At 70.5% G+C, this 57143-nt stretch carries 50 protein-coding genes (1 of these 50 running past the window's edge); 31 read left to right on the plus strand and 19 right to left on the minus strand.

The window, feature by feature from the left end:
* Positions 1–123: 123 nt before the first annotated feature.
* Positions 124–924 carry a biliverdin-producing heme oxygenase gene (locus ACFSOX_RS19875; RefSeq protein WP_378479564.1) on the plus strand — a complete coding sequence of 267 codons (801 nt, stop codon included), beginning with the start codon at positions 124–126 and terminating at the stop codon, positions 922–924.
* 142 nt (positions 925–1066) lie between these two features.
* On the opposite strand, the gene ACFSOX_RS19880 is transcribed toward ACFSOX_RS19875, so the two are convergent.
* The 9 genes from ACFSOX_RS19880 to ACFSOX_RS19920 all read right to left on the minus strand — a co-directional run bounded on the left by ACFSOX_RS19880 (position 1067) and on the right by ACFSOX_RS19920 (position 12089).
* Complete coding sequence (locus ACFSOX_RS19880) at positions 1067–3343, minus strand: GAF domain-containing protein (RefSeq protein WP_378479565.1); 2277 nt, start codon at positions 3341–3343, stop codon at positions 1067–1069.
* A gap of 393 nt (positions 3344–3736) precedes the next feature.
* The gene (gene ppsR / locus ACFSOX_RS19885; protein WP_378479566.1) at positions 3737–5107 is read right to left on the minus strand and encodes a transcriptional regulator PpsR; all 1371 of its coding nucleotides are present in this window, start codon (positions 5105–5107) and stop codon (positions 3737–3739) included.
* A 328-nt stretch (positions 5108–5435) separates the two neighbouring features.
* Positions 5436–5720 (minus strand): hypothetical protein, encoded by a 285-nt coding sequence (locus ACFSOX_RS19890; protein WP_378479567.1) that lies wholly within the window; start codon positions 5718–5720, stop codon positions 5436–5438.
* A gap of 11 nt (positions 5721–5731) precedes the next feature.
* On the minus strand, positions 5732–6265 hold the full coding sequence (locus tag ACFSOX_RS19895; RefSeq protein ID WP_378479568.1) for a TspO/MBR family protein: 534 nt from the start codon (positions 6263–6265) through the stop codon (positions 5732–5734).
* On the minus strand, positions 6244–7434 hold the full coding sequence (locus ACFSOX_RS19900) for a geranylgeranyl diphosphate reductase (protein ID WP_378479624.1): 1191 nt from the start codon (positions 7432–7434) through the stop codon (positions 6244–6246). The genes ACFSOX_RS19895 and ACFSOX_RS19900 overlap by 22 nt, the downstream gene beginning before the upstream one ends.
* A 7-nt stretch (positions 7435–7441) precedes the next feature.
* Positions 7442–8845 carry a BCD family MFS transporter gene (locus tag ACFSOX_RS19905; protein ID WP_378479569.1) on the minus strand — a complete coding sequence of 468 codons (1404 nt, stop codon included), beginning with the start codon at positions 8843–8845 and terminating at the stop codon, positions 7442–7444.
* Entirely contained in the window at positions 8842–9741 is a 900-nt protein-coding gene (chlG, locus tag ACFSOX_RS19910; protein WP_378479570.1) for a chlorophyll synthase ChlG, read from the minus strand. The genes ACFSOX_RS19905 and chlG overlap by 4 nt, the downstream gene beginning before the upstream one ends.
* A gap of 17 nt (positions 9742–9758) precedes the next feature.
* The gene (ppsR, locus tag ACFSOX_RS19915) at positions 9759–11150 is read right to left on the minus strand and encodes a transcriptional regulator PpsR (RefSeq protein ID WP_378479571.1); all 1392 of its coding nucleotides are present in this window, start codon (positions 11148–11150) and stop codon (positions 9759–9761) included.
* Positions 11151–11246: 96 nt separating this feature from the next.
* Positions 11247–12089, minus strand: coding sequence for a cobalamin B12-binding domain-containing protein (locus tag ACFSOX_RS19920; RefSeq protein ID WP_378479572.1), 843 nt, complete (start codon positions 12087–12089; stop codon positions 11247–11249).
* 394 nt (positions 12090–12483) lie between these two features.
* Here ACFSOX_RS19920 and bchF point away from each other — a divergent pair, with 394 nt between their 5' ends.
* The 13 genes from bchF (at position 12484) to puhE (ending at position 27253) form a co-directional block, all read left to right on the plus strand.
* Positions 12484–13002 (plus strand): 2-vinyl bacteriochlorophyllide hydratase, encoded by a 519-nt coding sequence (gene bchF, locus ACFSOX_RS19925; protein WP_378479573.1) that lies wholly within the window; start codon positions 12484–12486, stop codon positions 13000–13002.
* Complete coding sequence (locus ACFSOX_RS19930; RefSeq protein WP_378479574.1) at positions 12999–14294, plus strand: ferredoxin:protochlorophyllide reductase (ATP-dependent) subunit N; 1296 nt, start codon at positions 12999–13001, stop codon at positions 14292–14294. Before bchF ends, ACFSOX_RS19930 begins: the two co-directional genes overlap by 4 nt.
* A 33-nt stretch (positions 14295–14327) precedes the next feature.
* Positions 14328–16037: a ferredoxin:protochlorophyllide reductase (ATP-dependent) subunit B gene (gene bchB, locus ACFSOX_RS19935; RefSeq protein WP_378479575.1), complete on the plus strand. Its 1710-nt coding sequence runs from the start codon at positions 14328–14330 to the stop codon at positions 16035–16037.
* Positions 16012–19626: a magnesium chelatase subunit H gene (locus ACFSOX_RS19940; RefSeq protein WP_378479576.1), complete on the plus strand. Its 3615-nt coding sequence runs from the start codon at positions 16012–16014 to the stop codon at positions 19624–19626. The genes bchB and ACFSOX_RS19940 overlap by 26 nt, the downstream gene beginning before the upstream one ends.
* On the plus strand, positions 19623–20576 hold the full coding sequence (bchL, locus tag ACFSOX_RS19945; RefSeq protein ID WP_378479577.1) for a ferredoxin:protochlorophyllide reductase (ATP-dependent) iron-sulfur ATP-binding protein: 954 nt from the start codon (positions 19623–19625) through the stop codon (positions 20574–20576). Before ACFSOX_RS19940 ends, bchL begins: the two co-directional genes overlap by 4 nt.
* A 68-nt stretch (positions 20577–20644) precedes the next feature.
* Positions 20645–21343, plus strand: a complete 699-nt coding sequence (gene bchM, locus ACFSOX_RS19950) for a magnesium protoporphyrin IX methyltransferase (RefSeq protein WP_378479578.1) — start codon at positions 20645–20647, stop codon at positions 21341–21343.
* On the plus strand, positions 21340–22779 hold the full coding sequence (locus ACFSOX_RS19955) for a BCD family MFS transporter (protein WP_378479579.1): 1440 nt from the start codon (positions 21340–21342) through the stop codon (positions 22777–22779). Before bchM ends, ACFSOX_RS19955 begins: the two co-directional genes overlap by 4 nt.
* A gap of 24 nt (positions 22780–22803) precedes the next feature.
* Complete coding sequence (gene puhA, locus ACFSOX_RS19960) at positions 22804–23586, plus strand: photosynthetic reaction center subunit H (protein ID WP_378479580.1); 783 nt, start codon at positions 22804–22806, stop codon at positions 23584–23586.
* Complete coding sequence (puhB, locus tag ACFSOX_RS19965; RefSeq protein WP_378479581.1) at positions 23583–24281, plus strand: photosynthetic complex putative assembly protein PuhB; 699 nt, start codon at positions 23583–23585, stop codon at positions 24279–24281. The genes puhA and puhB overlap by 4 nt, the downstream gene beginning before the upstream one ends.
* 15 nt (positions 24282–24296) lie before the next feature.
* On the plus strand, positions 24297–24776 hold the full coding sequence (gene puhC / locus ACFSOX_RS19970) for a photosynthetic complex assembly protein PuhC (protein ID WP_378479582.1): 480 nt from the start codon (positions 24297–24299) through the stop codon (positions 24774–24776).
* Entirely contained in the window at positions 24773–25075 is a 303-nt protein-coding gene (locus ACFSOX_RS19975) for a hypothetical protein (protein WP_378479583.1), read from the plus strand. Before puhC ends, ACFSOX_RS19975 begins: the two co-directional genes overlap by 4 nt.
* On the plus strand, positions 25072–26199 hold the full coding sequence (gene acsF, locus ACFSOX_RS19980) for a magnesium-protoporphyrin IX monomethyl ester (oxidative) cyclase (protein WP_378479584.1): 1128 nt from the start codon (positions 25072–25074) through the stop codon (positions 26197–26199). Before ACFSOX_RS19975 ends, acsF begins: the two co-directional genes overlap by 4 nt.
* Before the next feature lie 19 nt (positions 26200–26218).
* Positions 26219–27253 (plus strand): putative photosynthetic complex assembly protein PuhE, encoded by a 1035-nt coding sequence (gene puhE / locus ACFSOX_RS19985; RefSeq protein WP_378479585.1) that lies wholly within the window; start codon positions 26219–26221, stop codon positions 27251–27253.
* Between the two features lie 70 nt (positions 27254–27323).
* On the opposite strand, the gene ACFSOX_RS19990 is transcribed toward puhE, so the two are convergent.
* Both ACFSOX_RS19990 and rpmB read right to left on the minus strand, forming a co-directional pair.
* Positions 27324–27941, minus strand: a complete 618-nt coding sequence (locus tag ACFSOX_RS19990; RefSeq protein WP_378479586.1) for a Uma2 family endonuclease — start codon at positions 27939–27941, stop codon at positions 27324–27326.
* Between the two features lie 195 nt (positions 27942–28136).
* Positions 28137–28448 carry a 50S ribosomal protein L28 gene (rpmB, locus tag ACFSOX_RS19995; protein WP_378479587.1) on the minus strand — a complete coding sequence of 104 codons (312 nt, stop codon included), beginning with the start codon at positions 28446–28448 and terminating at the stop codon, positions 28137–28139.
* A gap of 267 nt (positions 28449–28715) precedes the next feature.
* Between rpmB and ACFSOX_RS20000 the strand changes: the two genes are divergently transcribed.
* From ACFSOX_RS20000 to fdxA, 4 genes are all read left to right on the plus strand, one after another.
* A complete protein-coding gene (locus ACFSOX_RS20000; RefSeq protein ID WP_378479588.1) occupies positions 28716–29570 on the plus strand; it encodes a DUF3108 domain-containing protein in 855 nt (284 codons plus the stop codon).
* 659 nt (positions 29571–30229) lie between these two features.
* Positions 30230–33682, plus strand: coding sequence for a helicase-related protein (locus tag ACFSOX_RS20005; RefSeq protein WP_378479589.1), 3453 nt, complete (start codon positions 30230–30232; stop codon positions 33680–33682).
* Between the two features lie 20 nt (positions 33683–33702).
* Positions 33703–34083, plus strand: coding sequence for an RNA-binding S4 domain-containing protein (locus ACFSOX_RS20010; protein WP_378479590.1), 381 nt, complete (start codon positions 33703–33705; stop codon positions 34081–34083).
* 290 nt (positions 34084–34373) lie between these two features.
* On the plus strand, positions 34374–34709 hold the full coding sequence (gene fdxA, locus ACFSOX_RS20015) for a ferredoxin FdxA (protein ID WP_378479591.1): 336 nt from the start codon (positions 34374–34376) through the stop codon (positions 34707–34709).
* Between the two features lie 243 nt (positions 34710–34952).
* Here fdxA and ACFSOX_RS20020 read toward each other — a convergent pair whose 3' ends face one another.
* On the minus strand, positions 34953–35375 hold the full coding sequence (locus ACFSOX_RS20020) for a hypothetical protein (RefSeq protein WP_378479592.1): 423 nt from the start codon (positions 35373–35375) through the stop codon (positions 34953–34955).
* Positions 35376–35388: 13 nt separating this feature from the next.
* Between ACFSOX_RS20020 and ACFSOX_RS20025 the strand changes: the two genes are divergently transcribed.
* The 3 genes from ACFSOX_RS20025 (at position 35389) to ACFSOX_RS20035 (ending at position 38706) form a co-directional block, all read left to right on the plus strand.
* Positions 35389–36405 carry a CarD family transcriptional regulator gene (locus ACFSOX_RS20025; protein WP_378479593.1) on the plus strand — a complete coding sequence of 339 codons (1017 nt, stop codon included), beginning with the start codon at positions 35389–35391 and terminating at the stop codon, positions 36403–36405.
* A 167-nt stretch (positions 36406–36572) separates the two neighbouring features.
* Positions 36573–37028 (plus strand): PACE efflux transporter, encoded by a 456-nt coding sequence (locus ACFSOX_RS20030; protein ID WP_378479594.1) that lies wholly within the window; start codon positions 36573–36575, stop codon positions 37026–37028.
* Positions 37029–37134: 106 nt separating this feature from the next.
* Positions 37135–38706 carry a toll/interleukin-1 receptor domain-containing protein gene (locus tag ACFSOX_RS20035; protein ID WP_378479595.1) on the plus strand — a complete coding sequence of 524 codons (1572 nt, stop codon included), beginning with the start codon at positions 37135–37137 and terminating at the stop codon, positions 38704–38706.
* A 37-nt stretch (positions 38707–38743) separates the two neighbouring features.
* Here the strand turns inward: ACFSOX_RS20035 and ACFSOX_RS20040 are convergent, their stop codons facing one another.
* From ACFSOX_RS20040 to fabA, 4 genes are all read right to left on the minus strand, one after another.
* Positions 38744–39748, minus strand: coding sequence for a transporter (locus ACFSOX_RS20040; protein WP_378479596.1), 1005 nt, complete (start codon positions 39746–39748; stop codon positions 38744–38746).
* Positions 39749–39857: 109 nt separating this feature from the next.
* Entirely contained in the window at positions 39858–40694 is an 837-nt protein-coding gene (gene fabI / locus ACFSOX_RS20045) for an enoyl-ACP reductase FabI (protein ID WP_378479625.1), read from the minus strand.
* Positions 40695–41018: 324 nt separating this feature from the next.
* The gene (fabB, locus tag ACFSOX_RS20050; protein WP_378479597.1) at positions 41019–42236 is read right to left on the minus strand and encodes a beta-ketoacyl-ACP synthase I; all 1218 of its coding nucleotides are present in this window, start codon (positions 42234–42236) and stop codon (positions 41019–41021) included.
* Positions 42237–42287: 51 nt separating this feature from the next.
* Entirely contained in the window at positions 42288–42815 is a 528-nt protein-coding gene (gene fabA, locus ACFSOX_RS20055) for a bifunctional 3-hydroxydecanoyl-ACP dehydratase/trans-2-decenoyl-ACP isomerase (RefSeq protein WP_378479598.1), read from the minus strand.
* Positions 42816–43044: 229 nt separating this feature from the next.
* Here fabA and irr point away from each other — a divergent pair, with 229 nt between their 5' ends.
* Together irr and ACFSOX_RS20065 are read left to right on the plus strand one after the other, a co-directional pair.
* Positions 43045–43551 (plus strand): Fur family transcriptional regulator Irr, encoded by a 507-nt coding sequence (irr, locus tag ACFSOX_RS20060; protein WP_378479599.1) that lies wholly within the window; start codon positions 43045–43047, stop codon positions 43549–43551.
* Positions 43552–44016: 465 nt separating this feature from the next.
* On the plus strand, positions 44017–44535 hold the full coding sequence (locus ACFSOX_RS20065; RefSeq protein WP_378479600.1) for a hypothetical protein: 519 nt from the start codon (positions 44017–44019) through the stop codon (positions 44533–44535).
* A gap of 12 nt (positions 44536–44547) precedes the next feature.
* Here ACFSOX_RS20065 and ACFSOX_RS20070 read toward each other — a convergent pair whose 3' ends face one another.
* Entirely contained in the window at positions 44548–45024 is a 477-nt protein-coding gene (locus tag ACFSOX_RS20070) for an SH3 domain-containing protein (protein ID WP_378479626.1), read from the minus strand.
* Between the two features lie 305 nt (positions 45025–45329).
* Here ACFSOX_RS20070 and ACFSOX_RS20075 point away from each other — a divergent pair, with 305 nt between their 5' ends.
* From ACFSOX_RS20075 to ACFSOX_RS20095, 5 genes are all read left to right on the plus strand, one after another.
* Positions 45330–46331 (plus strand): 2-hydroxyacid dehydrogenase, encoded by a 1002-nt coding sequence (locus ACFSOX_RS20075; protein WP_378479601.1) that lies wholly within the window; start codon positions 45330–45332, stop codon positions 46329–46331.
* A gap of 424 nt (positions 46332–46755) precedes the next feature.
* The gene (locus ACFSOX_RS20080) at positions 46756–47187 is read left to right on the plus strand and encodes a hypothetical protein (protein WP_378479602.1); all 432 of its coding nucleotides are present in this window, start codon (positions 46756–46758) and stop codon (positions 47185–47187) included.
* A gap of 723 nt (positions 47188–47910) precedes the next feature.
* Positions 47911–48654: a maleate cis-trans isomerase family protein gene (locus ACFSOX_RS20085; RefSeq protein WP_378479603.1), complete on the plus strand. Its 744-nt coding sequence runs from the start codon at positions 47911–47913 to the stop codon at positions 48652–48654.
* A gap of 10 nt (positions 48655–48664) precedes the next feature.
* Entirely contained in the window at positions 48665–49858 is a 1194-nt protein-coding gene (locus ACFSOX_RS20090) for an FAD-dependent oxidoreductase (protein ID WP_378479604.1), read from the plus strand.
* A gap of 120 nt (positions 49859–49978) precedes the next feature.
* Positions 49979–50965 (plus strand): Bug family tripartite tricarboxylate transporter substrate binding protein, encoded by a 987-nt coding sequence (locus tag ACFSOX_RS20095; protein WP_378479605.1) that lies wholly within the window; start codon positions 49979–49981, stop codon positions 50963–50965.
* Positions 50966–51148: 183 nt separating this feature from the next.
* Here ACFSOX_RS20095 and ACFSOX_RS20100 read toward each other — a convergent pair whose 3' ends face one another.
* Together ACFSOX_RS20100 and ACFSOX_RS20105 are read right to left on the minus strand one after the other, a co-directional pair.
* Positions 51149–53221 carry a methyl-accepting chemotaxis protein gene (locus tag ACFSOX_RS20100; protein WP_378479606.1) on the minus strand — a complete coding sequence of 691 codons (2073 nt, stop codon included), beginning with the start codon at positions 53219–53221 and terminating at the stop codon, positions 51149–51151.
* 155 nt (positions 53222–53376) lie between these two features.
* Positions 53377–53736: a hypothetical protein gene (locus tag ACFSOX_RS20105; protein ID WP_378479607.1), complete on the minus strand. Its 360-nt coding sequence runs from the start codon at positions 53734–53736 to the stop codon at positions 53377–53379.
* 198 nt (positions 53737–53934) lie between these two features.
* On the opposite strand from ACFSOX_RS20105, the gene ACFSOX_RS20110 reads away from it, so the two are divergent.
* The 3 genes from ACFSOX_RS20110 to ACFSOX_RS20120 form a co-directional block, all read left to right on the plus strand.
* Complete coding sequence (locus ACFSOX_RS20110; RefSeq protein WP_378479608.1) at positions 53935–55110, plus strand: DSD1 family PLP-dependent enzyme; 1176 nt, start codon at positions 53935–53937, stop codon at positions 55108–55110.
* A gap of 137 nt (positions 55111–55247) precedes the next feature.
* The gene (locus tag ACFSOX_RS20115; protein ID WP_378479609.1) at positions 55248–55484 is read left to right on the plus strand and encodes a hypothetical protein; all 237 of its coding nucleotides are present in this window, start codon (positions 55248–55250) and stop codon (positions 55482–55484) included.
* Positions 55485–55597: 113 nt separating this feature from the next.
* Positions 55598–57143 carry the 5' portion of a methyl-accepting chemotaxis protein gene (locus ACFSOX_RS20120; protein ID WP_378479610.1) on the plus strand. 143 nt of this gene lie beyond the right edge of the window, so 1546 of the gene's 1689 nt are visible here — the first part of the coding sequence; the start codon lies at positions 55598–55600; the stop codon falls past the right edge of the window.

Here is a 57143-nt window from a genome sequence, read left to right on the forward strand (position 1 = left end):
GAATCAGACCTTCCGCTACCCCGAAACCGCCGTTAACCCGAGTTCGGTGCCCTGGATCCGGCGCTCCGGACATTGATTTCGCCGGACGTCTGACGTCTAGTCGGCGCCTGGTTCGGAGGCCGCATGACCCAACGTTCCGATGTCGCCGCCGGCGCCCCCTCGGGCGATCGTGATGCGACGGCCGACGCCGCGCCCCCCACGGCGGCGCCGGCGCCGCCATCCACCCCCCCGAGCGCCGACGAGATCCGCCGCATCGGCCTGTCGAGCGCGCTGCGCGAGGTGACGGCGCCGCTCCACCGCCAGGCCGAGAAGGCCGGGGCGATCAGCGACATCGTGCGCGGCCGGTCGAGCCGGGCCGCCTACGCGCTGCTGCTGCGCAACCTGCACGCCGTCTACGAAGCGATCGAGCGCGGTCTCGATCGCCATCGCGACTCGCCCGCGGTCCGCCATATCGTGCGTGACGAGGTTTTCCGCGCCGGCGCGATCGCGCTCGACCTCGAGAATCTCTGCGGCGGCACCGCGGCGGCCGCCGCCGTGCCGCTGCTGCCGGAAGGCCGTGCCTATGCCGCGGCGGTGGCGGAGGCGGCCGCCGGCGACGGCGTCGGCCTGATCGGGCACGCCTACACGCGTTATCTCGGCGATCTCAGCGGTGGCCAGACGGTGAGCCAGGTGCTGGCTCGCACGCTCGGCCTCGATGCGGGGATGCGCAACATCTACCGGTTCGCCGGCATCGGCGATCTCGACGCCTACAAGAACGGCTACCGGGCGGCGATCGACCGCGCCGCGTTCGAGACCGAGCGGCCCGACACGATCCTCGCCGAGGCGATGCGGGCGTTCCGCCTCAACATCGCGCTGTTCTGGGCCGTGCAGGCGGCCGCCGACGGCACCGCGACGCGCGCCGGCGCGCCGGTCCCGGTCGCGTAGGCGGTTGTTTCGAGCGAACGGCTGCGGTCGACAGGGGCTCCGCCTGTGCGCAGAAAGACGGAGGAGCGCCGTCGGACACGTCCCGTCGGCGTCTCGGCGGCCGTGCCGCGCGCCCCAGGCCGGGCCGCCGGGGACGTCCGGATCAGTTCGGCCGGCGCGGTCCGCGGCCGGGCGCCGGGCCGGGGCTGTCGCCGGGGCCGCCGGACCCGCGCCGAGGCTCCACCGAACCCCCGCCGACGGCTCTCGGCGCCGGCGCGGCGTCCACCTCCTCGGCGCGTGCCGCGTGGGCGGCGAGATGCGCCAGCACCTCGGCGGTGCGATAGACCGAGGCCTGCACGCTGCCGAGCATCTCGGCCATCCGGGTGGTGTCGAGCCCGTCGGTGATCTCCAGCGCGGCGAGCTGCGCGTTCTCGACCACGGGCGACAGCAGGGTGCGGTAGATGTGGTCGGCCTTGGGCTCGAGCCGCGCCGAGAACAGCGCATTGCGGTCGACCACGTTCTCCTGGAAGCGGCTGCGGGCGCTCTCGGCCGCCTTGCGCTCGGACAGGTCCATGAACAGGAGGACGAAGCCCAGCACCTTGCCGGGCGACGAGAACACCGGGTCGGCCCGCACCAGGAGCTGGCGGGGATCGTCCTGGCCGGCGGCGAGCTGCACCTCGCCCCGCCAGGTGCGATGGTCGCGGGCGAGATCGACCATGCGCCGGCGCACCTCGGCCGCGTCGACGAACAGCGGCACGAGGTCGTCGATGGTGGCGAGCTCGCCGTGCGAGAGGGGCAACAGCCGGTTGAAGGCGGCGTTGCACAAGAGGATGTGGCCGCTCGCGTCGGCGATCACGGCCGGCTGGTCGGAGACCCGCACCTGGCTGCGCACCGTGTCGAGCTGATGCTGGGCGATCAGGAAGCTGACGGCGCGGAACTGCAGCACCACGTCGGTGACCGTGTCGCTGATCAGCCGCGCCGCGGTGAGGTCGGCCGACGTCCAAGCGTCGCTCGTGCCCTCGACGAGCTGATGCCACTTGGCGAAGGAGCGCCGCGGGGAGAGATCCTTCGGCGTGGCGCCGACCTCGACCGGCTTCAACGGATCGCCGCCCCAGGTGACGGTGCGGACCCGCTCGGGTCGGAACCAGATCAGATACTCGCTCGGCGACGGCGACACCGGGGTCGCGAGAATCCCGCTCGCCACCGCCGCGAGGCGGGCGAAGTCCGGCTTCTCGGCGCCGAGCGCCGAGGTGGCATAGAGCGGCAGCCGCGGCCGGCTGTCGAGCCAGGCTCCGATGGCGCGCAGATCCGGCGTCCCCGGCACCTCGCCGGTGGTGAGGATCTGGCCGTCGTAGAGCAGCGCCGCGCCGGTGGCGTTCACCGGGGTCAGCAGCGCCTGAGACTGGTCGAACAGCGCCATCCGCCAGTCGCCCTCGCGGGCGATCGCCTCGATCATGCGCTGCTCGAGCCGGCGGACCGACAGCTCGGCCTGCGCCTGCACGAAGCTCTCCAGCGCCGCGACCCGGGTGGCGACCGCCTCGGCGAGGAGCTCGCACACGGCCCGCACCTCGAACGAGACGCTGCGTGGGACGTAGTGGTGGCAGGCGACGAGCCCCCACAGCTTGCCGCCGACCATCAGCGACGCGACGAGGGTCGCGCCGACCCCCATGTTCTTCAGGTACTGGATGTGGATCGGCGACATGCTGCGCAGCCCGCACAACGACATGTCGAGATCGGCTCCCGAGATCGGCGACAGCCGCGGCTCCAGCGGCACCGGGGTGTAGGCGACGTCGACCAGCACGCGCACGCGGTTGCGCTCGTAGAGTCGTCGGGCGATCTGCGGAATGTCGGACGCCGGGTAGCGGTTGCCGAGATAGGACTCGAGCTCCGGCTCGCGCTGCTCGGAGAACACCTGGCCGTGGCCGAGCTCGTCGAACCGGTAGATCATCACCCGGTCGTAACCGGTGATCGCCTTGTAGATGCGGGCCGCCTCGTCGCACAGGGTGCGCAGCGAGGGCGAGCCGAGAATGCCCTGCAGCGCCTTCTCGATCTGCGACGCCAGCGGCATCGCAGCGCCGGCGCGCTCGAGCTCGATCACCAGCCCTTCGCCGGGCGGCCGGTGGATCAGCACGTCCCAGGAGGCGCCGCCGAAGCGGCAGCGGATCGCGTGTGGGATGGTGTCCAGCGGCTCGGCGAGATGCGGGGCGATCGCCTCGGCGAGCGTCGGTGCCAGGTCGGCCACCCGGCGGCCCAGCACCGGGCCGGGCACGCCGAGAAACGTCGCCGCATTGGCGCTGGCCATGACGACCACGCCGTCGCTCTCGCGCATCATGATGAGCGCGCCGTGCGGCTGGATCGACTGCGCGAGATGGATCTGCTCCAGCTCGCAGTTCGACAGGTCGGCCTGTCCGAACGGCGGGATCGCGAGTGGCTCGCCCAAGTCTCGTTGCTCCGGTGTCGTGCTCGTGCCGTCGTTACGGGTGGGGTCGGTTCGGGGTCGTCGGGCCGGGGCCGGTCCGGACGCATCGTCGCAGGCGTCGGTGCATCGGTGCGGGCGCCCCCGTTCGGCCAGCCGAAGCGGGCCATGTCGCTGCCGGCCATGTCGCCGCCGGACGTGTCGCCGCCGGACGTGTCGCTGCCAGTCGTGTCGCCGCCGGTCGTGCCACGCCCGGTCGGACGCCGATCCGTCGGACCGTCGTCGCCGCGATCCGCCGGCGTGCGGTTCGCAGGACGGGCATCCTTCGGCTTCGAGATCGACAATCTAACCGAAACAGGACGCGCCTCGTCCAGCTTTTGCGGCGGATAAGGATAAAATCGAAGTCGGTGGTATTATTCAGCTCTTGGCCCCGCCGGCCGGCGGGTCGTCGCCGAGATCGTAACGATTGAGCTTGGCGTACAGGCTCTGCCGGGACAAGCCCAGGAGTTCGGCCGCGGCGGTTCGGTTGCCGCCGGCGAGGTCGAGGGCGGCCCGGACATAGTGCCGCTCCACCACGTTGATGGTGTCGCGCACCAGCTTGCGCAGCGAGGTCTTGCCGATCTGCTCGGTCAGCGGGCCGAGCGCCGAGATCAGCCGGTTGGCGTCCTCGGCCGGCGGCAGCCGCCGTGCCACGTCGCGCAGCACGACGCCGATATGCGGGTTGGAGGGATCGCCCGTGCCGGCCGCCGAGATCTCGACCTCGGTCGAGGCGCCGAGCTCACCGTGGATGGTGGTCGAGAACAGGCGGACGAAGCGCTGCCGGTGAACGTTGGCGAGCAGCACCGTGAGGTCGGCGCCGGGGCGCCACAGCCAGCGGCCGAGCCGCTCGCCCACCACCAGGCCCTTCGCCCCGACCTCGACGAGATCGAGGAACGCCTGGTTGGCGCGGCGGATGACGCCTTCCTGGTTGATCACCACGAAGCCGTCCGGCATGCGCTCGATCAGATCCTCCACCGACAGGCGGTCGGCCTGGGCCGGCATCGAAAGCGGTGCGCCGACCGGGGAGAGCTGGATCAGGAAGATCGGCCCCGGATCCGAGGTCATCAGCGAGGCGCGGACCAGGCACGCCTTCCGGGTCTGGCCGAAATGCATGACGATGCCGGGCGCCTTGCCCTGCTCGCGCACCCGCAGCAGCATCGCCTGCAGGAGGTCGCGCTCGTCCGGCAGGACATCGGCCAGGAAGTCGCGGCCGGCGACGCTGTCGGGGCGCGGCCCGACGGCGCCGAGCGCCTGCACGGCGGCCGGGTTCGCCTCGATGATGCGGAGATTGGAGGCGCGCAGCAGCAGCACGGCCTCGGTCGAGGTGTGGAACAGCAGTCGGTAGCGGGTCTCGACGTCGCGCAGCTTCCAGTAGTCGCGCTCCATCGTCTGCTGGGCGGCGATCAGCCGCGACTGCAACTCCGCCACCGCCTGCAGGTTCTTGCCGATGGCGAGCAGGCCAGGCCGGCCGCCGAGCAGCACGGTGGTGTACTCGATCGGCAGCTCGCGGCCACTGGGGAATCGTTGGGTGACTTGACGGAACGCCGAGACGCCGGTCTTGAGGGCGTCCTCGACCATGCGGCGAACCTTCTCGCCGCCGACCTCGGTGACGGTGTCCACCCAGGGACGACCGAGCCAGGCTTCGACGCCTTTTTCGGAGATCGCGTCGGAGAGCGTGACCTCCCGGATCACCCCGTCCATGTCGAGCAACAGGGTGACGTCCGGCTGCGAGATGTTCAGACTGGTCATGGTCGCTCGATACCGAAACCGTTAAAGAGGCGACCGCGCGCTGCCCTCGTTGATCAAGTTCACATGACCACGACAGATGGTCTCAGCGGGAGCCCGGCGGCACAGGGGTTCGCTCACCCGGGGCGAATCAGTATGGCTCGAATTCCCATTCCTTGCTTGTCAATTGGACAGCTGACGCGGCGTCCGTCAATTGAGCTATTGCGGATCGCGGCGTAATTCAAGCGTCAACACGCAAAGTGTCAGGGAATTTTGACCGGGTATGCAACTACGGCGCAGTTCCGACGAAGTTGCGTCCGGTCGGTTGTCGAGGCGCGACCGGATTCGGTCGTCACGACGACTTGACGGTACCCGATGTCGAGCGGGTCAATATATCCGCGATATGGGCCATCAACGCAGCCACGAGGCAGGCTGCGATCCAGATCCAGTCGGCACCGACCAGCGCGGCTCGCACCGCGACGAGCAGGAAGGCACCGGCCGCGAGATTGGGCAGCAGTCGCGACAATGGCGGCAGGCGCCCGGTGATGCGGTGCAGGACGGCGAGGGCGACGGCCTCGACCACGACCAGCGCCAGGATCAGGTCGATCATCCGGCCGCTGGCGAAGAGCTCGGCCATCGCGGGGCCGGTCAGCCGAACGGGCCGTTGAGCTGCACCACGGTCCAGGTCAGGTACGAGGCGATCGTCACCCAGACCAGGTACGGCAGGAAGAGCAGGCTGGCGAGCTTGGAGTCCGTCAGCGGCGCGACCACCATCAGGGCCACGGCGAGCCACAGGGCGCCGACCTCGATCAGCGCCCAGTCGGGCCGCTGCTGATTGAAGAACAGGAAGCTCCACAGCATGTTCAGGCCGCCGACCAGCACGAACAGCGCGACCACCACGCCGCGCCGCCGCGGGCAGGCGACGTCGCGCCAGGCGAACGCCATGCCGATCACCGAGAGCGTGAACACCGTCGTCCAGACGATCGGGAAGGCGTAGTCGGGCGGCTGCCAGGACGGCTTCTTCAGCGCCTGATACCAGTCGCCGAGCTGGGTGAGCTCGCCGCCGACGATGGCGATCCCCGTCGTGAACAGGGTGGCGAGCACGAGAGGCCACCAGAAGCCGCGCGCGCGCGGCTCCTGCGGCAGGTCGACGCGAAGCGTCAGGGGCGAGCGAGACCGCACAGCGTGGCGACGTCCTTGAAGAAGATCCGCACGTGAGCCGCGGGCTTGGCCCGGACCAGCTCCTTGTTCATGTAGGCTTGCCAGGTGAGCCGCTGCACGTCCGGGTCGCGACACATCCCGACGAAACGCTCGCGCGTCCAGTCGCTGCGATACCAGAAGCGCTGCATCATTCCAAGGATGAAGAACACCCGGCCGTGCGCCTTCATGAAGCGCTTGCGGGCGAGCGCGAGGGCGCGCGCGTCGCCGGTCGCCAGCGCCTCGTCGACCGCCTCGGCGGCCAGCCGGCCGCCGGCGAGCGCGTAGTAGATGCCCTCGCCCGAGGCCGGCGCCACCACGCCGGCGGCGTCGCCGGCGAGCAGCACGTCGCGGCCGTTGTCCCAGCGTTTGAGCGGATGCAGTGGGATCGGCGCGCCCTCGTGGCGCAGCGTCTCGCAGGCGTCGAGCCCGGTGGCGCGGCGCAGCTGCGCCACCGCCTCGCGCAGCGCGAAGCCCTTCTTCATCGAGCCGGTGCCGATGCTTGTCGTGTCGCCGTGCGGAAAAATCCAGGCGTAGAAGTCGGGCGACAGCGGGCCCTGATAGTAGACGTCGCAGCGCGCCGGGTCGAAGTCGCCGACTCCGGCCTCCGGCGACCGGACGATCTCGTGATAGGCGAACACCATCGGCACCTTGTCGGCGCCCGGCACGGCTTGGCGGCCGACCTGGGAGACGGCGCCGTCGGCGCCGATCACGGTGCGGGCGCGCACGCTCCGCGGCGTGCCGCTCTCCTTGTCGCGGTAGTGGAGGATCGAGAGGCCGTCGGCGCCGCGCTCGATCCTCTCGAACGTGCCGGTGCGCCGGACGGCGCCGGCCTTGGCGGCGCGCTCGCGCAGCCACTCGTCGAACGGGCCGCGGTCGACCATGCCGACGAAGCCGCCGTCGATCGGCATGTCGACCTGGCGGGCCGAGGGCGCCACCATGCGGGCGCCCGTGATCTTGGCGCAGAGCATGTGGTCGGGGATGTCGAAGTCGCGGATGGCGCGCGGCGGGATGGCGCCGCCGCACGGCTTGATGCGACCGGCCTTGTCGAGCAGCAGCACAGCGCGGCCGCGGCGGGCGAGATCGGTGGCGGCGGTCGCCCCGGCGGGGCCGCCGCCGACGACGACGGTGTCGTAGGTCTCCAGTGCGGGCATGGTCATGTCACCTCCCTGCCTTCGCGGGCGCGTAGAGCGGGTCGTCCGCGTCGGTCTCGCCCTCGGTCAAAGCGATGGTGCGCTCGGAGACGCGGCCCGGATGCACCCGGGCGGCCAGCACGGCCGACACCAGGAACAGCGCGGCCTCGAGCGCGAAGACGGTGGCGTAGGCTGCGACGGGCGAGCCGAGCAGGGCGCGGGCGACGTCGCTCGCCAGCGTCCCGACGAAGCCGCCGACCCCGAACGAGATCGCCTGGGCGGCGCCCCACAGGCCCATGCGCACGCCCTCGCGGTGCTCGCGGCCTTGGCTCGCCAGCCCCATCATCGAGCCGATGGCGGCGACCGCGTAGGCGCCGTTGGTGACGCCGAGCATGAACACGCAGGCGCGCAGCGGCCAGCCGGGGCCGACGAAGGCGCCGAGCGCGAGGCTCGCGAGCGCCACGGCCGAGGCGATGCAGCCGCCGATGCACCACGCCCGCATCGAGGCGAGCGCCCGACCGAAGCGGCCCGTGCCGGCGATGCCGACCGTCACCATGCCGATCAGCACGCCCGAGTGCTGGACGCCGGAGAGCTTGGTCGAATCGCCCGGCGTGAAGCCGAACACGGTGCCGGCGAACGGCTCCAGGATCAGATCCTGGGCGCTGTAGGCGAGCATCGAGATCAGCACGAAGACGGCGAAGCGGCGCGCCTCGGGCTCGGCCCAGACCTGGGCCAGCGCCTCGCGGAACGGCACCTTTCGGGTGTCCTCGCCGCGGCCCGCGGCCGCGGGCGTGGTCGCGGCGCGAGGATCGCCCTCGACGCCCCAGACGGCCAGCACCGAGACGACGACGGCGATCGCCGACACGCTGGTCGCGACCGTGACGAGGCGGGCCGGCGAGAACGGATCGAGCAGATGGCCGGCGCCGCCCGCCGTGACGATGAAGCCGACGATCATCATCACCCAGACGATGGTGGCGGCGGCGGCGCGGCGGTCCGGATCGACGCGCTTGGCGAGCAGAACGAGGAGCGAGGTGCCGGCCGCGCCGACCCCGATGCCGATGCCGACGAAGGCGAGCGCCGCGATCGCGACGCCGAGCGCCACGCTGGTGCCGAGCATCGCCGTGCCCATCGCGGCGGCGGCGCCCGACAGCGCGAGCGTCGCCATGCCGCCGAGGATCCACGGCGTGGCGCGGCCGCCCGAGTCGGAGCCGTGGCCCCAGCGCGGCCGCAGCACCTGCACGGCGTAATGGATGGCGACGAGCGCGCCGGGCAGCATCGCCGGCAGGGCGAACTCGACCACCATCACGCGGTTGAGCGTCGAGGTGGTCAGCACCACGATCGCGCCGAGCGCCGTCTGCACGAGGCCGAGCCGGACGATCCCGACGATACCGAGCGGTGTCGCGCCCGCTGCGAGGTGCGCGGTCGGGCTCATGCCGGGACTCCGAGGCTCGCGAGCGCGACGGCGCTCGTCATCATGCCGGCGACGTAGAGCGTGACGCCGAGGCCGCTGAACCACGTCGCCTTGGCGATCGGCGCGCGCAGGAAGCGCACCGCGAGCCCGCCCTGCGCGACGAGCAGCGCGGCGACGATCGCGGCCTGGATCGGCTTGCCCCAGCCGACCAGCAGGGCGATGACGATCACCTGCGGCACCGCCATGACGATGCAGGCGAGGCGGGCGGCGGCGTCGACGCCGAGCTGCACGGGCAGCGAGCGCACGCCGGTGCGGATGTCGCCCTCGATCGACTTGAAGTCGTTGAGCGTCATGATTCCGTGCGCGCCGACGCTGTACAGGACGGCGAGCGTCACGATTCGCCAGTCGGGCAGGCCGCCGATCATCACGGCGGCGCCCGTGAACCACGCGAAGCCTTCGTAGGTGATGGCGCAGGCGGCGTTGCCCCACCAGCCGTTCTGCTTCAGCCGAACCGGCGGCGCGCTGTAGAGCCAGGCCAGCACCAGGCCGACCGCGGCGGCGCCCAGCACCCAGGCGCCGAGCTGGCTCGCCAGCGCCAGCGACATCCCGGTCCAGAGAATCGCGAGATAGAGGCCCCAGCGGCCCGGGATGCGGCCGGACGGGATCGGCCGGTGCGGTTCGTTGATGGCGTCGACATGGCGATCGAACCAGTCGTTGACGACCTGGCTCGTCGCCACCAGCAGCGGCCCGCACAGCACGATGCCGGCCACCACCACGGGCCAGCGCGGCCCGAGCGGCAGCCCGGACGAGACGACGCCGCAGGCGAACGCCCACATGGGCGGGAACCAGGTGATCGGCTTCAGCAGCTCGAGCACGGCGGACGGGGCCGGCACCTGCATGGTCGTCGTCACGCTCATCCCGGGGCGCTCACTCTTCACTCTTCGGTTTCACCGTGGTCGCCGGCGTCGGCGAGGCCGTAGCGGCGCAGCTTCACGTAGAGGCTCTGGCGCGACAGGCCGAGCATCTCGGCCGCCGAGGCGCGGTTGTTGCCGGTCAGCTCGAGCGCCGCCTCGATGCACAGGCGCTCGACCACGTCGGTCGCCTCGCGCACCAGCTCCTTGAGCGACACCCGCCCGACCAGCTCGGTGAGCTGATCGACCGAGCGCGGCATCTCGCGGCCGGCGCGCGCGTCGGTCGGCAGGCGGCGGCCGACATTGCGGACCGTGAAGCCGTAGAAGGGCTCCGCCCCGTTGGCGACGGCGGCGGCCGAGATCTCGACCTCGGCCTGGGCGCCGAGCTCGCCGCGCAGCGTCGTCGCGAACAGCCGCACCGAGCCGATCTGGCGCAGATTGGCGACCAGCACGTTGAGGTCGACGCCGGAGCGGCCGAGCCAGCGCTCGAGCGACTCGCCGCGCGCCTGCTCCTCGCTGGCGAGCTGGGCGAGGTCCAGGAAGGCCGGGTTGGCCGCGAGCAGACGGCCGTCGCGGTCGGTGACGACGATGCCGTCCGGGGCGTGCTCGAAGAAGCGCAGCAGCTTCGCCCGGCTCTCGGTGCCGGCACCGGCGCCGTCGCGCTCCGGCAGCGACAGGCGGACCAGGAACAGCGAGGCGTTCTCCTGTCGGAACAGCGAGGCGGAGACGAACACGGTGCGGCCGGAGTCGACCAGGCGGGCGCGCGTCGAGTCGGAGCGGCCGGCCGAGCGGACGCCGGCGAGCAGTGCCTGGATGGCCGGCACGGTGTCGGGCTCGAATGCCTCGAGGAACGGGCGGCCGATGATGCGGCGGCCGAGATCCCCGAAGGTCTGGGCGGCGGCCGGATTCGCCTCGACCACCCGCTGCGACGAGGTGTCGACGATCAGCACCGGCTCGGGCGACATCTGGAACAGGAGCCGGTAGCGGGTCTCGGCGTGGCGCAAGCGCGTGTAGTCGCGCTCCATCGATTGCTGCGCCTCGACGAGCCGTTGCTGCAGCTCGGCGACCGGGCGCAGGTCGCGGCCGACCGCGACCAGCGGGCCGGACGCCAGCCGGATCGCCGAATAGAGAATCGGCACGTCCATGCCGCGGGTGGAGGGATGATTGACCTGGCGGCGCGGGGTCGCCTTGTCGCCTGCCTCGCGCAGCAGCGCCTCGACCTTGGGACGACTCTCCGTCGTCACCGTGTCGGCGAAGGTCTGGCCGAGCAGCGGGCCGTGACCCTCGAGGGCGGACCGCAGCTCCGGGCTCTGGCAGGCCATGTCGCGGATGATGCCGTTGTCGCCGACCACCAGCGCAACGTCCGCCGCGGCCGCGACGAGGGTCGCCGCCGCCTTCACGTCCAGCTCGCCCAACGACTCTATCGGCGCTCTGAAGCCGTTCACGTGCGACCAAGTCCTTTTTCGAGCCGTCACCGGCCCGCCATCGTCCTGGTCGGCGCGTGGCGTCGATCACGGACGATGGGCGAGCGCGGCGACGAGATTCTGGGCCTGAATGGGGGCCTGGCGAGCGTCGACCGCGACCGCGTCGGCCCCGACCCGGGCGACATAGTCCGGGTGATCGACGAAGACGCGACCGCCGACCAACACGCCGACCGAGCGGTTGCAGGACTCGCGGCGAACCGTCTGGATGCAGGCGGCGAGCGCCTCCAGACGGGACTCGCAGCTCAACGAGAAGCCCACCACGGCGAACCATTCGTTGCGGACCATGGCGGCGAGGTCGGCGCGGGCCGGAACCGGCGCGTCCCAGACGAGCCAGCCGGCGCGGCGGAAGAACTCCGCCACCATGGCGATGCCGAAGGTGTGCTGCTCGCCGGGCGCCGGGACGAGGAGCACCGGCAGGCCTTCCTGCAGGTGCTCGACCTCGCTGTGGAACGAGGCGCTGAACTCGCGCAGCACGCGATGGAGCCGCCACAGGCCGAGCGTGACCTGGGTGAAGTCGCAGGTGTCGTCGGTCCACATCTCGCCGAGACGCCGGGCGGTCGGCGCCAGCACGTCGAGATAGACGCGCTCGACCGGCATGCCGCGCGCCAGCACGGCCTCGACGAAGCCGAGCGCGCCGGCGTCGTCGCCGGCCAGCACCCGGTCGGTCAGCTCGGCGACCTCGTCCGCGTCCAGTGCGGTGCCCGGCATCGGCAGCTCGTCACAGGTGCAGGCGTGGGCGAGCACGAGCTTCGGGACGATGTGGTGCTCGACGGCGCGGTTGACCGGTGTCGCCACCGCGGAGGAGGACCACGGCGGCTCGCTGCGGTGCGCCTCGCTGCGGTGTGCCTCGCTGCGGTGAACGTCGCCCACGGCGATCCGTTCGGCGGCGCGGCCGTCGCCAGGATAGCCGCTCGTTCTGACCCACCAATCCCTCGCCGCCACCTGGGGTCTCGCTTCGGCCATAGCTACGCCTCTCAACCAGTTAAAGCCCGCGGGGATGAACAGTCAAGTTTAGTTTACGTACAGAATTGTTGACACCACCAGGGAAGCATCTTAGGCTGCCTTCACGATGGCACGCGCAAGGAGCGGCGCGATGCAAAAGGGTGACTCAGAGGGGGTGGTCTCGTCTGCATGTTGCGCAACGCAAGATGCGGCAGGCCGCGGCGCTGCGGGAGATTCATCGCACCATCCGGCGTCCCGCCCGTCAAGGGCGGTTGACAGTCCGTGTCATTACCGATTGTCGGACAACTCGGGTTCTGATCGGATGCAGGTTTCCTCCGATGCAGCGCCGGCGGCGGTGTCCGTCGGGCTTTACACGCCCGAGGAGCGCGTCCGCCGCGACGCCTCGCCGTGGACGCTGGTGCAGGGCATCCTCGCCCCGCTGCAATTCCTCGTCTTCCTGGTCAGCCTCGGGCTGGTGCTGCGCTTTCTCGCCACCGGCGAGGGCTATGTCGCAGCCACGGCCTCGGTCGTGATCAAGACGATCGTGCTCTACGTCATCATGGTCACGGGCTCGATCTGGGAGAAGGTGGTCTTCGGCAAGTATCTGTTCGCGCGCCCCTTCTTCTGGGAGGACGTGTTCAGCATGCTGGTGCTGGCGCTGCACACCGCCTATCTGGTCGCCGTCGCGGTCGGGGCCGACGTGGCCACCCAGATGACGCTGGCGCTCGCCGCCTACGCCTCCTACGTCGTCAACGCGACCCAGTTCGTCCTCAAGCTGCGGGCCGCCCGCAAGCAGCAGGAGGCGATGGACGCCGCCGCCCTCGCCGGAGCGGCGCAATGAACGCCATCGTTCCGCCCGTCGCTTCGCCGTCCGCCGAGCTCGGCTGCACCGATGCCCCGGTGCTCTACGAGCGCGGCCAGCGCGAGGTGTTCTGCGGGCTCACCGGCATCGTCTGGCTGCACCGCAAGATCCAGGACGCGTTCTTCCTGGTGGTCGGCTCGCGCACCTGCGCGCATCTCCTACAGTCGGCCGCCGGCGTGATGATCTTCGCCGAGCCGCGCTTCGCCACCGCCGTGATCGAGGAGCGCGACCTCGCCGGGCTCGCCGACGCCAATGCCGAGCTCGACCGGGTGGTGACCCGGCTGATCGAGCGCCGGCCCGACATCAAGCTCCTGTTCCTGGTCGGCTCGTGCCCGTCCGAGGTGATCAAGCTCGACCTTCTCCGCGCGGCGGAGCGGCTCTCGGAGGCCTTCGCCCCGCGGGTGCGGATCCTGTCGTGGTCGGGCAGCGGCATCGAGACGACCTTCACGCAGGGCGAGGACGCCTGCCTCGCCGCGCTGGTGCCGCAGATGCCGGCCGCCGCCGCGGATGCTGCTCCTTCGTTGCTCGTGGTCGGGGCGCTCGCCGAGGTGGTCGAGGACCAGTTCGTCCGTTTGTTCGCCGAACTCGGCATCGCGCGCGTGCGCTTCTTCCCGCCGCGCCGCTCCGACGACCTGCCGCCGATCGGGCCGAACACCAGGCTGCTGCTCGCGCAGCCCTTCCTGGCCGAGACGGCGCGTCTTCTCGAGAAGCGCGGCGCGCAGCGCCTGCCGGCGCCGTTCCCGTTCGGCGTCGAGGGCACGACCGGTTGGATCGGCGCCGCCGCGAAGGCCTTCGGGGTCGACGCCACGCACCTCGAGGCCGTCGTCGCGCCGCGCGCCGAGCGGGCCCGCGTCGCGCTCGCGCGCCAGCGCGAGAAGCTCGCGGGCAAGAGCATCTTCTTCTTTCCCGACTCGCAGCTCGAGGTGCCGCTCGCCCGGTTCGCGGCGCGCGAGCTCGGCATGCGGCTCGTCGAGGTCGGCACGCCCTATCTGCATCGGGGCCATCTCGCCGCGGAGCTGGCGCTGCTGCCGGCCGGCACGGTGCTCTCCGAGGGCCAGGACGTCGACAAGCAGCTCGATCGGGCGCGTGCGGCGCGGCCAGACCTCACGGTGTGCGGGCTCGGCCTCGCCAATCCGCTGGAGGCCGAGGGCCTCGCGACCAAGTGGTCGATCGAGCTTCTGTTCACCCCGGTGCACGGCTTCGAGCAGGCGGCCGACTTGGCCGAGCTGTTCGCGCGGCCGCTGGTCCGCCGCGGCCGGCTGAAAGTTTGAGGGAGCAAGGTGTGAGGAGGACGGTGTAGCAGCATGCAGCTCACGGTGTGGACCTACGAGGCTCCTCCGCATGTCGGCGCGATGCGCATCGCCGCCGCCATGGAGGGCGTCCATTACGTGCTGCATGCGCCGCAGGGCGACACCTATGCCGACCTGCTCTTCACCATGATCGAACGCGCCCGGAAGCGTCCGCCCGTCACCTACACGACCTTCCAGGCCCGTGATCTCGGCGGCGACACCGCCGAGCTGTTCAAGACCTCCGTGAAGGAGGCGTACGAGCGGTTCCGTCCGCAGGCCCTGATGGTCGGGGCGTCCTGCACGGCCGAGCTGATCCAGGACGACCCGGGCGGTCTCGCCCAGGCGCTCGGGCTGCCGGTCCCGGTGGTGCCGCTCGAGCTGCCCGCGTACCAGCGCAAGGAGAACTGGGGTGCGGCCGAGACCTTCTACCGTCTCGTCCGGACCCTCGCCGGTCCGTCCGTGCCGCCGCCCGGCTCCAAGCGGCCGCCACGGGCGCCGGAACAGGCTCCCCGCTGCAACATCCTCGGGCCGACCGCGCTCGGCTTCCGACACCGCGACGACGTTCACGAGGTCACCGGTCTGCTCCACCGGCTCGGCATCGTCGTGAACGTCGTCGCGCCCCTCGGCGCCAGCCCGGCCGACCTCGCCCGCCTCGGCGAGGCCGACTTCAACGTCGTGCTCTATCCCGAGACCGGCTATCAGGCGGCGCAGTGGCTGGAGCGCAGCTTCGGCCAGAAGTCCACCAAGGTCGTGCCGATCGGCCACGGCGCGACCTGCGACTTCGTCCGCGAGGTCGCGGCGCTGGCCGGCGTCGATCCCGCACCGGTGCTCGCCGACACGCGCAGCCGCGCGCCCTGGTATGCCCGCTCGGTCGACTCGACCTATCTCACCGGCAAGCGCGTCTTCGTCTTCGGCGACGCGACGCATGCGATCGCGGCCGCCCGCATCGCGGCGGAAGAGCTCGGCTTCGAGGTCGTCGGGCTCGGCACCTACTCGCGCGAGTTCGCCCGCGAGGTGCGGGCCGCGGCGGCGAAATACGGCGTCGAGCCGCTGATCACCGACGACTATCTGGACGTCGAGGAGAAGATCGCGGCCGCCCATCCCGAGCTGGTGCTCGGCACCCAGATGGAGCGCCACACGGCGAAGCGCCTCGGCGTGCCCTGTGCCGTCATCTCGGCGCCCGTGCACGTGCAGGACTTCCCGGCCCGCTATTCGCCCCAGATGGGCTTCGAGGGCGCGAACGTGCTGTTCGACACCTTCGTGCACCCGCTGATGATGGGGCTGGAGGAGCATCTCCTGCAGATGTTCCGCGAGGACTTCGAGTTCCACGCCGACGCCGCGCCCTCGCATCTCGGCTCGCACGGTGCCGCCGCGGCGCGTGCCGAAGCGCCGTCCGTCGCCGCGACGTCCACCCTCGCAGCCGCCCCCGCGGCCATCGCCGACTCGGTCCTCGCCGCGCCGGTGCTCGAAACGGCCGCCGCCGTCGCGGCGCCGGTTCTCGACCCTGTTTCCCCGGTCCCGTCCGCAGACGGCGGGCCGGTATCGCCGCCCCCGGCACCACCCCCGATTCGCTGGGCCGCCGACGCCGAGAAGGAACTGCACAAGATTCCCTTCTTCGTGCGCGGAAAAGCCCGCCGCAACACCGAGCGCTTCGCGCAGGATCGCGGCCTGTCCCTGATCACAGTCGAGACGTTGTATGATGCGAAAGCGTACTTCGCCCGCTGACACGACCCCGATCCGCGTCGTGATCGTGACGATGGACAGCCATCTCGCGGGATCGGTGGCGCGTGCCCGCGCCGTGCTGTCGCGCGAGCTGCCCGGTCTCGACCTGGTGATGCACGCCGCCGACGAGTGGGGCGGTGACCAGGCGGCGCTTTCGCGCTGCCTCGCCGACATCGCCTCGGCCGACATCGTCGTCGCCACGATGCTGTTCCTCGACGAGCACATCCGTCCGGTGCTGCCCGCCCTGCAGGCGCGGCGCGACAAGTGCGACGCGATCGTCTGCGCGCTCGCCGCCGGCGAGGTGGTGCGCCTCACCCGCATGCACAAGTTCAGCATGTCGGGCGAGACCATGGGCGTGCTGAGCCTGCTCAAGCGGCTGCGCGGCAAGAGCTCCGAAGGGCCGGGATCGAACGGCCAGGGGCAGATGAAGATGCTGCGCCAGATCCCGAAGTTCCTGCGCTTCATCCCGGGTACGGCCCAGGATCTGCGCGCCTACTTCCTGGTGCTGCAGTACTGGCTCGCCGGCACCGACGAGAACATCACCAATCTCGTGCGCCTGATGGTCGAGCGCTATGCCGACGGTCCGCGCAAGGGGCTGCGCGGCGCCGTGAAGGCGGCGCCGCCGATCGAGTACCCGGACATCGGCCTCTATCATCCGGCCGTGAAGGGCCGGGTCACCGAGAGGCTCGCCGAGCTGCCGGCCGCCGGCCCGAACGGCACGGTCGGCGTGCTGGTGATGCGCTCCTACGTGCTGGCCGGCAACGCCGCCCACTACGACGGCGTCATCAAGGCGCTGGAGGCGAAGGGCCTGCGCGTGATCCCGGCCTTCGCGTCGGGGCTCGACCAGCGCCCCGCGGTCGAGACCTTCTTCATGAAGGACAGCCACGCGACCGTCGACGCGGTGGTGTCGCTCACCGGCTTCTCGCTGGTCGGCGGCCCCGCCTACAACGACGCCCGCGCCGCCGCCGAGCTGCTGGCGAAGCTCGACGTGCCCTACATCGCGGCGCATCCGGTCGAGTTCCAGACGCTCGAGCAGTGGCAGGCCGATCCGCGCGGCCTGATGCCGATCGAAGCCACCATGATGGTGGCGATCCCCGAGCTCGACGGTGCCATCTGGCCGATGACCTTCGGTGGCCGCTCGATCCTGTCCGACAGCGCCGCGCCGCGCGACGAAGGTCAGCGCGAGATGACGGCGCACCCGGAGCGCGCCGGCACGCTCGCCGCGCGCGTCGCCAAGCTGGTGGCGCTGCGCCGCGCCAAGCGGGCCGAGCGCAAGGTCGCGGTCGTCATCTTCAACTTCCCGCCGAACGCCGGCGCGATCGGCACGGCCGCCTTCCTGTCGGTCTTCGCCTCGCTGCACAACACGCTGAAGACCCTGCGCGACGCCGGCTACACGGTCGAGGTGCCGGAGACGGTCGACGACCTGCGCGACCGCATCCTGAAGGGGAACTCGGCTCGCCACGGCAGCGAGGCCAACGTCGCCGCCAAGATCGGCGCCGACGACCATGTCCGCCGCGAGAAGCACCTGGCCGAGATCGAGAAGCAGTGGGGACCGGCGCCCGGCCGCCATCTCACCGACGGCCGCAGCCTGTTCGTCCTCGGCGAGACCTTCGGCAACGTCTTCGTCGGCGTGCAGCCCGCCTTCGGCTACGAGGGCGACCCGATGCGGCTCTTGTTCGAGCGCGGCTTCGCGCCCACCCACGCCTTCTCGGCGTTCTACCGCTGGATCCGCGAGGACTTCGGGGCGCACGCGGTGCTGCATTTCGGCACCCACGGGGCGCTCGAGTTCATGCCCGGCAAGCAGGCCGGCATGTCGGGCGAGTGCTGGCCGGACCGCCTCATCGGCGACCTGCCGAACCTCTATCTCTACGCCTCCAACAACCCGTCGGAGGGCACGCTCGCCAAGCGCCGCGCCGGTGCCGCGCTGATCAGCTACCTGACGCCGCCGATCACCAATGCGGGCCTGTATCGCGGGCTCTTGGACCTCAAGTCGTCGCTCGACCGCTGGCGGGCACTGGAGCCCGACACCGATCCGGAGAGCCGCACCGCGCTCGCCGTGCTGGTGCAGGCGCAGGCCTCGGCCGTCAATCTCGCCCCGGTCGAGCCCGCCTGGGACGATCCGGTGACCGAGATCGCGGCGCTGACCAACAAGGTGCTGGAGCTCGAATACACGCTGATCCCGCACGGCCTGCACGTCGTCGGCGAGGTGCCGACCGCGCCCGAGCGGGCCGAGATGCTCGATGCCGCCGGCGTCACCGAGCCCGAGAAGCGCGCCGCGCTCGATCAGCTGCTCGCCGTCGACCACGAGCTGCCTGCGATCGTCAAGGCGCTCGACGGCCGCTACCTCGCCCCGGCGCCGGGTGGTGATCTCCTGCGCACCACCGAGGTGCTGCCGACCGGCCGCAACCTGCACGGTTTCGATCCGTTCCGCATCCCGAGCGCCTTCGCGATCCAGGATGGCGCCCGCCAGGCGGAGCGTCTGCTCGCCCGCTGGCAGGCCGACGGTCACGCGGTGCCCGAGACCATCGCCATGGTCCTGTGGGGCACCGACAACCTGAAGACCGAGGGCGGCCCGATCGCCCAGACGCTGTGGCTGATGGGGGCCGAGCCGCGGCACGACAGCTACGGCCGCGTCTGCGGCGCCCAGCTCGTGCCCTTGGACAAGCTCGGCCGGCCGCGCATCGACGTCGTCGTCACGCTGTCGGGCATCTTCCGCGACCTCCTGCCGATGCAGACCAAGCTGCTCGCCGAGGCCGCGCTGCTCGCCGCCTCGGCCGACGAGGCGCCCGAGATGAACTTCGTGCGCAAGCACGCGCTCGCCTATCAGGCGGCGAACGGCGGCACCCTCGAGGAGGCGTCGCTGCGGGTGTTCTCCAACGCCGACGGCGCCTACGGCTCCAACGTCAACCAGCTGATCGACCAGGGCGGCTGGCACGACGAGGACGAGCTCGCCGAGGCCTATATGCGCCGCAAGGGCTTCGCCTACGGGGTCGACGGCAAGCCGGCCCGCCAGGACAAGGTCTTGTCCCACGTGCTGTCGAGCGTCGATCTCACCTATCAGAATCTCGACTCGGTCGAGCTCGGCATCACCACGATCGACCACTACTTCGACACGCTCGGCGGCATCACGCGCGCCGTGCAGCGCGCCCGCGGCACCACGGCGTCGGTCTATATCGGCGACCAGACCCGCGGCGAGGGCACGGTGCGCACGCTCGCCGAGCAGGTGGCGCTGGAGACCCACACCCGCGCCCTCAATCCGAAATGGTACGAGGCGCTGCTCGCGCACGGCTACGAAGGCGTGCGCAACATCGAGGCGCAGGTCACCAACACGCTCGGCTGGTCGGCGACCACGGGCCAGGTGGCGCCGTGGGTGTACGAGCAGCTGACCCAGACCTTCATGCTCGACGAGAAGATGCGACGACGCCTGGCGGACCTCAACCCGGTCGCCTCGGCGAAAGTCGCACATCGGCTGCTCGAGGCCCACGAGCGTCGCTACTGGACGCCCGACGAGGCCATGCTGGACGCGCTGCGGCGCGCCGGCGAGGAGCTGGAAGACCGACTGGAAGGTGTCGACCAAGGAGCCGCCGCATGACCATCGTCCCCCGCCCGGCCGATCTCGCCGGGGAGCCCGTCAAGCAGGAAGGCTGCGGGTCTTGCGCCGCCGCCGAAAACGCCGGCCGCGAGGACGGCGAAGGCAGCGTGCAGGTCCAGCTCGACCCGCGCGTCCAGATCGGCACCGCCAAGGTGTTCGCCGTCTACGGCAAGGGCGGCATCGGCAAGTCGACGACCTCGTCGAACCTGTCGGTCGCGTTCTCGAAGCTCGGCAAGCGCGTGCTGCAGATCGGCTGCGATCCCAAGCACGACTCGACCTTCACGCTGACCAAGTGCCTGGTGCCGACCGTCATCGACATCCTGGAGTCGGTGAACTTCCATTCCGAGGAGCTGCGGATGGAGGACTTCGTCTACGAGGGCTACAACGGCGTCATGTGCGTCGAGGCCGGCGGTCCGCCGGCCGGCACCGGCTGCGGCGGCTACGTGGTCGGCCAGACCGTCAAGCTCCTCAAGGAGCATCATCTGCTCGACGACACCGACGTCGTGGTGTTCGACGTGCTCGGCGACGTGGTGTGCGGCGGCTTCGCGGCCCCCCTCCAGCACGCCGACCGCGCCCTGATCGTCACGGCCAACGACTTCGACTCGATCTTCGCCATGAACCGCATCGCCGCGGCCATCCAGGCGAAGGCGAAGAACTACAAGGTGCGGGTCGGCGGCGTGATCGCCAACCGCTCGGCCGCCACCGACGAGATCGATCGCTTCTGCGGCCGCACCGGGCTCAAGACGCTCGCCCATATCCGCGACCTCGACGTGGTCCGCCGCAGCCGCCTGAAGAAGGCGACGCTGTTCGAGATGGACCCGACCGACGAGGTGATCGCGGTGCAGAACGAGTATCTGCAGCTCGCCGAGGCGCTGTGGGCCGGCGTCGATCCGCTGACCCCGACGCCGCTCAAGGACCGCGAGATCTTCGACCTCCTGGGCTACGACTGAGCGAGGCTGCGATCGATCACGTGACGGACCGCACGCCGACGCACGAGGACACGAGCAGGACGAGACGGATGCAGGGCGAGACCTACCAGGAGCGACGCGGCGAGATCGAAGCCTATTTCGATCGCACGGCGGCCGACGCTTGGGCGCGCCTGACCTCCGACGCGCCGGTCTCCGGCATCCGCGCCACGGTGCGCAAGGGCCGCGACGACATGCGCGGAACGCTGCTGTCGTGGCTGCCCGACGACCTCACGGGCCGCCGCATCCTCGACGCCGGCTGCGGTCCCGGCATGCTGTCGATCGAGGCGGCGCGGCGCGGTGCCGAGGTGGTCGCCGTCGACCTCTCGCCGACCCTCCTCGACCTCGCGCGCGAGCGCATCCCGGCCGACCTCGCCGGCCGGGTGACGTTCGTGGCCGGCGACATGCTGTCGCCGGAGTTCGGGCATTTCGACCACGTCGTCGCCATGGACTCGATCATTCACTACCGCGCCGAGGACGCCGTGCGGGTGATCGCGGGGCTCGCGGCGCGCACCTCGCGCTCGCTCGTCTTCACCTTCGCGCCGCGCACCAAGGCGCTGGCGTTGATGCACTTCGTCGGCGGCTTCTTCCCGCGCAGCGACCGGGCGCCGGCGATCGAGCCGGTGCGCGAGGAGCGGCTGCATGCGCTCGTCGCGGCCGATCCCGCTCTCGCCGGCTGGCGGCCCGGCCGCACGCGCCGCATCGCCGTCGGCTTCTACACGTCCCAAGCGTTGGAGCTCGTGCCTCGATGACCAAGAAGCGGCGCAAGAGCGGGTTGATCGACGTCCTCGCGATGTTGGGGCCGCGATACCTGCCGTTCGCCGACGTGGCGACCACGGATCTGCCCTGGGGCCGGCTGTTCCGGCTGTCGCTGTTCCAGGTCTCGGTCGGTCTCGCCATGGTGCTGCTCAACGGCACCCTGAACCGCGTCATGATCGTCGAGATGGGCGTGCCGAGCTGGATCGTCGCCCTGATGGTCTCGCTGCCGCTGCTGTTCGCCCCGTTCCGGGCCCTGATCGGCTTCAAGTCGGACACCCGTCGCTCGGCGCTCGGCTGGCGCCGCGTCCCCTACATCTGGGGCGGCACCATGCTGCAGTTCGGCGGCTTCTCGATCATGCCGTTCGCCCTGATGGTGCTGACCGGCGAGGCGCACGGGCCGGCCTGGGTCGGGCAGCTCGGCGCCGCGCTGGCGTTCCTGCTGGTCGGGGCCGGCCTGCACACGACCCAGACGGCGGGCCTCGCCCTCGCCACCGATCTGGCGCCCGAGGAGAAGCGGCCGCGCGTGGTCGCGTTCATGTACGTGATGCTGCTGCTCGGGATGGTGGGCGCCTCGCTGCTGTACGGGCAGGCGCTGCAGGATTTCAGCGAGTATCGCCTGATCCAGATGATCCAAGGCGCGGCCCTCGCCACCATGGTCCTCAACAGCGTCTCGCTGTGGAAACAGGAGCCGCGCAGCGCGAGCCGCCAGCCGAGCAACGATCCGAAGCCGCAGTTCCGCGATGCGTGGCGCACGTTCTGCGAGGGCGGGCGGGCGTCGCGGCTCCTGGTCGTGATCGGCTGCGGATCCGCCGGCTTCAGCATGCAGGACATCCTGCTCGAGCCCTATGGCGGCCAGGTGCTCCATCTCGGCGTGGCGGCGACGACCACGCTGACGGCCCTGATGGCGGGCGGCAGCCTGGTCGGCTTCTGGCTCGCCGCGCGGCAGATCGGGCGCGGCAACGATCCGCACCGGGTCGCGTCGCTGGGTGTGATCGTCGGCATCGTGGCGTTCGCGTTGGTGGTGGCCTCGTCGTCGCTCGGGTCGCCACTCGTTTTCCGGATCGGGACGGCGCTGATCGGATTCGGCAGCGGCCTGTTCTCGGTGTGTACCCTCACGGCCGCGATGGCGTTGGCGCGCGACGGCGAGAGCGGTCTCGCCCTCGGCGCCTGGGGAGCCGTGCAAGCGACCGCCTCGGGCGTTGCCATCGCCTGCGGCGGAGCAATCCGCGATACGATCAGTGGACTCGCGACCAAAGGCATGCTCGGCTCGCTGATGACCGACGTGTCGGCCGGTTACGATGTCGTCTACGCGATCGAAATCGTTCTGCTGGTCGTCACCCTGGCTGCGATCGCTCCGCTCGTCCGGCAAGCGAGCGAAGACCGAAAGCAGTCCCAAGCGAAGTTCGGTCTGGCCGAGTTTCCCGGCTAGCCATTTCTAAAGGAGGTTGGTTTCATGCAACAAGTGGTCGGTGGTTTAACAAGTCACGTCGATGTCGCGCAGGTCGTTCTTTATGCTTTCTGGCTCTTCTTCGCCGGGCTGGTCTTCTATCTCCGGCGCGAGGACAAGCGCGAAGGTTATCCGCTGGTCTCCGAGACTCCGGGCGTCCGCCTGCCGCGAAGCGGGGGCTGGCCGTCTCCGCCGTCGCCGAAGACGTTCAAGCTGCACGACGGAAAGACCTACACGGCGCCGCCCGGCAACACCGACAGCCGTGACTTCCCGTTGAAGGCGACCTCGCCGACTCCCGGCTCGCCCTTCGTGCCGGTCGGTCAGGCGCTCGGTGCCGGCGTCGGCCCCGGCGCTTACGCGCTGCGCCTCGACGAGCCGGACATGACCTTCGCGGGCGAGATCAAGATCGTCCCGCTGCGGGTCGCGACCGACTTCTGGATCGAGTCGAACGACATCGATCCGCGCGGCCTCACCGTCGTCGGCGCCGACGACAAGCCGGCCGGCACCGTCACCGACGTCTGGGTCGACCGGGCCGAGCCGCAGATCCGCTATCTCGAGGTCGCGCTGTCCGGCAAGGGCAAGAACGTGCTGTTGCCGATCCTGTTCGCCGACATCCAGGCGAGCCGCAAGCAGGTGAAGGTCGACGCCCTGCTCGCTGCCGACCTCGCCGGCGTGCCGACCACCAAGAGCGCCGATCAAGTGACGGCCCGCGAAGAAGACCGCATCACCGCCTACTTCGGTGGCGGCCGCTTCTACTCGGTGGCGACCCGGAAGGAGCCGCTGCTGTGACGAAACGAACGCCCCGGGTGGTCCGGCTGCCGGAGCCCTTGCCGCAAGGCGAGAGCATCCTCTGGCGTGGCGGGCCGCGGGCACGGCCGCTGGCCGTGCACGTGTTCCATGTCAGGCTCGTGGCGATCTACTTCGCCGCGCTCCTGATCTGGCGCGGGGTGACGTCCTGGCAGGACACCGGATCGCTGCTCGAGGCGTCGGTGTCGGTGTTGTGGGTGTCGCCGCTCGCGCTGGCCGGGCTCGGGCTCCTGGGGCTGTTCGCCTATCTCGTCTCGCGGACCACGACCTACACGATCACCAACCGTCGGCTCGTGTTCCAGTTCGGTGTCGCCTTCCCGATGACCTTGAACCTGCCGTTCAAGCAGATCGGGAGCGCGGCGCTGAAGCGCCACGCGGACGGGACCGGCGACATCCCGGTCTCGCTCGTGGGCGCGACCAAGATCGCCTATCTGGTGTTGTGGCCGCATGCGCGGCCATGGCACCTTCGTCGGCCGGAGCCGATGATGCGAGCGGTCCCGGAGGCCGCATCGCTCGCCGCGATTCTGGCGGGCGCCCTGAAGGAGTTCGCGGCGACGACCGGCCCCGATGCGGAGGCCGCCTCCGCTGCGGCGCCCACCTCCGCTGTGTCGCCCGATCGTACCGATCCCGACCCGCCGACCGGCGGCGTCTCGGATCGGCCGAGTGCAGCCGCCTGACAGGGAGGCATCAAAATGGGTGAGGTCAGGGGACGTCCGTTTCCGCGTGGTCCGCTTCTCGGCGCCGCCGCACTGGTCGGGTTCTCGTTGTTCGCCGCCGCCTTCCTGCGCGATCCGGTCGATCCGAGCAAGGCGTCGACGAACGTCACCGCGGTGGCGAGCCGCGACCTGCGCTTCGAGGACCAGTCGGACGGCAGCGTCGTGGTGTTCGACGCCGAGAAGGCGGTCCTGGTCGATGTGCTCCCGCCCGCGTCGAACGGCTTCGTGCGCGCGACGTTGCGCGGCTTCGCGAGGGATCACAAGCTCCAGGAGACCGGGGGCGACAAGCGCCAGGTGGAAGGCCCCAAGCCGCCGTTCCGGCTGATCCTGTGGTCCGACGGCCGACTGTCGCTCCAGGATCTGATGACGTTGCGCTCGACCGAGCTCACCGCCTTCGGCCAGACCAATGTCGAGGCCTTCGCCCGTCTGCTGCCGTCGCGGACCGCGGCGCCATGACGGGATTCTGGAAAAACGGGCGCCGCGTCGTCGAGGTGCCGTGCACCATCGAGATCGAGCGGACGGCGGACAGCCTGCACGCTCACGTCGACCTTCAAGGAATAGAGATCGAGCCGGGCGACGAGGTCATCGTCCACGACGCCCCGACATCGATCCCGTTCGGTGAGAGCACCATCGTCCACAGCCGGGCCACCGTGGTCCTGGCCGGACGCGTGGAGCGCCTGATGGCGCGGATCGCCGGCTACTTCGAGCTGACCGAATTGTACGAGGTCGGCTTTTCCCCTGGGAGGACGCCATGATCCAGATGGAAGGCGGAGTGGGGCCGAACCCCATCAAGGCCCCACGTGTCGCGACCGATCCGACGACGACCGATCCGGGCACGCCGGATCAGACCACGACCGACATCGCCAGAGAGGACACGATCCTCAGCCCGCGCTTCTACACCACCGACTACGCCGCCATGGATCGGCTCGACATCGGGGCGGTGCGGGCCGAGTGGGAGGCGATGCTGGCCGAGCTGCGCGCCGACCACAACAAGGGTCACTTCACCCGCGACGCCGAGTGGAAGGCCGATCTCGAGTCGCTGCCCGAGGGGCTGCGCCAGGAGTTCGTCGACTTCCTCGTCTCGTCGCTCACCGCCGAGTTCTCGGGCTGCGTGCTCTACGCCGAGATCAAGAAGCGCATCAAGAATCCCGACGTGCGGGATCTGTTCACCTACATGAGCCGCGACGAGGCGCGCCACGCCGGCTTCATAAACGACGCGCTCAAGGACTTCGGCATCGGGGTCGATCTCGGCTTCCTCAGCCGGGCGAAGAAGTACACTTACTTTCGGCCGAAGTTCATCTTCTACGCGACCTATCTGTCGGAGAAGATCGGCTACGCCCGCTACATCACCATCTATCGTCAGCTCGAGCGCCATCCGGATCGCCGCTTCCATCCGATCTTCAAGTGGTTCGAGAAGTGGTGCAACGACGAGTTCCGCCACGGCGAGGCCTTCGCGCTGCTGATGCGGGCCGACCCGCGCCTGATCTCGGGCGTCAACAAGCTGTGGATCCGCTTCTTCCTGCTCGCCGTGTTCGCCACCATGTATGTGCGCGACCACATGCGCCCCGAGTTCCACAAGGCGATCGGGATGGACCCGACGACCTACGACTTCGAGGTGTTCCGCAAGACCACCGAGATCTCGCGCCAGGTGTTCCCGCTGGAGCTCGACATCGATCGGCCGGAGTTCAAGGCCGGCCTCGACACGCTGTGGCGGATCGCCGAGGAGGGGGCCGCGGCGCGCGCCCGCGGCGGTGTCCTCGGGGCGCTGACGCGGGTTCGGCTCGGCGCCGTCGGCGCCTTCACGCTCGCCAGGCTCTATCTGCTGCCCGTCAAACAGAACACCTTGCCGGAGCGCGTGCGTCTCGCGCCCGCCTGGTAACGACGAAGGATCCGCCCGCGTGGTCCATTACGGCATCCCGATCCTGTACACGCTGTTCGTGTGGTGGTTCAGCACGGGCGTGATCCTGTTCCTCGACGGGCTGCCGAAGAAGACGTTTCCGTACAGCATCGCGGCCGCCGCGGTGCTGTACGGCCTCGCGCTGTGGGGCATCGCCGCGTCGAGCCGGGACATGACCGTGTTCGGCGCCTACTGCACCTTCACGTGCGGCCTGATCGTCTGGGGCTTCAACGAGATCACGTTCCTGATGGGCTACGTGACCGGCCCGCGCACCACGCCGTGCCCGCCCGACTGCAAGGGCTGGCGCCACTTCGTCCACGCCGTCGAGGCGATCCTCTGGCACGAGCTCGGCATCGTCGTGTCGGCCGTGCTGGTCGTCGCGGCGAGCTGGGGCGAGCCCAACCAGGTCGGCACCTGGACCTTCATGATCCTCTGGCTGATGCGGCTGTCGACCAAGCTCAACATCTTTCTCGGCGTGCCCAACCTCGCCGAGGAGTTCCTGCCCGACCATCTCGCCTACATGAAGGGCTATTTCCGCAAGCGGCCGATGAACTGGCTGTTTCCGTTCACCGTGACGGCCTCGACCGTGATCGCCGCCGTGCTGGCCGTGCAGGCCTCCGAGCTCGCGGCGACGGATCCGCATCAGGCCGCCGGCCTCACCTTCGTCGTCACCCTGATGTCGCTCGCCATCCTGGAGCACTGGTTCCTGGTGATGCCGATGTCGGTGGTGCCGCTGTGGCGCTGGGGCCTGAAGTCGCGCGAGTGGTTCCGCAGCCTCGGTCCGCGCCGCAACGGCACGCGCCGCGATCGTGCCGAACGCGCCGCTGCGACGGGCGATGCGGACACCCGCGGCGAAGGCGTCGGTCGCGGCATCGTCGTCGAGATGGCACCCAAGGTCGAGACGACGCGTCTCGCGCGCCGCATCCCGCGCACCGGCGGCACGACGCTGTCGCTCTCCCTCTCGCTCGACGGCGGGCCGGACGACCGCACGCTCCGCCCGCGCCCCGCCGCGGCTGCAGCGCCGCCGCGCGGGTAGGGGAGCCGACGTCACCGGCTCCGGGGACGATGTCCACGCCGTCTGCTGTCGGGACCGGGGCTTCGTGACGCTATCGCGCCACCCGGGGCCGTAGCGGCGTGCCGTCGTAGAGGGCGGTGACCGGGCAGGCGAGGCCGAACGCCGGCAATGACAGCGTGTCCTCCGCGCCCAGCGTCTGGATGGTCCAGACGAACGGGCCGCGCGACAGAACCTGCACCTCGATGCGCTCCTGCTCGACGATCAGCACGGCGTCACAGGAGGGGTGCGCCTGGTAGATGTCGCGCTTGACGTCGATCCAGCTCCGCGCGGTGCCCGGCACCCGGACCTCGTCGCTCTCGGAGACGATCTCGGCGAGCAGATAGGCGCGTGCGACGAAGCGCTGGCCGGCCGCGTAGTCGGCGTCGATCACGCCGACATCGGGCTCGGGCCTGAAGTCGCCGGAGCCGAGGTCGAGCCCGGGCCGCTGTGTCGCGAGCCGGGTCGGATCATGGGCGGCGAGGGCGTCGTTGAGGAGCCGTTCGAGATTTCCGGCGATGCGATTGTGGGCGATCGTCGGCGGCGTCATCATCATCGGAACACCGGCGATCAGCTCCCAGCGCTCGTGATCGGGACGGCCGTCCTGGAAGCGGCGAAACGCTTCGTCGGACATCTGGCCGGCCCGGGCCGGCTCGTGAGGTGCGACGCCCATCGCGTGCTCCGCGCGGCCGCGTCGGCCGATGCCGGCGAGCCTAGGCCAATTCCCGCACGCCGGCAAACGGCCCCGGACGAGCCGGTCGCGCGAAACGCCCGCGCCCGTGCGAAAACGCCCCGGCGGAGGGTCCGCGCGGGGCGTTTCGAATTCGACGGGAGCGATCGCCGGCGTCTGCGCGCCGGCCGGCCTCTGTCAGCTCGCGGCCGAAACCTCGGCCTTGGCGGCCACGGCCTTCTTGGCCACCTGCCGCTTGAGCAGCAGGGCGCGCGGCGACAGCTCGGTGTCGCGCGCCTTGAGCAGGAACGCGTCGAGGCCGCCCCGGTGATCGACGCTCTTGAGCGCGTTCGCCGAGATGCGCAGGCGCACGCCGCGGCCGAGCGCCTCGGACTGCAGCGTCACGTTGACCAGGTTCGGCAGGAAGCGCCGCTTCGTCTTGATGTTGGAGTGGCTGACCGTGTGGCCGACGAGCGCCCCCTTCCCGGTCAGTTCGCACCGTCGCGACATGGAAACCTCGATGATGTCTGTAAATTCGGCGGCCTTGCGCGCGCACAAGGCCGGGACGCGAGCCGAAGCTCGATCCGGGATCGCGGACGTATAGAGAGGGGGAGCCGCAGCGTCAAGCACGCGGACGGCCGGAAACGCGGTCGTTTCGGGCCGATCCGCCTTGCCGAAACATCATAGAAACGACGTATTCGAACCCGACACAGGCTCGGTCGCCGACCATCGCCACGCCGACATCGCCATAGCGCCCCCGCGAGGATCCGCACCCCCGTGTCGTCCGGCCGTCTCGTCACCCGCCCGCTTCTGTGCGCCTTGGTTGCGTTTCTCGGCCTCGGCGCCGTGGCGCCGGCGATGGCGCAGGGCAAGCTCGACGCCCGTTACACGGCGACGCTGTCCGGCATCCCGATCGGCCGCGGCGCCTGGGTCATCGACATCGCCGACGACCAGTACACGGCCGCCGCGAGCGGCACCACGGCCGGCATCGTCCGCCTGTTCGCCAGCGGTCAGGGGTCGAGCGCCTCGCGCGGCCATGTCCGCCGCGGCAACCTGCTGCCGTCCACCTACGCGTCGAGCCTGACCTCGGACAAGAAGTCCGAGGAGCTGCGCATCGTCCTGCAGAACGGCACCGTCAAGGACGTCTCCGTCGAGCCGCCGTCGCCGCCGCAGCCGGAGCGGCTGCCCGTCACCGACGCCCATCGGCGCGGCGTCACCGATCCGATGAGCGCCGCCCTGATGACGGTCGGGGGCGCCGCCCAGCCGATCGGCACGGAGGCCTGCGCCCGCACGCTGCCGATCTTCGACGGCCGCATGCGCTTCGACCTGCAGCTCGCCTTCAAGCGCTTCGAGACCGTGAAGTCCGAGCGCGGCTATGCCGGGCCCGTGGCGGTCTGCGCCGTCACCTTCACGCCGATCGCCGGCTATATCCCGGACCGGCCCGCCATCGTCTACCTGGCGCGCCAGCGCGACATGGAGATCTGGCTGGCGCCGCTCGCCGGCACCCGTGTCGTGGTCCCCTACAAGATCGTCATCCCGACGCCGTTCGGTCTCGGGGTGCTGGAGGCGACCCAGTTCGTCGCGACCTCGGGCTCGACGCGACCGACGCCCACCAGCGCGCGCATCCCCTGAGCCCTGCACGTCGGCGCCGTCGTGTTAACCGTCACCGCGCCGATGCGGCCCGGACGCGAGCGGGTCGCTACTTCATCTGGGTCGGCGGCGGCGGCGAAACCGAGATGTGGAGGAGAACGAATCTCGACTCGGGTCGAGTCAGCGATTCGGGCGCGATTCGTTCGAGAGTCGTTCCAAGGGCTTAACGGGGACGGACGGCGCCGCGCGAAAGCGTCGCATTCCGGGACAGGGCTCCCCACCTTTGCTCCGGAAACACGTCGCGAGAGGCGAGGCGAGGCTTGGGTGCGCGGACGAAAGCGGCTAAGAGAGAGCCGCCGGTGCATGCCTTCCGTCGGAAAAGACGCGGATTCCGACGGGGCGCCGGCAGGCCCGCGCGGTCGCGGCGGGCGAGACGCGCCGTCCGGTACAGCGCCGCCCGGACAGGAACGGACCCGGACATGACGTCTTTCTCCTCGACGTCCGCCTTCACGACGTCATTGGTCGCGACGTCGCTCGACCCGACGTCTCTCGACCTGACGTCGTCGGACCCGATGTCGTCGGACCCGATGCTTCGGAGACGGCCCCGAGAGGCTTCGCCGCGCGCCGTCGCTCGCGATCCGGCGCGTCCCTTCTCGTGCCGCACGCCGGCCTGACCGCGGCACCCCGGTCCAGAACAGCCGATGCCCATCAGTTTCTCGTCCCCTTCCGTCCGCGACAGCCGGGCCCGCGGCGCCGGCGTCACCGCCGTGCTCGGCCCGACCAACACGGGCAAGACGCATCTCGCCATCGAGCGGATGCTCGGCCATTCGTCCGGGCTGATCGGCTTGCCGCTGCGCCTGCTGGCGCGCGAAGTCTACAACAAGATCGTCGACCGGGTCGGTCCCGACGCCGTCGCGCTGATCACCGGCGAGGAGAAGATCAAGCCGGCGCATCCGCGCTACTGGGTGTCGACCGTCGAGGCGATGCCGCGCGATCTCGACGTCGCCTTCGTGGCGGTCGACGAGGTGCAGCTCGGCTCCGATCTCGACCGCGGCCACGTCTTCACCGACCGCATCCTCAACCGGCGCGGCCGCGAGGAGACGCTGGTGCTCGGCGCCGCGACCATGCGGGGCATGGTCGACAAGCTGCTGCCCGGCGCCAACGTGATCTCGCGCCCGCGCCTGTCGCAGCTCGCCTTCGCGGGCGAGAAGAAGCTGTCGCGGCTGCCGCGCCGCACCGCCATCGTCGCGTTCTCGGCGGAAGAGGTCTACGCCATCGCCGAGCTGATCCGCCGCCAGCGCGGTGGCGCCGCGGTGGTGCTGGGTGCGCTCTCGCCGCGGACCCGGAACGCCCAGGTCGCGCTCTACCAGTCCGGCGACGTCGACTATCTGGTCGCCACCGACGCGATCGGCATGGGCCTCAATCTCGATGTCGACCACGTCGCCTTCGCGTCCGACCGCAAGTTCGACGGCTACCAGTACCGCAAGCTCAACCCGGCCGAGCTCGGCCAGATCGCCGGCCGCGCCGGCCGCGCGACGCGCGACGGCACCTTCGGCACCACCGGGCGCTGCCCGCCGTTCGAGCAGGAGCTCGTCCAGGCGCTGGAGAGCCACGCCTTCGATTCGGTGAAGGTTCTGCAGTGGCGCAACACCGATCTCGACTTCGCCTCGCTCGGTGCGCTGTCGGCCTCGCTCGCCATGACGCCGACCCTGCCCGGGCTGACGCGGGCGCCGGTCGCCGAGGACATCCTGGTGCTCGAGCATGCGATGCGCGACGACGCGGTGCGCGACCTCGCGCGTCGGCCGGCCGACATCGCGCGCCTGTGGGACACCTGTCAGGTGCCGGACTATCGAAAGATATCGCCTGCCGCGCACGCCGAGATGGTCGTCACCCTCTTTGGATTCCTGGCGCGCGAGGGTACGATCCCCACCGACTGGTTTTCGCGGCAGGTCGCCCTTGCGGATCACACCGAGGGCGGTATCGATACCCTGTCTACGCGAATTGCTCACATCCGGACCTGGACCTTCGTCGCCAACCGTCCGGACTGGCTCGGCGATCCCGAGCACTGGCAGGGCGTCACCCGTGCCATCGAGGACAAGCTCTCGGACGCCTTGCACGAGCGCCTGGCCGAACGATTCATCGACCGCCGCACCAGCGTCCTGATGCGGCGTCTGCGAGAGAATGCGATGTTGGAAACAGAGATCACCAAGACGGGCGAGGTCGTCGTCGAGGGGCACGTGATCGGCCGGCTCGACGGCTTCCGCTTCGCACCGGAGGCGACGACCGGAAGCACCGACAGCAAGGCGCTCTCCGCCGCCGCCCAGAAGGCGCTGGCCGGTGAGATCGACGCCCGTGCCGGACGCCTCGCCCACGCGCCCGACAGCCAGTTCGTGCTGGCCTCCAACGGGCTGATCCGCTGGATGGGCGAGCCGGTCGCGAAGCTCTTGGCCGGCGACAACATTCTCCGCCCGCGGGTGAAGATCCTCGCCGACGAGCATCTGAGCGGCGCCGCCCTGGAGCACGTCCAGACCCGGCTGGATCTCTGGACCCGCACCCATGTCGAGCGCATCCTGGCGCCGCTGTTCGTGCTCGGCGCCGCCGAGGACGTCACCGGCATCGCCCGCGGCATCGCGTTCCAGCTCGTCGAGGCGCTCGGCGTGCTGGAGCGCTTCAAGATCGCCGAGGAGCTGAAGGGGCTCGACCAGGCCCAGCGCGCGACGCTGCGCAAGCACGGCGTGCGGTTCGGCGCCTATCATGTCTACGTCCCGGCGCTGCTCAAGCCGGCGCCGCGCGCGCTCGCCGCCGAGTTGTGGGCGCTCAAGCACGGCGACGTCGACACCTCCGGGCTCGACGACCTGCAGCGGCTCGCCGCCTCGGGCCGCACCTCCTTCGCGGTCGACAAGGCGGTGCCGCGCACCCTCTACCGCACCATCGGCTACCGGGTGTGCGGCGAGCGCGCCGTCCGGGTCGATATCCTGGAGCGGCTCGCCGACCTGATCCGCCCGGCGCTCGCCTGGCGGCCCAACGCCCCGGGTGACAAGCCGGCCGGCGCCTTCGACGGCACCGGCTTCGTCGTCACCCAGGCCATGACCTCGCTCACCGGGTCGTCCGGCGAGGATCTCGCCTCGATCCTCAAGGCGCTCGGCTACCGGGTCGAGCGCCGGCCGAAGCCGCCGGAGGCCCCGGCCGAGGCCAAGGTCGAGGCGACGGCACCCACAGCCGAGACCGTCGCGACCGAGAACACGACCGAGAACACGACCGAGACGCCGGCCGAGCCCGCGGCGGACGACGCGCCGGCCGGCGATGCGGCTGCCGACGAGAGCGTGGCGGTGGTCGATACGGTCGTCGCCGACGCGCCGGTCGCTCCGGATGCCGAGCCGGTTCGGACCGAGCCGGTCACGGCCGATTCGGTCGCCGAGGCGGAGGCGGTGTCGTTGGCGCCCGAGCCGGACGCCGTGGCGGCCGCATCCGAGGCCGAAGCCTCCGACGCCGAGGCTCCCGCGGCCGAAACGTCCGAGATTGTGCCGGAGGCATCCGCCGAATCCACTGCCGCCGGCGAGCAGCCGGCCACCGAAGGCGCGGCCGACGCAAGAACCGAGGCGGGCGCGGAGCCGGCCGCGGCCACGCCGGCCGAGCCGCAGTTCATCGAGATCTGGCGTCCCGGCCGTCCGCACGAGGAGCGGCGCGGTGGACCGAAGCGTCATCATCGCGGCGCCCCGGGCCGTCGTCCGGAGGGCCAGCCCGCCGCGGCCGCGGCGGTCCCGGGCGCGCCGGCGGGCGAGCCAGAGCCGGCGGCGGAGCGCACCGAGGCGCGCGGCGACCGGCCTGCTCGCGGTGGCCGTGGCGACCGCAACGACCGCGGCGACAGGGGCGAGCGACGCGACCGTGGCGAGCGCCACGATCGCGGCGAGGGCGATCGGCAGGCGCGCGGGCGTCCGCGCGGCGGCCCGGATCGCGACCGCTCCGACCGGCCGCGTCACGAGGGCGGCCGCCGGCCCGATCGGCAGGATCGCGGCGAGCGTCCGCCGCGCACCTATCAGAGCCGCGACGAGCGGGCCGACCGGAGCAACAAGGAGCCGGATCCGAACTCCCCGTTCGCCAAGCTCGCCGCCCTCAAGGCGCAGCTCGAGGCGAGCGCCAAGGAGAAACACTGAGCCGCGGAGAGCACCGGCCCGTGGCCGACGGCGACCGCCAGCGCATCGACAAGTGGCTGTGGCACGCCCGGGTGGTGCGCACCCGCAGCGCCGCCGCCGCCCTCGCGGCGGCCGGCCATGTCCGGATCAACGGGATGCGCATCGACGCGGCGAGCCGAACCGTGAAGCGCGGCGACGTGGTGACGGTGGCGCTCGACCGCCAGGTCCGGGTGCTGGCCGTCACCGGCTTCGCCGAGCGGCGCGGCTCGGCGACCGACGCGCAGGCGCTGTTCCGCGACGAGACGATCCGGCCGGAGGTGTCTCCCGAGCCGGCCGGGGCGGGATCGCGCGAGACCGGCGCCGGGCGGCCGACCAAGCGGGAGCGTCGCGCCCTCGACCGCCTGCACGGCGACGACGATTGACCGACGGCGCCAGTGGTGCCCGAGGGGCCGCTGGACGCCTCGCCCGGCGTGGCGGGGGCGACCTGCGACCGACCCCGAGCGCGAACTTTTTCGGCCTGCGGTTAACGAAAGGGTGTGCCCGAGCCCACGATCCGGGCCGATTTCGGCTGGTCCGGGGCGATTCGCGGCCGAGCCGACGCGGGGTGCCGGTCGGCTCGCTTTTTCGTCGCGCCACCGACCCGTTCGCTTGCGCGTGCGATGCCGATGCGCTAGGCACAGGCAAAACTGGGCCCTGTCGGCCGGAGTCGAAGATGACCTACACGGTTACTGAAAACTGCATTAAGTGCAAGTACATGGACTGCGTCGAGGTGTGTCCGGTGGACTGCTTCTACGAAGGCGAGAACATGCTCGTCATCCACCCCGACGAGTGCATCGATTGCGGCGTCTGCGAGCCCGAATGCCCGGCCGAGGCGATCAAGCCGGACACCGAGCCGGGCCTCGAGCAGTGGCTCAGCCTCAATGCCGAATACGCCAAGACGTGGCCGAACGTCACGGTGAAGCGGGATCCGCCGCCGGACCACAAGGAGTGGGACGGAAAGCCGGACAAGCTCAAGCTCTTCTCGCCGAATCCCGGTTCGGGCGACTGACGACCGGGGTCGATCTCGGGGGCCGCCGTCGCGGCGCGGCCCTCGCGCGGTGCGGGCGTTCAGCCTGCGCTGCCCGCCAAATATCTAAAATTTAATGTTCATTGGGTACGGTGATGGCCGAATGCCGCGCTGTACGGCTTTGTTTTTTGCAATGAATGTGATATATAAGCATCACACATGAGATCACGGCTCCGATCGCTCCCTCCCGGGAGCGTATTTTTTCGGGGCGTTCCTTGGGAAACGTCATATGGAGGCGTGTCTTTCCGCGAGAAGGCGCGCGATCACAGTGGCAGCAAAAACTCGGCACAAGTCGAAGTTGAACAAAGTCGTCGCGAAGCCTGTGTCCCGGACGGCGTCCAAGGCGCGGGTCTCCAAGGCGGCTTCCGCCAAGGCTCCGGCGTCCAAGCCCGCGTCCTCGAAAATCGCGATCGCGGGAACCGCGACATCCAAGATCTCCAAGTCTTCGATCTCCAAGTTATCGATCTCCAAGTCTTCGATTTCGAAGTCTTCGATCTCCAAGTCTTCGATTTCGAAGTCGTCGATCCCCAAGTCGTCGATCTCCAAGGCACCGGTGTCGAAGTCGTCGAATTCAAAGTCTTCGATCGGGAAAGCTCCGGCCGCGAAGGGTTCGGCCGCGAAGGCACCGGCAGTGAAGCCCTCGGCCACGAAGGCTCCCGCCGTGAAGGCCGCGCCGAAGATCGCCGCCAAGGCCCCCGGCAAGGCGCCGGCGCGTCGGCGGACGACCAAGACGACACGCGATCATGTCCGTCGCGGCCCTGCGGCCAGCCGGCCGCCGGTGCGGGCCGAGAAGCCCGCGGCGACGAAGCCGGCCAAGCCGATCCGCCACCCCGACGTCGGATCGTCGTCGGCCGAGGCGGCAGAGACCAACACGACCGCCGTCCAGGCGGCAGCCATCACGCCGGCAGCCATCAAGGCGGCGGACAACAAGGCGGCGGACATCAAGACCACGACCCTCGACACGACGACCCCTGTCGCGACGGAGGTCAAGGCCGCCGTCAAGGCGACCCCCAAGGCTTCGGCCAAACCATCCCCCCGCCCTCGGGTGGAGAACCCCGGCAATCCGCCGGAGGTTGAAGGAGCAGTTCCCGGAATGTCCAACAAGAAGACGACCCAGCGTCAAGGCTTCAAGACGAACGAATTCATCGTGTATCCGGCCCACGGCGTGGGCCAGATCACGGCGATCGAGGAGCAGGAGGTCGCCGGCCACAAGCTCGAGCTGTTCGTCATCAACTTCGTCAAGGACAAGATGACGCTGCGGGTTCCCACCGCGAAGATCAGCGCCGTCGGTATGCGTAAGCTCGCCGAGCCGCCGATCGTCAAGCGCGCGCTCGAGACGCTCAAGGGGCGGGCCCGGGTGAAGCGCACCATGTGGTCGCGGCGCGCCCAGGAGTACGAGGCCAAGATCAATTCCGGCAACATCGTCGCCATCGCCGAGGTGGTGCGCGACCTCTATCGGTCGGAGAGCCAGCCCGAGCAGTCCTACAGCGAGCGGCAGCTCTACGAGGCCGCCCTCGATCGGCTGGCGCGCGAGATCTCGGCCGTGCAGCGGATCACCGACACGGAGGCCGTGAAGGAGATCGAGGCGTCGCTCGCCAAGGGTCCGAAGCGCGGCTCCGCCGCCAAGGGCGAGGGCGAGGCGGACGACGACGGCGAGACCGAGGCCGAGGCGGCCTGATCGGCGGGTCTTCGCGCCTCTTCATCCAGAAAAAAGCGCCGGCTCCGCCGGCGCTTTTTTCGTGTCGCCCTCGCCGGGGCCGATCCGTCTCGCGCGGTCGCGCCTGGTCCGATCTCGTCCGGTCCGCCGCGCCGCCGTCCCATACCGCCGTCCCATACCGCCGTCCCATGCCGCCGCCACGACTGCAGAACCCGACGATCCGCCGCATCGTCTACGTGTCCCTCTACGAGCTCGTCGCGCTCGTCGTGGTGACGGCCGCCTTGGCGATCGTCTCCGGCCAGCCGGCCGTCGACACCGGTGTGATCGCGGTCGCCTCCTCGGTGATCGCGGTGAGCTGGGCCTACGTGTTCAACCTCGTCTTCGAGCGCTGGGAGGCATCGCGCCGGGTGCGCGGCCGCTCGCTGGCGCGCCGGGTCGCCCACGCGACGCTCTACGAGGCCGGCTTGGTGCTGATGCTGGTGCCGTTGATCGCCTGGCAGCTCGACGTGACGTTGGGGGAGGCGTTTCTCTACGACCTCGGCCTGATCGCCTTTTTCACCGCCTACACGTTCGGCTTCACGGCGCTGTTCGACCGCCTGTTCGGCCTGCCGGCCGCGGCGCGCGGTCACGACGCCCAAGGCTGACGACGAGCCCGGAGATACAATCTCCGGTTGATGTCGGATCGTGGACCTTGCGCTCGCCGTGACTACCCTGACGTGTCCGCCGCGACGGGCGGACGGGAGATCAGGCATGGCGAAACCGACACGGTCGACCCCGAGGAACCGCAAGACGCAAGGCATCAGCATCTTCATCAGCTATGCGAGCGAGGACCAGGATCTCGCCAAGGACGTCAATCTGGAGCTCAGGAAGCTGTTTCCGGTCGGCATCCGGACCTTCTTCGACCGCGCCAGCCTGGAGGCGGGCGAGAACTTCAAGGAGGCGATCGACCAGGCCCTCGACGCCGCCGACATCCTGCTGATCCTGTTCTCCGATCAGGTGAAGCCGAGCCACTCCTACACGGGCTACGAGGCCGGGTACTTCTCGCGCTCGAAGGCGCAGCGCCCACGCCTCCGGCCCGGCGTCGAGCGGATGATGATTCCGTTCTGCATCGGCAGCAAGGCGCCGGCCACGACCTTCGACCTGCAGCACATCAACGTCGACGTCGCCGACGTGATCAGTCTGGTCGAAGACCCGGCGATCTTCCGACGCGAGGCGCCGCGCCCGCTCGCCGACGACAATCCGGTGCTGCGGCTCCTGACGCGCATCGCCGGCATCGTCGGGCAGGCGACCGACATCGGCGATCCCGACGCGGTCCGGGCGAACCTGCGGGACTCGGCGGAACGCCTCTATCAGCGCATCTTCAAGTATCAGCAGACGCGCAAGTGGCAGGAGGACATCCCGGAGCGCAAGATCATCGTGCGCACCGCGCCGGCCCCGCAGGGCGGAACCGACCCCTTCGCCAAGGCGACGATCGAGCTGGAGGGCAGCTCCTTCGGCCTGTTCGGCATCGCCGAGACCCCGACCCGCTCGTTCGGCTGGTCGCAGTTCTTCACCATGATCTCGCCGAACGAGCTCGCCTCCGCCTGGGCCGAGGGGCTGAAGCTGATGGTCGGGGCGGCGCTCGAGCGTGACTTCGACGACAATTACCACGTCGTCGCCAGCGTGAAGGGCGACAAGGCGTTCCGGCTGTTCGTCTCGCGCGTGGTCAAGTTCTACAACGGTCAGACCGAGATTCACGTCTACGTGGTCGAGATGAAGACCAAGGATTACGGCGACGAGCTGACGACGCGGCTGCTCAAGGCCATCTCGGTCGGGCTGCGCTTCCGCTTCCTGGTGCTCGAAGAGGCGAGCCCGTTCACGGTCGCAAAGCTGAGCTTTCCGAACGTCGCGATGCGGCCCGTCGTCACCGAGCTGCTCGCGCAGATCAAGGTGATCCTGCGCGACAGCCGCGACGGCAAGCTCGATCAGCCCGACCTGCTGTCGCGGATCTTCGGGGCCGAGGGGCCCGTGATCGTCAAGCGCAATCTCGACATCTGGAACGAGACCCTGGCGCGGCTCGATCAGGCGGCGCACGCGCTGCTCGCGGCGAGCGATCCGGACGCGGAGGCCGCCAAGGGACCGTTCCTGCAGGCGCTCGACGCCTTCGCCAGGAACACGGACGCGATGAATCGGGAGTTCACGGCGCGGGCGCTGTCCGCGCTCGCCGACGAGATCGGCGATCTCGCCGCCGGCGGCGGTAAGGGCCATGCGCACGCGCTGCCCTCGGCGCCACGCCAGCCGTCCCCGCCGCGGGAGCGCGCGCCGACCGAGAAAGCCGGCTGAGGGCGGCGGGCCGTCTCGCCCGGCCCTCGTCCCGGCCTCATCCCCGCGTCAGTCCGCGCCAGCGCAGCAGGAGGTAGACGATCAGCGAGGAGAATCCCGAGACGATCACGCCGGCCCAGAAGCCGGTCTCGCCGTCGGCGAAGGCCATGCCCTTCAGGTTCATGCCGAAGAAGCCGGCGACCAGCGTCGGCGGCAGGAACATGATGGTGACGATCGAGAGGGCCCGCAGGTTGCGGTTGGTCTCCTCGGCGAGCTGGCTCGACAGCTCGTCCTGCAGCATGCGGGCGCGGTCGCGCAGCGCGTCGATCTCCTGGTCGAGCCCGTCGAGCCGCTGGGAGAGTCGCACCGCGTCGAGCCGCAGCGCCGGGGCGAGCGCCTCCGGCTCGATCGTCTCCAAACGGTGGAACAGCGCCCGCAGGCCGGCGAGCTGGCGATGCAGCCGCACGGTGGTGCGACGGAACACGCCGAGCCGCTGGCGCTCGTCGGTGGTCTCGAGCTCCAGGATGCGCTCCTCGATGCGGTCCATGTCGAGCGCGAGGCCGTCGGCGAGCCGGTCGATCGCATCGACCACCTGGTCGATCACCAGCTCGATCAGGGCGGCCGGGGATTCCACCCGGCGGCCGGCGCGGAGCAACTGCCGCACCTCGTCGACGGCATTGAGGGCACGGCGCCGGGCGCTCACCACGACGCGCTCGCGCATGGCGAAGTGCAGAAGCCGCAGCTCCTCGGTGACGCCCTCGAACTCGCGGCCGAGGTCGGCGATCACGCCGTAGACGCAGTCGCCCTCGACCTGGAGCTGCTGGTGGGTGTCGGGGCAAAGCAGCGCCTCGACGGCCTCGTCGGGGAGGTCGGGAAAGGTGCGCAGGATCGCGCCGCAGCGACTGTCGACCAGGCTGAAATGCAGCCACAGCCAACCGTCGGCGACCGGCGCGATCGGCCGCTCGACGTCGAGCTCCTCGGCGCGGCCGTCGTCGCGGATGTGGAAGGCCCAGACCAAAGCGGGCAGGGGGGCGACCGCCAGGGCGGGAGTCGTGTTCAGCACCGCGGCTCTCCACGGCCGGCGTTGTTCTTTCCGGGCGCGCCCGTGGCGGCAACGCGAGACGGGGCGCGATGATCGACCGTCGCGCCCCGTCGGGGAGGCGATCGCACGGCTACTGCGCGGCGTCCTTGGCGGCGCGCTCCTCGGCGGCCGACTCGGCGTCGTCGACGGTCTTGAGGGCGGCCGGATGCGGCATCGAGATGATGTTGTAGCCGGAGTCGACGAAGTGGATGTCGCCGGTGACGCCGGTCGAGAGATCCGACAGCAGGTAGAGGGCGGCGCCACCGACCTCCTCGATCGAGACGGTCCGGCGCAGCGGCGCGTGACGCTGCTGGTAGTTGAACATCAGCCGGGCGTCGGCGATGCCGGCGCCGGCGAGCGTGCGCACCGGACCGGCCGAGATGGCATTGACCCGGATGCCCTGCGGCCCGAAGTCGGCGGCGAGGTAGCGCACCGAGGCTTCGAGCGCCGCCTTGGCGACGCCCATCACGTTGTAGTTCGGCATCACCCGGGTGGAGCCGCCATAGGTGAGCGTCACCATCGCGCCGCCATGCGTCATCAGGGCGGCGGCGCGCTTGGCCAGCTCGGTGAACGAGAAGCACGAGATCAGCATGGTGCGCGAGAAGTTCTCGCGCGTCGTGTCGGCGTAGCGGCCCTTCAGCTCGTTCTTGTCGGAGAACGCGATGGCGTGGACCAGGAAGTCGATGCCGCCCCACGTCTCGGCGAGCTTGTCGAACACGCCGTCGACCGAGCGCAGATCCTCGACGTCGCACGGCAGCACGAGGCTCGAGCCGACCGACTCGGCGAGCGGCTTGACCCGCTTGCCGAGCGCCTCGCCCTGATACGTGAAGGCGAGCTGGGCGCCGTGGGCGGCGAGCCCCTTGGCGATGCCCCAGGCGATCGAGTGGTTGTTGGCCACGCCCATCACGAGGCCGCGGCGGCCGAGCATCAGCCCGCTCTTGGTGGCGCCCTGCTCGGTCGTCATGACGAACGGCCTGCGCGGCGGAAACCGAACCACGGCATGCCCGGAGGCAGTGCCGCCGGACGTCTTGCTGTCGGTGGACATGGTGTCGCCGCCTCCCCGCGCACGGCTCGACCCACCGCCCGTCCGGCCCGCCCGGAGGTCGCGTCACAGGTCGATACGTCTGGACGTGTTCGCCGGATCTGTATGTCGGGCGTGCTACAGTGGCGTGACGGCCACTGCGCCGGCTCCTGAACCTGTGGATGGGTTGCCGACACGGCGTGACCTTTCGTCGGGCGCGACCGGCGCCGCTCAGGCGTCAACGTGCTTGAAGACGAGCGAAGCGTTGGTGCCGCCGAACCCGAACGAGTTGGACAGCACGCAGGCGAGAGTCGCTCCATCGCGGCGTTCGCGCACGATCGGCATGTCGGCGAACACCGGATCGAGTGTCTTGATGTTGGCGCTCTCGCAGATGAAGCCGTTGTTCATCATCAGGAGCGAGTAGATCGCCTCCTGGACGCCGGCGGCGCCGAGCGAGTGGCCCGACAGCGACTTGGTCGCCGAGATCGCCGGCACCTTGTCGCCGAACACGTCGCGGATCGCCTCGATCTCCTTGACGTCGCCGATCGGCGTCGAGGTGGCGTGCGGGTTGATGTAGTCGACCGGCAGCTTGACGGTCGACAGCGCCATGCGCATGCAGCGCGCCGCGCCCTCGCCCGAGGGTGCCACCATGTCGTGCCCGTCCGAGGTGGCGCCGTAGCCGGCGACCTCGGCGTAGATCTTGGCGCCACGCGCCTTGGCGTGCTCGAGCTCCTCGAGCACCAGAACGCCGGCGCCGCCGGCGATGACGAAGCCGTCGCGGTCGACGTCGTAGGCGCGCGAGGCGGCGGTCGGCGTGTCGTTGTACTTGGACGACATCGCCCCCATGGCGTCGAACAGCACCGACAGGGTCCAGTCGAGCTCCTCGCAGCCGCCGGCGAAGATCACGTCCTGCTTGCCGTACTGGATGGTCTCGGCGGCGTTGCCGATGCAGTGGCTCGAGGTCGCGCAGGCCGAGGAGATCGAGTAGTTGACGCCCTTGATCTTGAACCAAGTGGCGAGCGTCGCCGAGGCGGTCGAGGACATCGCCTTGGGCACCGCGAACGGCCCGACCCGCTTCGGCCCCTTCGACCGGGTGACGTCGGCGGCCTCCACGATGGTGCGGGCGGACGGGCCGCCCGAGCCCATGATGATGCCGGTGCGCGGGTTGGAGACCTCGGACTCGGCGAGGCCGGAGTCGCGGATCGCCTGCTCCATGGCGACGTGGTTCCAGGCCGCGCCGTTCCCCAGGAACCGCATGGCGCGGCGGTCGACCGCCTCCTCGGGGTCGAGGGTCGGCGCGCCGTGCACCTGACAGCGGAAGCCGAGCTCGGCATACTTGTCGGCACGCGAAATACCGGACTTGGCCTCGCGCAGGCTCGCCAACACCTCCTGGGTGTTGTTCCCGATGGACGACACGATGCCCATCCCGGTGACGACGACGCGTCTCATGATTCCGATTCCTGACTGGCCGGCGGGCCGAAAGCCCGCGGCGGTGCCGGGCTATGCCGGACCGGGCTGCGGCGCCTGATCCCGGAACAAGCCCACCTTGAGATCCATTGCGCGATAAATGACCGAGCCGTCCGCCGACAGCCAGCCGTCGGCCACTCCGAGCACCAGGCGGGAGCGGACGACCCGCTTGATGTCGACGCCGTAGACGACCTTACGGACGGTCGGAAGAACCTGACCCGTGAACTTCAGCTCGCCGAGCCCGAGCGCCCGCCCCTTGCCCTCCGCCCCGAGCCAGCCGAGGAAGAAGCCGAGCAGCTGCCACAGCGCATCCAGGCCGAGACAGCCCGGCATCACCGGGTCACCCTTGAAATGACAGGGGAAGAACCACAGGTCCGGCTTCACCTCGAGCTCGGCACGCACCAGACCCTTGCCGTGGTCGCCGCCCTGCTCGCCGATCTCGGCGATGCGGTCGAACATCAGCATCGGCGGCAGCGGGAGCTGCGGTCCTTCGGAGAACATTTCGCCCCGGCCACAAGCGAGAAGGTCTTCGTACTCGAAGCTCGACCGACGATTGTGCATTCCGTGAGTTCCCCGCGACCACCGACCCACCGGATCGGCCGCACTTCCCTAACACACGCGCCCGGACGGTCAAACCGCTCGCCGACAGGGCTGCGCACCGAAATTCACCATCCCCGGGGGTACGCGGAATTGCGATGCATTTGCAAGAAGGTTGCAACAGCGAAACCACGCCGGTATGATGCCTGATCAACAGGTCAATTGCCGGGCCAGGCACGCGAGTTCAGTCACGATGCAGAGGAATTCTCCGGCTTTGAACGCCGGTCTCGGATCCGCCAAGTCGGGGGACGCGGGGGCCTTCTTCGCTCAGCGTCCCGAGCTCAACGGGTGCCCCTGGCACGACGTGAAGAGCCTGCTGCGCGGCGTCGGCCTGCGGCCCACCCTGCAGCGCATGGCGCTGGGCTGGATCCTGTTCGGCAAGGGCCATCGGCACCTCACCGCCGAGATGCTCTACGAGGAGGCGTCGCGGGCGCGCGTTCCGGTGTCGCTCGCCACCGTCTACAACACCCTGCACCAGTTCACCGATGTCGGGCTGCTGCGCCAGGTCGCCGTGGACGGGTCGAAGACCTATTTCGACACCAACGTCTCCGAGCACCACCACTTCTTCCTCGAGGACAAGAACGCGCTCGTCGACATCCCGACGGTCGAGACCGAGATCGGCACCCTGCCGGCGCTCCCCGAAGGCTACGAGGTGGGCCGTGTCGACGTGGTCGTCCGTCTCAAGGCGAAGGGAAAGTAGGCCGGGCCGCGACGCGGCGTCCCGAACGGGTTTCGAACGGCCGGGTGATCCCCGGCCGTTTTCATTCGTCGATACTGTCCTGCGACGTCCGCCGGTGCCGGACCGGCGCGCGGCACCGCCTGCGGATTGCGGCCGGCTCGGATCGCGTCGGGCCCGAGGCTCCACCTCGATGCCTCGGCCCGCGCGACGAGACAGGACGGCCCCACAGGATGAGGGCCGGGAGCGCCGGCCCGGTGGGCTCCGGTCCGAGCGATCTCCGACCCGGTTCGTGTCCGGCCTAATTCGTTTCCGACCGATGTCACATTCGACCCACGTCATGGCGCTTCTCGGCCGGTCGTGAATGCTGTCCGGCGTGCAGGCCGCTCGTGCCGGGCTACGAGCCACGTCGGTCGGCGCCCCGGGCGCGATGCGGTGCTGTTCATGATGCCGTCCGCGAACCGCGGGCGAACGCGCAGGAACACGTCCATGCCGATCAAAGCCCATTACAGCAAGCCGAAGCTCGCCGTTCGGGCCGCCGTTCTCGGTTTCTTTCCGGTTCTGGGGATCGCGATCCTAGTGCTCGAAATTTACTTGCGGACGACAGGCCGAGAGACGGGACCGATCGACTATCAGCTTTTTCTGTACGTTCCGCTGCTGCTACTGGTCGTGCCGATCGTCATCCGATACGTCCGGCGGATCTTCGACGACGCTCCGGTGCTGTCCATCGACGAGTCGGGCGTCTACGATCGACGGTGGCTCGACCGTCCGATTCCCTGGGACAAGATCACCTGGAGCGGCGTGGCGCGGATCGGCTTCCAATCGTCGATCTGGCTCAAGCTGGCGGTCCCGTTGAGCGACTACACGTCCGGAGGGGCCAAGCGCAGGCTCGCCAATCTCGGCGCCTTCACCGGGATGCTGGTGGTCAATTGCTCGGACCTCGACGTCCGCGCCGAGGCGATCCAGGCCTGTATCGAACGATACCTGCCCCCGAAGCCGGCAGCGTGACGCCCCGGCCGGTCAATCCACCTTCTCGTTCGGATAGACGCCCCACAGGCGCTCCTGGGCGATCCAGCCGTCGAACTTGTCGCCGACGAACCGGCACCACCTGCCGTCGCAGCGCTTGACGGTGCCGACCACGCCGGGCTCGAGCCGCGCCGTCACCGGGCTTCCCGCATCGGCGTCGGACCGCACCGGGACGAGCTCGTCGCTGCCCTTGGCGCGCGCCACGAAGGCGGTGCGCTTGCCCGACAGCAGCGAGTGGTAGACCCAGCCCTCGGCGCCCTCCCAGTCGCGGATGCGACGCCAGTTCTCGTACTCGGCCGTGATCTCCACGGGCAGGCCGGAGCGGGTGTAGACCCAGGTGACGTCGTGGTCCTTGGTCGGGCCGGCCCGGACGTTGACGCGATCGGGCTTCAGGCTGACGAAGCGCGGCACCGGCAGTCCGGAGACTGCGCCCGTCGGCAGATCGGTGGCGCCGGCGGGGGCGCGGCTCATCGCCGCGACGACGAGCACGGCGATGATCGCGAGCCCCGCGCGCGCCACGGCGCGGCGCGGCGAATCGCCGTCGATTGCATGACTCGGGCCCTGTCGGCGCGCCCCGGACGGGGCCCGGACAGGGGATGTGTGGAGCCGGTTCTGGCGCATTGTGTTATCCCGGCCATCTGGTACAGAAGAGCCGGCAGGGTCCTTCTCGACGTGCCTCCGAGTGCGGAATTCCAATGTCCGCGATGAGGGTTAAAGAGGGCTGAAAGACCGCGGCCGCCCGTTTCGGGCGATCTGCATGCGGTGGGGCGAACGACATGCCGAATCGGAAGAAGCCGGTCGTGGTGGTGACGCGAAAGCTGCCCGACAGCGTCGAGACCCGGATGCGGGAGCTGTTCGACACGCGGCTCAACATCGACGATACGCCGATGACGCCGGCGGCCCTCGCCGAGGCGATGCAGGAGGCCGACGTGCTGGTCCCGACCGTGACGGACCGCATCGACGCGCACGCGCTGGGCCATGCCGGCGAGCGGCTCAAGCTGATCGCGAATTTCGGCAATGGTGTCGACAATATCGATGTCGGCGCGGCGCTCCAGCGCGGCATCACGGTGACCAACACGCCGGGCGTCCTCACCGAGGACACGGCCGACATGGCGATGGCGCTGATCCTCGCGGTGCCGCGGCGCCTCACCGAGGGCGCCGCCCTGATGATCGGCGACAAGGCCTGGACCGGCTGGACGCCGACCTGGATGCTCGGCCACCGCATCTCCGGCAAGCGCCTCGGCATCATCGGCATGGGCCGTATCGGCCAGGCGGTGGCGCGCCGCGCCCGCGCCTTCGGGGTGCAGATCCACTATCACAATCGTCGCCGGGTGCCGGGCAAGATCGAGGAGGCGCTCGAGGCGACCTGGTGGGAGAGCCTCGACCAGATGCTCGCCCGCATGGACATCATCTCGGTCAACTGCCCGCACACGCCGGCGACCTATCATCTCCTGTCGGCGCGGCGCCTGAAGATGCTCCAGAAGGGCGCCTACATCGTCAACACGGCACGCGGCGAGATCATCGACGAGAACGCGCTCGCCCGCATGATCGAGACCGGCGAGATCGCCGGTGCCGGGCTCGACGTGTTCGAGCACGAGCCGGCCGTGAACCCGAAGCTGATGCGCCTCGCGCGGAGCGGCAAGGTCGTGCTGCTGCCGCATCTCGGCTCGGCCACGATCGAGGGCCGGGTCGACATGGGCACCAAGGTGATCATCAACATCCAGACCTTCATGGACGGCCACCGGCCGCCCGACCGGGTGCTGCCCTCGATGCTGTGAGGCGGCGGCGACGGTCCGCCGCCGCGACGTGGCTCGCGCTGCCGGCGACCGGAATGCCGCGTGCGATGCGGCTGCCGCGCGGGCGTCGGAGCCGGTGTGTCGTCGCCGGCCGCATGGCCGCGCCGGCGATCTGCACCACACCCGTGCTCGGCCTCCTGCCCGCCGATTCCCCGTCGCGCGAGACGCTGCACGCGGCGCCGCGCCCGAGCCCGGTCGACCTCCTGCGGGCGCCGGCGTGCTGCCGCGCATCCAAGGGGTCGACGACCGGCTCCACCGGGGGGAGGATGCGCCGCCGCTCGCGGCGGAGTAGGGTGTGGGCGGCCCGGCGGTGCCGCGATGCGCCGCGGGTTCGTCACGGGCGAACCGCGACCGCCTTGGTGCGTTGATCCGCCGCCGACCGGCGGCGCGAGCGAGGAGGCAGACGATGGGACGCGTTGAGGAAGCCTTTCTGGGTGGACGGGCGCATCCCCAGAGGACGGAGCCGGCGGCAGCCGGCGCCGTCACGGCGTTCGACCGCGGTGCCGCCTGGGCGCGCGACGTCCTTCTTCCCGCGGTCGAGCGGGCGAACGGCGAGCTCGGCGCCCACGGGGTGCAGTTCCGGGTCGACACCAATCTCGATCCGCGCTCGACCAACCACGCCCACGTCGACGTCTGGATCGCCCCGACCAGCGAGCCGAGCGGCGGCGCGCCGCACGGCCTGCGCCACTCGATCAACGTGCGGGACGGCCGCGAGGTCTGGCTCTACCGGCACGGCGACGCCGGCCAGCTCCTCGGCACCGTCGACGAGATGACGACCGAGGCCTGCGAGACGCTGCTCGCCCGCGCGGCCGGCGATTACGCCCGCACGATGGGGTGAGCGGGCGGTCGCAGCAGCCCTGGTCGCAGGGTGCCGAGCATTCGCCCGTCCCCGGGCCGGCGCCGGCACGATCTCGGCGGTTTCGTTCTGTACGGAGGCCGGTGCGGCGGCGCGGAGACGATGGTCCTTCGCAGCGAGGACACCGGCGAACCGATTGCGACACGGGGGCGCCGATGGCCCGGTGAACGGCGCGGCGACGCGGTCGAGGTGGCGCGACTGGTCGTTGTCGTCCGGCGTGAACCGTTCCGCCGTCGGCTGGGGGCTTCCACGGTCACCCGGCCCGATCGGTTCCGCCCTGCATCGGGGACACGACCGGCGTCGCGCCTTGCGGCCAGCCGCTCCGGAAACGGCTCGCGCCGATGTCCGCGCGCGCCGTCCCGATCCGTTCGCGTGTCGACCCTGATCGGTCCTCCGCAAGCCGACCTCCCTTGAGTCACCGACGATGCGATCCGGGAGTCCGGACCCGGACGGAGATCTCGACCATCCGCCGACGGACCGCCCGCGCGGGGCCGAGCGGAGAGTGGACCATTGCCGAGCGCCACGACATCGTCGCAGCGCAAGATGGCGTCACCGCGCTGCACAGTCGTTGGGCAAATTCGCGAACTGCCTTCGCAAACGGCGAAATCAGCATGACCGAGATTGGCATTCCCGCGCGTCGCGGCCGGTTCGTAGCATGTGATCACGTCGGCCGGACCGCACGGCCCACCGAAAAAGGCGCAGCGCGTGGACGCTCTCGGCTATCGCAAGAAGATCGGCATCGTCGTGCCCTCCACCAATACGGTGGTCGGGCCCGAATGCGAGGCGCTGCGGCCGCGCGGCGTCACCAACCACGTCGGCCGCCTCACGCTGGAGAACAAGCCGATCGAGGCGAGCGACGCCGGCTTTCTGGCCCACGTCCAGCGCATGCGCGACGGCATCTTCCCGGCCATCGACCAGGTGATGACCTGCGCGCCCGACCACGTGATCATGGCGGTGGCGATCGAGGCCTTCACAGGCGGCGTTGCCGGTGCGGCGGCCTTGCAGGCCGATCTGGAAAAGCGCGCCGGCGTCGGCGTCTCGATGGGCTCGACCGCGGCGACGGCGGCGCTGACGGCTTTCGGGGCGAAGCGCATCGCCGTCCTCACCCCGCATCAGCCGAAAGGCGACGAGACGGTCGCGTCCTATCTGACCGAGGCCGGCTTCGACGTGAAGCGCATCGTCGGCCTGCGCTGCGCCTCGCCGTTCGCCATCGCGCAGGTGCAGCCGGCGACCTTGCGCAAGGTGCTGCGCGAGATCGACGGCGACGACATCGACGCCATCCTGCAGGTCGGCACGAACCTTGCGAACGGCGCCGTCGCGGCCGAGGCGGAGCGCTGGCTCGGCAAGCCGGTGCTCGCCATGAACGTCGTCACCTATTGGGACGCGCTGCGCCGCAGCGGCATCGACGACCGGCTCTACGGCTTCGGCCGGGTGCTGGAAGAGTTTTGAGGAGCCGCGAATGGCGCAGGAGCGCGTCGTCGTCGTCGGAGCGGGGCCGACCGGGCTGACGGCGGCGCTGTTCCTGGCGCGCGCCGGCGTGCCCGTCACGGTGCTGGAGGCGCGCAGCGAGATCTACGAGGATCCGCGCGCCGCGACGTTCCATCCGCCGACGCTCGAGATGTACGCCGACACCGGCGTCACGGCCGAGCTGCACGCCCGCGGCATCCTCTGCCCGCAATGGCAGTTCCGCGGCCGCGACGAAGGGCTGGTCGCGCAGTTCGACCTCGGCCTTATCGCCGACGTGACGCCCTATCCGTACCGGCTGCAGTGCGAGCAGCACAAGCTGGTCGCGATCCTGACCGACCGGCTCGCCGCCTTCCGCAACGTCGACATCCGCTACGGCGCGCCGGCCGCGACCGTGACCCAGGACGCCGCCGGCGCCGCCGTGATCCTGGAGAACGGCGAGGCGGTGCGCGGCGCCTATGTGATCGGCGCCGACGGTGGCCGCAGCGTGGTGCGCAAGTCGCAGGAGATCGATTTCGAGGGCTTCACGTATCAGGAGCGATTCCTCGTCGTCACCACGACGTTCGACTTCGCCCGGCGCGGCTTCGCCTATTCCTGCTACGTGTCGGATCCGCGCGAGTGGTGCGCCCTGTTCAAGGTGCCGGGCGAGGGTCCGCCCGGCCTGTGGCGCGTCGTCTTCCCGACGCCACCCGAGGCGGCCGCCGAGGATCTGCTGGACCCCGTCGGCGCCGAGACCAGAGTGCGCGGCTTCCTCGCCACCGACGAGCCCATAAAGATCGTCCACACCAATCTCTACACGGTCCACCAGCGGGTCGCGGCGACCTACCGGCGCGGCCGCGTGCTGCTCGCCGGCGATGCGGCTCACGTCAACAATCCGCTCGGCGGCATGGGCATGAACTTCGGCATTCACGACGCGGTCAGCCTCGCCGGCGCGCTCGTGCGCGTGCTCGGCGGCGCGCGCGACGATCTGCTCGACCGCTACGACCGGCAGCGCCGCCACGTCGCCAACGCGTTCCTGCAGGCGATGACCATCCAGAACAAGCGCGTGCTCGAGGAGAAGGATCCGGCGGTCCGCGAGGCCCGCCTGAGCGAGCTGCGCGACACCGCCGCGGACCCCGCCAAGGCCCGCCCGTTTCTCATGCGAACGGCGATGATCGAGGGGCTGCGCGCCGCAGCCGCCGTCGACTGAACGCCGTCGCGCCCCAAGGGACGACACCCCCTTCGAGGAGGACATTCACGAGGGTCGATCGCAACTGACGGGACCGGGACCCGCCGCGCGCGAGAGCACAAGGTCGGAGCGGAGCGAGATATGACGACACGACGTGCGCTGCTGAAGTCGCTGGCGGCCGGAGCCATGGTGGCCGGGGCCGGACCCCTGGGCCTGCCGCTGTCGGCGCGGGCGAGCGGCTGGCCGGACCGGCCGGTCCGCATCCTGGTGCCGTTCGCGGCCGGCGGAAACACCGACGGCATCGCCCGTCTGCTCGCCGCCCATCTGAGCGAGCGGCTCGGCCAGCAGTTCGTGGTCGAGAACCGCACCGGCGCGGGTGGCACCATCGCGGCCGAGGCGACGGCGCGATCGCCCGCCGACGGCTACACCCTGATGGTCGCGGCCGTCGCCCAGATGGCCGTGTTCCCGGCGATCAAGAAGACGAACTACGATCCGCTGACCGACTTCACGGCGATCAGCAACGTCGCCAGCAACCCGTTCTGCCTGGTCGTCCACCCGTCCTTCCCGGCCCAGACGCTGCCCGAGCTCGTCGCCTACGTGAAGGAGCGCCCCGGCAAGGTCGTCTACGCCTCCGGCGGCAACGGCAGCATCAGCCATCTCACCATGGCGCTGTTCGTCAAGCGCGCCGGCCTCGACATGATGCACACGCCCTATCGGGGCGGCGCGCCGGCCGTCGCCGACGTGATCGCCGGCCATGTGCCGATGTATTTCGGCAATCTCTCGGAGGCGCTGCCGCATGCCGGCGGGGCGCTGCGCGCGATCGCCGTATCGGGCGCCACCCGCGCGCCCAAGCTGCCGGCCGTGCCGACCGTCGCCGAGCAGGGCTATCCGGGCTTCAAGACCGACACCTGGAACGGCCTGATCGCGCCGGCCGGCACCCCGAAGGAGATCGTCGACCTCCTCGCCCGCGAGGTGAAGGCGGCCCTGAAGGAGAAGAAGACGCTGGAGCAGCTCGACAGCTTCGGGGTCGACCCGATCGGCTCCACGCCGGACGAGTTCAAGGCGACCATCGCGGCCGACGTCGCCCTGTGGCGCGAGGCCGTCAAGGACGCCAACGTGTCGCTGTAGGAGAACCGCGGCGTCCGGATACCGTCCCGCCGGTGCGCAGTGACCTCGATCCGTCATCCTGAGCCGCCCGGCGGGAGCCGGGCCTCGCAGGACGACGGCCGGAGCGCCTCGACCGTCGCCCTTCGACGACCGCGCTGTGCGCGGCCACTTCGGGGCGACGGAGCAACGTGGTGCCCGATCGCCTCACCCTGCCCGCACGCTCCGCAAGAAGCGCTCGACGTCGCCGCTCAGATGGTCGGCGTCGGACGCCATGGTCTCGACCGACTCGAGCACGGCGTCGCTCGCCGTGCCGGTCTCGCGGCTCAGCGCCGCGACGTTGCCGATGGTGCGGGTGACGGCCTGGGTGCCGCTCGACGCCTGCTGGACGTTGCGCGAGATCTCCTGCGCGGCCGCGCCCTGCTGCTCCACGGCGGCGGCGATCGCCGCCATCTTCTCGTCGATGCCGCCGATCGTGTGGGCGATCGAGCGGATCTCGCCGACCGCCGTCTCGGTCGCCGACTGGATGTCGGCCACCTGCCGGGCGATCTCGTCGGTCGCCTGAGCGGTCTGGCCGGCGAGCCGCTTCACCTCCTGCGCCACCACGGCGAAGCCCTTACCGGCCTCGCCGGCACGCGCCGCCTCGATCGTCGCGTTGAGCGCCAGGAGATTGGTCTGGCCGGCGATCTGGGTGATCAGCTCGACCACGGTGCCGATGTGCTTGGCCGACGCGGCGAGCGCGTCGACGGTCGTGTTGGTGCGCTCGGCCTGGACGACCGCCTCGCGGGCGCCGGCGGCGCTCGCCTGCACCTGGCGCGAGATCTCGCTCACCGAATGCGACAGCTCCTCGGTCGCCGCGGCGACCGCCTGGACGTTCATGGTCGCCTGGTCGGCGGCGGCCGCGACGGCGGCGGCCTCCTCGCTCGACCGGCCCGCGATGGTGCGCATCGCCGCGGCCGTCGAGCGCAGCTCGCCGGCCGAGCGGCCGAGGCTGTCGATCACGTTCTTCGCGGTGCTGTCGAAGCGTTCGCAGGCGCTGTTCACGGTGCCGGCGCGTTCGAGCTGGCTCTGCTGGGCGGCCGCGTGCTCGGCGGCGAGCCGCTCGGCGGTCGCCGCCCCCTGGCGCAGATTCTCCAGGGCCACCGCCATGGCGCCGAACTCGTCCTGATGGGCCGGCGGCGGCACCGGGGTCGCGTAGTCGCGGACCCGCAGCCGTTCGATCGAGGCGAGCAGCGAACGCACCGGCGCGGCGAAGCGCCGGCGCACCACGATCCAGCCGAAGAGGGCGACGGCGAGCGCCGCCGCGAAGGCGACCGACTGGGCGACCAGATTGGTGAGCGCCGCCGCGCGGTCGCGGTCGCCCTGGGCGATCGCCTCGTCGAGCGCGCCGATCGCGACCGCGACGATCGCGTCGAACGGCGCCTGGCAGGTGGCGGTCCATTCGGCCGGCGGCATCAGCGGCGCCGTGCCGGTGCCCAGGCGCGACGTGACCTGGTCGATCTTGGCGTTGGCGGCGTCGATCTGGCCGCGCGCCTCACGGAACGACGCTGCCACGGCCGCCGGCGCACCCGGGCGTGCGAGCAGCTCGTCGATTCCGGCGAGGCTCGACGCGAGGACGGCGCGGTGCTGTCCGTGGGTGATCTTCTGGGCCTCGCTGGCCGCCTGGCCGGAGTTGACGTTGCCGCGCAGCAGCGAGCATTGCAGGCCGTAGCGGTCCCGCGCCTGCCAGGCGAAGCGCCGCACCTGGACCATCTCGCCGATCAGCGGGTGGCTCATGCGGGCGCGGTTCGACACCGCGCTCGAGGCGTTGTTGAGCTGCTCGAAGATGCCGCGCGAGTCCTGCCAGGCCGCGATCCGCTTCAGGTCGCGCTCCTTGCGCGGCCGCTGGGCCTCGGCGATCAGGAGCGGGTAATGCGACGCCGCGACGGTCCATTCGCGGGCGATCGCCGCGTCGAGGGCGTCGCGGTCGGGCACGTCGATGGCGGCGAGGGCCGCGCGCGTCGCCTCGTAGCGGGCGGTCGCGCTCCGTTGCAGCGCATCGAGCTTCGGCGTCGGGTCGTCCTCGGCGATCAGCGCCGTCATGGCGCTGCCGCGCTGGCCGCGGAGATCCCGGATCGCCTCGAAGATCGTCTTGTCGGCGGCGGCGAGCATCTGCGCCTCGCTGCTGGCCCGGAACTGCCCGACCGCCGCGACCATGCGCAGGCCGGTCGAGACCAGCACGCCGCCGGCGAGCAGCACCAGCACCGACGTCAGAAGTGTACCGACCGACCGCGATGCCATCGCTCGCCCCCGTGATCCCCATTCACGCGGACATCATGCTATGGAGTGGTAACGCAATGGCTAATAAGGCGGTAAGCTCGGCCGCCGCGCGACCCCGGCGCGTCTCCCGTCGGGGGAGGGGACGTGGCGCCGCGCGGTCGCGGCCGCCCGGCGGATCAGTCGATCTTGCGCAGCGGGCCGAGGTCGATCTTCTGGTTCGGCAGGGTCGTCACTTCCTTGTCGATCTGCAGGCAGGTGAGGAGCTCGACATAGCTCGGCTGCTCGGTCCCCGCCTCGGCGATGCAGCCCTGGCGCTGCTTGGCCGTCCACTTGCTCCAGTCGGCGACGAGCTGCTTGCGGGCGTCCTCCTCGGACTGCAGGCAGCTCTTCAGCGCCGCCTCGGTGTCGGAGCCGCCACGGCAGCTCGGCCGCACGTCGAAGGTCGGAACCTGGTCGGAGGCGAGCGCCGGACGCTCCGCCGCGGGCACGGCGAGAGCGGCGGCGATCAGGGCAAGGGCGAGCGGCGACAGGCGCATGGGACATCCTCCTCGGTCCTGACCGTCTAGCAAAGCGGCATTACCGCTCTCTTACGGTGCGGCGCACGACGGTGCTTCACTGTGCCGCTCTTTGCGCCGGGTTCCAACCGCGAAGTCTCCTCCGCCCGCCGCGGCGTCGCGCTTGCCGGTCCGGCCGTTGGCGGCTTTGATGGCGCCTCGCCGCCCGGGAGCCCGCCCATGACCATCGACCTCGTCGCCCTGCCGACCGACGCGCGCTCCGGCCCCCGGTTCGGCGTCCCCGGATCGCGGAGCGCCATCGACACGCCGGCCCTGGTGCTCGATCTCGATGCGGTCGAGTTCAACCTCGCCGCGATGGCGCGGATCGCCCGCGCCGCCGGCGTGGCGCTGCGGCCGCACGCCAAGACGCACAAGTCGACGGCGATCGCGAAGCGGCAGATCGCGGCCGGCGCGATCGGCATCTGCTGCGCCACCATCGACGAGGCCGAGGTGATGGTCGCGGCCGGCTTGCCGGGCGTGCTGATCACGTCGCCGCTGGTCACACGGGGCAAGATCGACCGGCTGATGGATCTGCTCGACCGGGCCGGCGACGTGATGGTGGTGGCGGACGACGTCGGAAACGTCGCCGCCCTCGACGCCGCCGCCGGTGCGCGCGGAAAGACGCTCGGCGTGCTGGTCGACCTCGATCTCGGCCAACGCCGCACCGGGGTCGCCGACGTCGCTGCGGGCGTCCGGCTCGCCCGCGAGATCGCCTCGTGGAAGGCGCTGCGGTTTCGTGGCGTGCAGGCCTATGCGGGCCATCTGCAGCATGTCCCGACCCGGACCGAGCGCGAGGCGCTCGCCCGCACCGCACACGACCGCGTGGCGGCGTTGGTCGCCGAGCTGCGCGCCGAGGGCCTCGCGCCCGCGATCGTCACAGGCGTCGGGACCGGCACGCACGCGATCGATTCCGAAGGCCCCTTCACCGAGCTGCAGGTCGGCTCCTATGTGGTGATGGACGCCGAATACGGCGCCGTCGAGCACGCGCCCGGGGTGCCGTGGCCGTTCCGGCCGGCCCTGTTCGTCGCCGTCGCGGTGGTGAGCGCGAACGTCGCCGGTCAGGTGACGACCGACGGCGGCACCAAGGCGTTCGCGCTCAATGGACCGCTGCCCACCGTGGCGGCCGGTCCGCTCGCCGGCGCGGCCTATGCGTTCGCGGGCGACGAGCACGGGCGACTCGTCGTGCCCGAGGGGGTGCCCCCGCCGCCGCTCGGCACCGTGATCGAATGCACGGTGCCGCATTGCGACCCGACCGTCGCGCTGCACGACGCGTATCTCTGCGTGCGCGGCGACCGGCTGGTCGACGTCTGGCCGATCGACGCCCGCGGCCGGCGCGCCCCCGTCCCGCCCGGCTGACGCGAGCCCGCTCTCCCGGCGATTGCGTCGGGCGGCGTGGTCAACCGTTTACTGATCCGAACGATCGACCTTTACGCGCTTTCGATCCTGGTGTGGAACTACCGTACTCGGGCCGGGGGGCCGGAGGACGAGACCCCATGTTCTTCAGCTCCACCAGCCAGACGTCGCAATCCCGCAAGGGCAACGCCAGGGGCACCTGGGCGCGCGGCGTCGTCGCCTGCCCCAAATGCGCCACCCCCAACACGGTGCAGCGCTTCGAGACGATCGTCGACGAGTTCTCGGTCCGCTGCAGCCGCTGCGGCCAGCGCAGCTTCCACCGCAAGGCCGAGATCGGCGTCCACCAGATGCCGGAGCGACGGCAGAAGAAGCGGTGACGCTCGTCGGTCACGGACCGGCCGATCGGTGAGCATAGCCGCATTAATCCGGCATTAGCAGTCACGTCCTATAAGAGAGAACCCCCGCAAAGCTGGCACGAGGATGCGGCGCCATGTCGGGGATCCTTCATTCCATCAAGGTCAAGGTGTGGGCGCTGGTGGCGCTGGCCGGGCTCGCCTGCGCGACGGTGGCCGGCGCGGCGCTGTGGATCACCTACAGCCGCATGCACGACGACCGGGTGGCCGCGCTGAAGCAGATCGTCGAGGTCGGCCATACGCTGGCGGCCAAGTTCGAGGCGGACGAGCGGGCCGGCAAGCTGACCCGCGAGGAGGCGATGGCGCGCTTCCGCGACGCCCTGCACGGGCTGCGCTACGCCGGCAACGAGTATCTGTTCGCCCACGGCTTCGATCACGTCGGCTTCGCCCATCCGCTGGCGCCGGCGCTGATCGGCAAGGATCTGAGCGACCTCAAGGATCCGAACGGCGTCTACATCGTGCGCGAGTTCGTCAAGGTCGCGACCGGGCCGGGCGCCGGCACCATCGCGTACATGTGGGCGCGCGACAAGGACTCGCCCCCGGTGCCCAAGCTCACCTATGTGAAGGCGTTCGCGCCGTGGAAGATCTTCGTCGGCACCGGCGTCTACACGGACGACCTGTGGACGGATTTCAAGGCGATGGCGTTCAAGCTCGCCGCCGTGATCGTGGTGGTCGCGCTGCCGGCACTCCTGATGATCGCGTTGGTCGGCCGCAATCTCGCCCGCGCCATCCAGGGGCTCGGCGACAAGACGCGGGCGCTCGCCGCCGGGGATCTGACCGTGGCGTTCCCCGAGGCGGAGCGGCGCGACGAGCTCGGCGCCATGGGCCGGGCCATGCAGGTGTTCAAGGACAACGCCGCCGCCAAGGCACGGCTCGAGGCCGAGCACGCGGCCGCCGCACGCCGCGCCGCCGAGGACAAGCGTGCCGCCATGACGGCGCTCGCCGGCCGCTTCGAGGCGACGGTCGGCAGCCTGATCGCCGAGGTCTCGCGCGGCGCCGTCGACATGGAGGCCCGCGCCCGCACCATGACGCGGTCGGCCGAGACCTCCGGCGCGCTCGCCGGCACGGTCGCGGCCGCCACCGGCCAGACCTCGGCCAATGTCCGCTCGGTCGCCGCGGCGACCGAGGAGCTGTCCTCGTCGAGCCAGGAGATCGGCCGCCAGGTGACGCAGTCGGCCGCCGTCGCGCGCCGCGCGGTCGGCGACGCCACCCGCACCGACGCGGTGATGCGCAGCCTCGCCGCGGACGCCCGCAAGATCGGCGACGTCGTCGCCCTGATCCAGACCATCGCGGGCCAGACCAACCTCCTGGCCCTGAACGCCACCATCGAGGCGGCGCGCGCCGGCGAGGCCGGCAAGGGCTTCGCCGTGGTGGCCACCGAGGTGAAGAGCCTCGCCACCCAGACCGCCAAGGCGTCCGAGGAGGTCGCCGCCCAGGTGCAGCAGATCCAGAACGCCACCGACGAGGCCGTGACGGCGCTCGAAGGCATCCGGACGACCATCACGACCATCGACGAGATCACGGCCGGCATTGCCTCCGCCGTCGAGCAGCAGGGGGCGGCGACCCGCGAGATCGCCCGCAACGTCCAGGAGGCGGCGACCGGCACGCACCACGTCGCCGCCA

The organism is Rhodoplanes azumiensis (assembly GCF_042682915.1).
Lineage (GTDB): Bacteria > Pseudomonadota > Alphaproteobacteria > Rhizobiales > Xanthobacteraceae > Rhodoplanes > Rhodoplanes azumiensis.

Bases quoted from the DNA above. Each gene is read 5' to 3' on its own strand.
- ACFSOX_RS19875 (WP_378479564.1), top strand. From the start codon at position 124: ATGACCCAACGTTCCGATGTCGCCGCCGGCGCCCCCTCGGGCGATCGT.
- ppsR (WP_378479566.1), bottom strand. From the start codon at position 5,107: ATGACCAGTCTGAACATCTCGCAGCCGGACGTCACCCTGTTGCTCGAC.
- ACFSOX_RS19890 (WP_378479567.1), bottom strand. From the start codon at position 5,720: ATGGCCGAGCTCTTCGCCAGCGGCCGGATGATCGACCTGATCCTGGCG.
- ACFSOX_RS19900 (WP_378479624.1), bottom strand. From the start codon at position 7,434: ATGCCCGCACTGGAGACCTACGACACCGTCGTCGTCGGCGGCGGCCCC.
- ACFSOX_RS19905 (WP_378479569.1), bottom strand. From the start codon at position 8,845: ATGAGCCCGACCGCGCACCTCGCAGCGGGCGCGACACCGCTCGGTATC.
- chlG (WP_378479570.1), bottom strand. From the start codon at position 9,741: ATGAGCGTGACGACGACCATGCAGGTGCCGGCCCCGTCCGCCGTGCTC.
- bchF (WP_378479573.1), top strand. From the start codon at position 12,484: ATGCAGGTTTCCTCCGATGCAGCGCCGGCGGCGGTGTCCGTCGGGCTT.
- ACFSOX_RS19930 (WP_378479574.1), top strand. From the start codon at position 12,999: ATGAACGCCATCGTTCCGCCCGTCGCTTCGCCGTCCGCCGAGCTCGGC.
- bchB (WP_378479575.1), top strand. From the start codon at position 14,328: ATGCAGCTCACGGTGTGGACCTACGAGGCTCCTCCGCATGTCGGCGCG.
- ACFSOX_RS19940 (WP_378479576.1), top strand. From the start codon at position 16,012: ATGCGAAAGCGTACTTCGCCCGCTGACACGACCCCGATCCGCGTCGTG.
- bchL (WP_378479577.1), top strand. From the start codon at position 19,623: ATGACCATCGTCCCCCGCCCGGCCGATCTCGCCGGGGAGCCCGTCAAG.
- bchM (WP_378479578.1), top strand. From the start codon at position 20,645: ATGCAGGGCGAGACCTACCAGGAGCGACGCGGCGAGATCGAAGCCTAT.
- ACFSOX_RS19955 (WP_378479579.1), top strand. From the start codon at position 21,340: ATGACCAAGAAGCGGCGCAAGAGCGGGTTGATCGACGTCCTCGCGATG.
- puhA (WP_378479580.1), top strand. From the start codon at position 22,804: ATGCAACAAGTGGTCGGTGGTTTAACAAGTCACGTCGATGTCGCGCAG.
- puhC (WP_378479582.1), top strand. From the start codon at position 24,297: ATGGGTGAGGTCAGGGGACGTCCGTTTCCGCGTGGTCCGCTTCTCGGC.
- ACFSOX_RS19975 (WP_378479583.1), top strand. From the start codon at position 24,773: ATGACGGGATTCTGGAAAAACGGGCGCCGCGTCGTCGAGGTGCCGTGC.
- acsF (WP_378479584.1), top strand. From the start codon at position 25,072: ATGATCCAGATGGAAGGCGGAGTGGGGCCGAACCCCATCAAGGCCCCA.
- ACFSOX_RS19990 (WP_378479586.1), bottom strand. From the start codon at position 27,941: ATGGGCGTCGCACCTCACGAGCCGGCCCGGGCCGGCCAGATGTCCGAC.
- rpmB (WP_378479587.1), bottom strand. From the start codon at position 28,448: ATGTCGCGACGGTGCGAACTGACCGGGAAGGGGGCGCTCGTCGGCCAC.
- ACFSOX_RS20005 (WP_378479589.1), top strand. From the start codon at position 30,230: ATGCCCATCAGTTTCTCGTCCCCTTCCGTCCGCGACAGCCGGGCCCGC.
- fdxA (WP_378479591.1), top strand. From the start codon at position 34,374: ATGACCTACACGGTTACTGAAAACTGCATTAAGTGCAAGTACATGGAC.
- ACFSOX_RS20030 (WP_378479594.1), top strand. From the start codon at position 36,573: ATGCCGCCGCCACGACTGCAGAACCCGACGATCCGCCGCATCGTCTAC.
- ACFSOX_RS20035 (WP_378479595.1), top strand. From the start codon at position 37,135: ATGGCGAAACCGACACGGTCGACCCCGAGGAACCGCAAGACGCAAGGC.
- fabI (WP_378479625.1), bottom strand. From the start codon at position 40,694: ATGCTCGGCCGCCGCGGCCTCGTGATGGGCGTGGCCAACAACCACTCG.
- fabB (WP_378479597.1), bottom strand. From the start codon at position 42,236: ATGAGACGCGTCGTCGTCACCGGGATGGGCATCGTGTCGTCCATCGGG.
- fabA (WP_378479598.1), bottom strand. From the start codon at position 42,815: ATGCACAATCGTCGGTCGAGCTTCGAGTACGAAGACCTTCTCGCTTGT.
- irr (WP_378479599.1), top strand. From the start codon at position 43,045: ATGCAGAGGAATTCTCCGGCTTTGAACGCCGGTCTCGGATCCGCCAAG.
- ACFSOX_RS20065 (WP_378479600.1), top strand. From the start codon at position 44,017: ATGCCGATCAAAGCCCATTACAGCAAGCCGAAGCTCGCCGTTCGGGCC.
- ACFSOX_RS20070 (WP_378479626.1), bottom strand. From the start codon at position 45,024: ATGAGCCGCGCCCCCGCCGGCGCCACCGATCTGCCGACGGGCGCAGTC.
- ACFSOX_RS20075 (WP_378479601.1), top strand. From the start codon at position 45,330: ATGCCGAATCGGAAGAAGCCGGTCGTGGTGGTGACGCGAAAGCTGCCC.
- ACFSOX_RS20080 (WP_378479602.1), top strand. From the start codon at position 46,756: ATGGGACGCGTTGAGGAAGCCTTTCTGGGTGGACGGGCGCATCCCCAG.
- ACFSOX_RS20090 (WP_378479604.1), top strand. From the start codon at position 48,665: ATGGCGCAGGAGCGCGTCGTCGTCGTCGGAGCGGGGCCGACCGGGCTG.
- ACFSOX_RS20095 (WP_378479605.1), top strand. From the start codon at position 49,979: ATGACGACACGACGTGCGCTGCTGAAGTCGCTGGCGGCCGGAGCCATG.
- ACFSOX_RS20100 (WP_378479606.1), bottom strand. From the start codon at position 53,221: ATGGCATCGCGGTCGGTCGGTACACTTCTGACGTCGGTGCTGGTGCTG.
- ACFSOX_RS20105 (WP_378479607.1), bottom strand. From the start codon at position 53,736: ATGCGCCTGTCGCCGCTCGCCCTTGCCCTGATCGCCGCCGCTCTCGCC.
- ACFSOX_RS20110 (WP_378479608.1), top strand. From the start codon at position 53,935: ATGACCATCGACCTCGTCGCCCTGCCGACCGACGCGCGCTCCGGCCCC.
- ACFSOX_RS20115 (WP_378479609.1), top strand. From the start codon at position 55,248: ATGTTCTTCAGCTCCACCAGCCAGACGTCGCAATCCCGCAAGGGCAAC.